Genomic DNA, 57,671 nt, shown 5'->3' with positions numbered 1-57,671 from the left:
TGCTCAATTTCTTCCAGGCCATTCAGAATCGGCTGGTCGCGCAGTGCGTATAACTTATGGCGGCAGAGATAGTTAGCTCGCCCCTTCATGTACGTAACGCGCAATGGCCCGAGTAGCGATTCGAGGAACGGCACGTCCTTGAAGTAAAGCTGCTCCTGCAGATTCTTCGTTCCCGTCGAGATAATGACCCGCTGCCCGGTTCGCAACGCAGGTAGCAGATAAGCCAGCGTCTTGCCAGTTCCCGTTCCGGCCTCTACGATCAGGTGCTTGTGCTCTTTCAGGGCGCGTTCCACAGCCTGCGCCATCTCCAGTTGCCCCTTGCGAAACTCGTATGGCAGGCTCGAACGCGACAGCACTCCGCCCGGAGCGAAGAAGTCGTGGAGCGATGGCAGCGCGGGCGTAGTTTGGGTGTCTAATGGCACAGGCGAAATTCCAGCGAAGTCTGGTTTCTATAATAGACAAGTGTTCGCCTTCACAGCGCGTCACCGTAAAGGAGCAAGAATTTGAGCACCAGGAAAAACGCGACGCGCAGAACCCGCCCTGCCAAGATTAAGAACCCACAGTCGGCTGAATCGGCAGCAGAACCTCTGTTTGCCATCGTAGGCCGCCCAAACGTGGGTAAGTCCACTCTTTTCAATCGCCTCACCGGATCGCGCCGCTCCATCGTGGGAGATGAGCCGGGCATTACCCGCGACCGCATCTACGGCGAAGTGGAGTGGGAAGGCCATGTTGCCCGTCTAGTCGATACCGGCGGCATTGTCCCGGACGAGGAAGCATTGATTCCGGTGGAAATCTTTCGCCAGGCGCGGGTAGCACTCGAAGAGGCACAGGCCATTGTCATGGTCGTCGACGGACGCACCGAGTTGGCCGCACCCGACATCGACCTAGCCCGCTTGCTGCAAAAAACCGGCAAGCCGCTCTTTCTGGCTGTGAACAAGATCGACGTCGAAGCACTCGACGCTGGAGCCGAAAACTTCCGCCGCCTTGGAATCAAAAATCTCATCCCCATCTCCGCCGAACACGGACACAACATCGGCGATTTGCTCGATGAGGTCTTCGCCGTCCTCACCTTTCCTGAAGCCGAAGAAGATCTGCCAGAACCCATCGAAGAGAAATCTGCGAAAGAAGCACCGCAGGAAGCGCCGCAGGAAGCGCCGCATCGCACACACGGCGAGTTCCAGCAGCATGAGACCCGCGTCGCTATCATCGGCCGCCCGAATGTCGGCAAATCGACCCTGCTCAATGCCATGACCGGCTCCTCCCGCGCGATCGTTTCGCCCGTCGCAGGCACCACGCGCGATGCCGTCGACGAAGTCATCGAACACGCAGGACAGCAGCTTCGCATCGTCGATACGGCGGGCATCCGACGCAAAGGCAAAACGCATTTGATGGCTGAGAAGTTATCGGTGGTCATGGCGCGCAAGCATCTCGAAGCGTCGGACGTAGCGCTGCTTATCATCGATGCCACCGAAGGCGTTACCGCTTCCGATGCAACCATTGGCGGCTACGCGCACGAGAGCGGCCGGTCGGTCGTCATCGTCGTCAACAAGTGGGATTTAGTCACTTCGAAGCGCACGGATGGCAAGCCTCCCGCCGACCGCGCTATTTTCGAAGAGCAACTACGCCGCACCCTCAAATATCTGAACTATGCGCCGGTTCTCTTCATCTCCGCTGCCGAAGGCACGAATGTTCATCGCGTGCTCGATGCCGTCATCCGCGTAGCCGCAGAGCGTCGCAAGCGCGTCTCCACCGGCCAGATGAATCGCTTTCTCGAACGCGTCGATTTCCAGCGCGCCAGTGTGCCGATGGCAAAAAAGGTGCGCATCTTCTACATGACACAGGCAGCAGTGGCACCACCTACGTTCATCCTCTTCACCAACCGCGACGTGAAGCTGCACTTCTCTTTCGAGCGCTTTCTCGAAAATCAGATTCGCGAAGCCTTCGGGTTTGAAGGCTCACCGATATGGTTCAAGATACGCGCACGCAACAAGGAGAGCGATTAATACCGAAGCGACCTCTGACCGCGAGCGCTTGCCGATAGCTATTCCTCGCGGTTCATGATTTCGCTGAGTGTTGGCTTGTGCTTGGCCTTACGGCGTTCCTCGCGCGGCTTGTCTTCAATCACGCGCTCGGCTTTGGGCTGTCCAACACGTTCGCGTGCGTTGGCTTTGACTGCCTTTACTGTTGAAAACTTTTTAGCTTTCTTCTTTACCATGTGTGCTCTTTGACAGCGCGGTTTCCAGCTACCGCCTCAGTATGAAATACTTTCGAAGTTGATAGGGGTGATTTGCTATGGAAGAACGTGATTTTTTCAACGAGCAGAATGAGCAGCGCACCCATACGCTTACCTGTCCGCATTGCGGAAAGGCAGAGGAGTATCAGCTTGCGTGGCTGGTGCGCCGCAAGCGTCCCTCGCTGCCGCGTCATGCCGATGAGCGCGATCGCGCACGCTTTGCCAAGGCGCAATCGTACATGGTGCGTAAAGACGATCAGGTAGCGTGCAAAAATATTCGCTGCCGGAAGCGGTTTGAAGTCGCTGGGATTCAGTCGGTGGCGTTTCTGCAGTCTGCCTAAGCCAGCGCTCGCGGAATCGCTTCTTCCCAGCGGCCCTGCGCCTTCAGGATCAGCTCAATCACTTCGCGGGCTGAACCCTCTCCGCCGCGTGTGATTGTGACGAAGTGGCAGGCGGCTTTCAGCTCCGGCGCAGCATCGGCTACGGCAACAGCAAGTCCGGCACGTTGGGCCAGCGGCATGTCGGGAAGATCGTCGCCCATGTAGGCGACTTCTTCCTCGGTGACTCCAGCCTTCTGCATGCACTCTTCAAACGCAGCCACCTTTTTTGCCTGACCGAGGTAGACATAGTCGACGGTAAGCTCTTTGGCGCGCTGCTGCACGGCTGGCGATTTGCGCCCGGTAATAAATCCGGTCTTGATGCCCATCGTGTTCGCCAGCTTCAGGCCCATGCCGTCTTTCGAATTAAAAATCTTCATCTCGGAAACAGGGCCGCCATCAGGCAACGAGATGAGGCACACACCGCCATTGGTAAGCGTGCCGTCCACGTCCATAAGAAAGAGACGGATTTTTTTCGCACGCTCAAGGAGGGAGGCAGGCCACTGCTGATCTTCTGACATATTTCGATTCTACCTTTTCACTTCGCCCAGCTATTTTGCTTCTTTCCCTGACTTGAGTGTCTTCAGATCGGCCTTCGCATCCACTCTGCTCAGCCGATACATGAGCAGCGCGTCGCGCTCCGTATTGATCGGCTGCGCCGAAAGATCGACGGTCTCGCCGGGTGCATGCGCGCCGTCGCCCGTAGCTCCAATCCCTGCGAGTCCGGGTAGATATTCCGCAACGAAAGAGATGTCGCCGGCGCCGCGCTTCATCGGATCGAGTTCCGGCATTTCAGTGAAGCCGAGACTCTTATTCGCGCCATTCAGTATTTTCAGCAGGGCGCGGCTATCTTCCGTGGGAGCCATCGCCGGATATCCTTCCCCAAACTCGATGGTTGCGTTGGTCTTAGGAAGATGCTGGGCGACGATGGCTTTCATCTTTGCTTCAACGCGGTCGCTCTGGTCGTTGGAGATGGTGCGGATATCGCCGCTGGCGTATGCCGTTGGCGAGATGACGTTGTCTTTGCCGGTAGCGCTGCCCGATATTCCCTCTGAGCCTACATCGACTGTCGTGCCGCCGAGGACGAGACCGACATTATAGGTCAGATATTTTTCCGGAAGCTGCGTGCGGAAAGTGTCGAGGATGCGGGCTACTTCGTAGATGGCCCCGTAACCTTTGCTGTCAGAGAAAATTCCAGACGAGTGGCCGGTTTCTCCTGTCGCCTTGAGATGCCACGTGATAGAGCTGCGGCGGCTCACGCTGCCGTAGTAAACGCCATCCACACGCGGAGTACCTTCGAACTCGAGCGCCACGTCGCTGTGTTTGGCTGCGGCGATCATGTCGCGGCGCGAAATGCTGGCCGGCTCGCCATGCGCTTCTTCATCGCCGCTGAGAACGATGGTGATTTCAGTCTGCTTCAGGACATTTGCGGCCTGCATCGCTTTAAGCGCGTACAGCATGATGACGAGGCCGCCCTTCATGTCATTCGTGCCGGGACCGGTGGCGATGTGACCGTTGACTGTATACGTCTGGAACGGGCTGTCTTTTTCGAAGACCGTGTCCATGTGGCCGATGAGCAGCATGCGCTTGCCGCACTTGCCCGGCTCCGGACAGGGGTGCTCGGCTACGAGTACACCGGCGCGCTTGACCTCGTCCATCGGTATCCACTGAGTCTTGAAGCCAAGGTCTGTGAGCTGGCCCGAAATGATTTTGCCGACGGTGCGGACGCCTTCAAGATTGCGCGTGCCGCTGTTGATTTCAACCAGCTGTTTGAGGAGGTCATTCGAAGCCTGCTCGTTGGCCTTGATGTAGCTGACCATGGCCTGCTCTGGAGCGGAGAGCTGCTGCGCAAATGCGAAAGTCGCCGACGAGACGAACGCAATTGTTCCGATGGCGGCCAGTATTTTCTTTTGCATGATGACAAGGAGAATAGCATCGGATACGAGCCGATTCGCTTGTGGATTGCCTGATTCGATATACTGGCGCGTTCACCTATGAAGATTCTTGTCTGCATCAAACAGGTCCCGCAAAAAGATGCTCCGCTGAAGCTGAACGAGTCCGGCACATGGATTCGAGAGGATGTCTCCTACGAAGTCAACGAGCCGGATGCCTACGCGCTCGAAGAAGCGCTGCGTCAGAAGGAAAAACATGGCGGCGAAGTGGTCGTGATCACTGCCGGGCCTGCCCGATCGCAGCAGGTGCTGCGCGAGGCGCTGGCTAAGGGAGCCGACCGGGCCATTCATCTCGAGGACGACAAGTTTGTGCAGCTGGACTCGACCAATACAGCGCGGGCGATCGCTGCCGCCGTGGCGGAGGAGAATTTCGACCTCATCGTCACCGGGCTGCAATCGGACGACTTTGGCGCGGCTCAGACGGGCGTTCTCCTGGCTGAAATTCTGGGGCTGCCGCATGCCACGATCATCATCGGCATTGAAAAAACCGATTCCGGCCTCCACCTGAAAAGAGAATTAGAGGCCGGCCACTACCAGTATGTCGACCTGCCGACACCTGCGGTGCTGACCATCCAGAGCGGCATCAATAAGCTGCGCTACGCGAGCCTGATCGGCATCAAGCAGGCCAAGAACAAGCCCCTCCGAAAGGTTGCGTGGGCAGAGGTTGAGCCGAAACTGAGCAAAAACCTGCAGCAGATTGAGCGGCTGTATGTGCCGGTAAAACAGAAAAAGACTGAAATGATCGACGGACCGGCTGCCGAAGTGGCGCGCAAGGTAACGGAATATCTCAAAAACACCGCGCGCGTGATTTAATGGTTGCCATAGAATTTTCGCCATTTTTTGACGCTATTTTTTAGGAGATTGAGAGCACGATGGCCAACACGAATATCCCTGCTGAAGAACGCGCCCTGACGCCCCGTGACGTAGAAGCTTTGGACAAGCGCCGCCAGTGGGGGCTGACCTTCCAGGTAATTGCCGGGCAGTTTGGTTTCTTCGCTATTCTGCTGACGGTGTGGTCAGGCCAGGACGCCACGTATTCGCCTGGCGCAGTCCATCCCATGCTCTACTACAACATCTTTACCGGCGTGCTGGCGGTTGTTTTTGGCATGTACGGCACGTATTTGAAGCGTGGCCGGTCGGAGTTTGCCAGCCTGTAAGGGTCGTCTCCCACCCTTTCGCAAAAAAAACGCGAAAGAATTGGGGCACCCAGATTTTCTTTCCTATAGATTTGAATCGACCAAGGGGAGCTACGGCTCCCCTGAGGTGTGTATGGCAGACACTATTCTTGTCGTTGCGGAACAGCGGGAAGGCAAGCTGAACCGCGTTTCCTTTGAAACCATTGCGGGCGCACAGGCTATCGCAAAAGAAATGGGCTGGACCGTCGAGGTTGTGCTCGCGGGCAGCGGCATCGCGTCGCTCGCGCAGGAACTGGCGGGTAAAGCTGTAGTTCGCGTCTACGCGCTGGAGGCCCCGGTGCTGGCGACATACACCTCCGACGCTTATGTTTTTGCGCTGAAGCAGCTCATTCAGGACAAGCAGCCGAAGCTGGTGCTCTTTCCGCATACCTATCAGGTGCGCGACTTTGCCCCCCGCCTGGCGCTTGCACTAGGGCGGACTCTCATTGCGGACGCCATTGGCTACAAGCACGAGAATGGCAAGCTGCTGTTTACCCGGCAGATGTTTCAGGGAAAGTTTGCCGCGGATGTCTCGTTCGGCTCCGACGGCCCGTGGCTGGCGACCTTCCAGATAGGCGCGTTTCGCGGAGACCAGGCGGAAGGATCGGCCACCGTCGAGAACATTTCCGCTGCGGTTGCCGATGGCCCGGCACGTGTCACGCCACACGAAGTTTTTCAGGAAGCGAAGCAGGCGGTCGATCTTTCACAGTCGGAGGTCATCGTCGCTGTGGGACGCGGCATCAAGGAGCAGAAAAACCTCGCACTGGCCGAAGAGCTGGCCAAGGCGCTCGGCGGCGAGGTGGCGGCTTCACGGCCTATCTGCGATAACGGCTGGCTGCCGCTAGAAAGGCAAATTGGCAGCTCCGGGCAGACTGTCGCTCCGAAGCTCTATTTCGCGCTGGGGATCAGCGGGGCGATCCAGCACATCGTCGGCATGAAGGGCTCAAGCACGATTGTGGCGATCAACAAAGACCCTGAGGCTCCGATCTTTGAGATTGCCGATGTGGGCGTGGTGGGGAATCTGTTCGATATTGTGCCTGCGTTGACTGAGGAGATTAAGAAGGCTAAGGCTTAAGCTATCCGTAAGGCGCGTCATTCTGACCCTGAACGTAGTGAAGGGGAAGAATCCATGGGAAGCTGAATGCGGCCTTGCTGCCGTTCGTTTTCTTCGTGGATACTTTGATGTGGCATCAGCATCTGTCTTCCCCAATGGATCGCTAGATCACGCCACTCCGGATTTTTCGATTCAATCAGTTCCAGCTTCTTCGCCCTGGTCCACCCTTTGATCTTCTTTTCGCGATCTATGGCCGAAGTGATGTCGCCGAACTCTTCAAAATAAACCAGACGATTGCAACTATATTTTGACTCGAAGCCGGATTTGATACGCTGCGGTGTTCCAGCACTCGGTTATAAAGATTACTTGTAACTCCTGTGTAGAGCGTCCCGGTTCGACCGCAGAGAATATATACCCAGCCTCGTCTCATGGAATTGAGATTAATCGGATGTCATCCTGAGGGCAGTGAAGAATCTATGTGAACTGTTTCCAGCGATAAATTTAAGTTTGCAGAACGAGTTTTTCTGGAAAACAATTTTGTCAGAAGCCGTATGGAGTATAGGTAGTGTCTGCATCTTATGGATTCTTCGCTACGCTCAGAATGACGCGTCTTTGTCTTTATCTCTAGTAAGATGATCAGTCGCCTATGATCACGTTTCGTAAACCAATCGAAGATATAGACCGCCCGCAGATGGAGGCCGATGTCGTCATCATCGGCGGAGGGCCTGCTGGCATGGCCTGCGCGCTGCGGCTCTCGCAGCTGATCGACGAGCATAACGCGCATCATCCGGATTCGCAGCTCTCCAAAGACAACATCTACGTTCTCGAAAAGGCACGCGAAGTAGGCCAGCATTGTTTGTCAGGTGCGCTGCTAGACCCGCGCTCAATGCGCGAACTGCTGCCGGGCTTCGAATCGGAAGCGCCGATTGATGCCGAGGTCACGAAGGAATCGGTTTATTTTCTCAGTAAGGACAAGGCGCGCAAATTCCCGATCGTTCCGCCGCCACTGCGCGATCACGGCAACTATGTCATCTCCATCAACAAGTTCGTGAAGTGGTTGAGCGAAAAAGTAGAAGCGGCAGGCATCACTGTCTTCACCGGATTCGCCGGGTCGGAGCTGTTGTTTGAAGATGACAGCCGCGACGCAGACACCGCGCGCGTGACTGGCGTCCGCACCGATGATAAAGGTGTCGACAAGCAGGGACAGCCGAAGGCGAATTTTGAGCCGGGCTACGATCTCCGCGCGAAGATCACAATTCTCGCCGAAGGCACGCGCGGCAACTGCGCCAAACAACTGACCGAGCGACTTGAGCTTGAAGATTTTTACCACGCGCAGACTTACGGCGTAGGCATCAAGGAGCTATGGGAAATTCCCGCGGGCCGCGTTGCCAAAGGTGAAGTGATCTACACACTGGGCTATCCGCTGACGACGAAGGAGTACGGCGGCGCATGGATTTACGGCATCTCCGACACGCTGGTTTCCGTAGGTTATGTGACCGGGCTCGATTACGAAGACCCGCGCACCGATCCTCACCATGTCTTTCAGGATTTCAAGGAGCATCCATTCGCTCGCCATCTTCTCGAGGGCGGCAAGATGATCCGCTACGGCGCAAAGACGCTGCCCTACGGTGGATGGCTCACGATGCCGCGCATCTCCGGCAACGGCTGGATGATCCTCGGCGACTCGGCAAGCTTTCTGAATTCGCAGCGGCTCAAGGGAATTCATCTCGCCATCAAAAGCGGCATGCTTGCCGCAGAGACCGCCTTCGATGCGCTGCTCTCCGGCGACAACTCCGCGGACACTCTTAGCGAGTACAAGGCCGCAGTGGACAAGAGCTGGATTAAAGACGAACTTTTTCCGGTACGCAACTTCCACCAGGCTTTCGAGCACGGACTTTACGACGGAATGATAAAGGCCGGTCTTCAGCAACTGATGCACGGCTCGAATCTCGGACCAGATTCGAAAAACGAAGCCGGCTACCTGCGCATGAAACATGCAGATGCGCTCAGCCCTTACGGTGACGGACGCCACCACTTTTTATATAACGCAAAGGGCGACGGCAAGTTAACCTTCGACCGGCTGACAGATGTCTATCACTCCGGCACACGGCACGAGGACGATCAGCCTGTGCATCTGGTCATCAAAGATCTGGACATCTGCAACAATCGTTGCGTAAAAGAGTTCGGCAACCCTTGCCAGTACTTCTGCCCGGCTGCTGTTTACGAGATCGTCGAAACGAGCGAAACACATTCTGGCAAGCAGCTGCACATCAACTTTGCCAACTGTGTGCATTGCAAGACCTGCGACATCATGGATCCTTACCAGATCGTGAATTGGGTGCCTCCCGAGGGCGGCGGCGGCCCGAACTACGACGGAATGTAGGTGCTGACGGCACGGGCGGACGCCTTCGGCGCCATCTGCGCTACAGTAGCTTGTGATGACTGCCATTTACATACGCGTGGCTACCCTGGATGATGTGCCAGCGCTACGCGAATTGATCGAGCGCTCAGTACGCGAGCTGCAGGCAGGCTGGTATACGCCGGAGCAGATCGAGGCTGCCGCGCAATCCGTCTTTGGCGTGGATATGCAACTCATCGAAGACGGCACATACTACGTAGCGGAGATGGGCAGTCAACTCGCTGGCTGCGGCGGATGGAGCAAACGCACCACGCTTTACGGCGCAAGCCATTTCGAACATTCCCGCCAGGACACTCTGCTTGATCCAGCACGTGACCCGGCGCGTATCCGCGCTTTCTTTACGCATCCCGCCTTTGCGCGAAAGGGCGTAGGCCGCGCGTTGCTTCTGCATTGCGAAGATGAAGCGCGTGAAGCGGGCTTCCGCAGCATGGAGATGGCGGCGACGTTGCCAGGCGTTCCACTCTATGAAGCGCATGGCTATCTGGCGCTCGACACCTTCGATGTTCCTCTGCCCGGGCACCAATCGATTCAAGTGCGGCGCATGACCAAATCGATCGTGTAGTTACTAACGATCTGTTGCTTCGTCGCAGATTTCATGAGACAGTAGCACCAGTTTTCGGCCTACGAATCGCAGAGTAAAGTTAGACCGAAGACTGGAGTTGTTTCATGTCAAAAATCTCCTGTCCCTGGTGTTCTGAGCTGAGTTCCATTCGGCGTTCTCACGCGCGATGGAAAGATTGGCCCAGATTATTTCTAGGCCAACGGCCTTATCGCTGCAGAATATGCGGGAACCGCTTTTGTCAGCGCGGCGTGCTCCATCATCACTCTTCACAATCCACTGCGAAGCATCCATAAACCTCGCACGTTTATCCGCCGATATGGACCATGCTGCGCGATGGTTTCAGAAATCCCGGTTCACCAATGTGATGGCGTGCCTCTTTCTGTTCCACCACCTGCCGAATCCACTCTGCCATCTCTTCGTCTGTAGCGCCGTGACGCATGCGGGCAAGTAGATCATGATCGAACTGCGAAAAGAGGCAGGTGCGGATTTTCCCGTCTGAGGTAAGACGGATGCGGCTGCAATGCCCACAGAATGCCTGGGAAACCGGCGCGATGATGCCGATCTCACCTACACCATCGTCGAAGGTATAGCGCCGAGCAGTCTCACTGAGCGCGTTTGCCTTGAGCGGCACAACCGGACGGAATGTGCTCAAACGCTCCAGTAATTCATGCACCGGAATCACCGAAGCCGGCGTCCAGAGACGATCTTCTTCGAGCGGCATAAATTCAATAAAGCGCACGATCACGCCCTCGTCGCGCGCAAATTTTGCGAAGGGCACCACCTGGTCTTCGTTGAACCCACGCAGGAGCACGCAGTTCACTTTGACTGGACCCAGGCCGGCACGCTGCGCTGCGCGAATTCCGGCAGTCACCTTGTGAAAGCTGCCGGGAACGCGAGTGATGCGAGCAAAAATTTCCGGATCCACCGCGTCCATGCTGACCGTAACGCGGGTTAGTCCTGCGTCCTTGAGCGGCTGCGCTAGATCTGCCAGTAAATGACCATTGGTCGTCAGCGCAAGATCGAGCGGATGGTTGCCATCCACGGTTCTTAGCTTCGCCAGCTCTCGCACCAGAGTGGGCAAATCTCTTCGTAGAAGAGGCTCGCCGCCGGTCAGCCTGACCTTTTCAATCCCCAGATTCACCAGGACACGAACAATGCGAAAATAGTCATCCAGAGGAAGCTCGGCGTACTGAGCACCGTCGTTTCCCGTCCGGCAATAAACGCACTTGTAATTGCACCGGTCAGTCACGGATACCCGCAGGTCAGTAATGGCGCGACCGTGCTTGTCGATCAGGCGCGCGCTTCGATCCGCTTCCTGTATACCGGGACTGGTGAAAGATGCTGCCATCAGGTTGATATCTACTCTATTGGATGCAGCCGCATGAGGATAGATACAGCCGTCTACTTTGAGGCTAGTATCGGCGTCAGCGTGTTTTTATTTTCAGGGGCACGAGGATCGACCCCAAAATCCCACACATCGAGATTCACTTCCTGTGGTGAAAGCACTTCCATCAGAGCGTATTCGCCAAAACTGAGAGGCACTTTGGGTATCACTTTCATCCAGTGATTACCCGGGAGAATCTGACTCGTAGTTTCAACAATGTCCTCTGAGTGAGAAACCTTGCCCACCATGCTGATGTTCATAGCAGCAACTACTCGCAGATTACGCCGCTGCTGCACGCGCACAATCACATATCGGCTGGTTGGCGAACTATGGTTGTTCTTGTCTACTTTGGCGCTGGCGCCGTGAGTATCTACTTTCAGCGCATCGTCCGGGAGCGTTCCCTCGTCGCTGGCATCGAGAGCAACATAGAGCTCCGGCTGGTTTACATGCAGTTGAATTTTTGAGCGCGCGCCATCGATCTGGATCAGCTGCTTCGAGCCGCCCATGGGATTGATCGTTGCTTTGAGCACGTTGTGCCCAAGGTCTTTATTCAGGTCGCCGTTACTCTGCTGCATTCTGACCAGTTCCGGAGTTGCTTGAAACGTGTCCATCACCCAAACGCCGCTCTCGTCGGGCAGGCGCAGGCCTGGCGAAACAACCGGCATGCGGGCCTTTTCTGCATCTCGTTCCTGCTGTTCCTCTTTGTCAATCTCGGCAGCGTCGCTCTGCTCTTTCTTTTCTCTCTCGGCTTCGGCGGTAGCAAGCGCTCCGGGCGCATGCTCCTTGTTCCACTTTTCGGTTGCCGGCCAGTCAACGAGGGTATTCGGAATCTCTTCCCATTCACCGCCGCGCTCAGCACTCTTATAGCGCACGCGGTCGCCCTTCACTTCGTATTGAGTGACAACCTGATAGGAACCGTCTTTTAGAATGAGACGCTTATCTCCAACTTGCGCCATGCAGCGCACTCCCGGCAGGAACAGGAGGGCAATCACGATAAGAGCCAGGCGTTTCATGGGCCGTCTTTTAGACGCAATGGGTGCAGGTTGCGTCACGTATCTTCCTGTTATACAGCACCTTCTCTGCGCCTCTTTCTTTCTGGTGAAATTCCGGGTAAAATCAATTGTGCCTACCTGGTACGCCAATCAAAACAACAAGAAAAAGGTGAAGCAGCGATGTCCGCAAAGTACATCTTTGTGACCGGCGGGGTTGTGTCCAGCTTAGGAAAGGGTTTAGCCGCGGCGTCGATCGGCTGCCTGCTGGAAGCGCGAGGTTTAAAGGTCAACCTCATGAAGTTTGACCCCTACCTTAATGTCGACCCTGGAACGATGTCGCCGTTCCAGCACGGCGAAGTCTTCGTCACCGACGACGGCGCCGAAACCGACCTCGACCTCGGCCACTACGAACGCTTCACCCACGCCCGCCTTACCCGCGACAATAACCTCACTACCGGTCGCATCTACGAACAGATCATCACTAAGGAGCGCCGCGGCGACTATCTCGGCAAAACCGTCCAGGTTATTCCCCACGTAACCAACGAAATCAAAAACGCCATGCGCAAGGTCTCTGCCGACTGCGATGTGACCATCGTAGAAATCGGCGGCACCGTTGGCGACATCGAGTCACTCCCGTTTCTTGAAGCCATCCGTCAGATGCGGCAGGAGTTAGGCCGCGAGAATACCGTTTTTGTTCACGTCACGCTGGTGCCGTGGATCAGCGCCGCGCAGGAGCTGAAGACCAAACCGACACAGCACTCCGTGAAAGAGATGCTATCGATCGGAATCCAGCCAGACATCCTGCTGTGCCGCTGCGACCGCCCGCTTTCGCATGAGATGAAAGGGAAGATCGCGCTATTCTGCAATCTCGAAGAAAAGGCCGTCATCACAGCCCGGGATGTGGATTCAATTTACGAGGTTCCTCTCAGCTTTGCGCAGGAGGGTGTAGATACGCTGGCGCTCAGGTATCTGCACATCGATGCGCGCGAAGCCGACATGAGCCGTTGGAGAGATCTGGTCGACCGCTGCTATAACCCGAAAGACGAAGTTTCTATCGCCATTGTCGGTAAGTACGTTGAGTACGAGGACAGCTATAAATCCTTGAAAGAAGCGCTTGTTCACGCCTCGCTCGGGCACAACCTGAAACTCCGCGTGACTTGGATAGAGGCCGAAGGCCTGGAGACACATAATTACGAGGAGCAACTCAAAGACTTTGACGGAATTCTGGTCCCGGGCGGCTTCGGCAAGCGCGGCATCGAGGGCATGCTGAACGCGATCCGTTATGCGCGCGAGAATAAGGTTCCCTACTTCGGCATCTGCCTCGGCATGCAGACCGCCTGCATTGAGTTTGCCCGCAATGTCTGCGGCCTGAACGGAGCCAACTCCAGCGAGTTCGACCCGGCGACGCCGCACCGCGTGATCTACAAGCTGCGTGAATTAACCGGCGTAGAAGAAATGGGCGGAACCATGCGTCTAGGTGCATGGACATGCATTTTGCAGCCGGATTCGCTGGCAAACAAGGCCTACGGATCGACGGAAATCAGCGAGCGCCACCGCCACCGGTACGAATTTAATCGCGAATATGAAGCGCTGCTCACCGGAGCCGGTCTGCGCATCACCGGAACGACCCCCGACGCAACCTATGTCGAAATTGTCGAAATTCCCGACCATCCGTATTTCCTCGGCTGCCAGTTCCACCCGGAATTCAAATCGAAACCGCTTGAGCCGCATCCGCTGTTCAGCAAGTTTATCCAGGCGAGCTATGCCAACCGGGTAGGCTCTCAGGAAATACGAGCAAATCGGACAATTCCGGCGATCGCAGATTAGCAACGGACAGCCGGCCATCATTCTGACGACCAACGGGAGGAAGAATCTCAGTGATTTACGCTAAGCCAATATCGCTGGGATTCCTCGCTTCACTCAGGCGGAAGTAACCATGGTCAAAAAGATGAATTCCCGTACTCTATCTCTCGCCTGAGATGACGAATTACAGTCATTCATCATCGAATCCTTTATGAGCACTCCAGTCCTCACCCCCGTCGAACCGCCAAAGAGATCAAGCATCGGAAAAATCCTGCTATCGCTTTTCCTCGGATTGGTGATTGGCGCCATCGCGCTGGTGTTGTTTATCCGCCACGCAACAGAAGGCGCCTGGAATGAATTCGCCGCAAAGCTGACCCATCGCAGCTTGTCAGTGGACACTTCACTGCCTACCATCGTGGCGAAAATCCAGCAGCTGCAACGACTGGAAACCGTCGTTTATACGATGGACAAGGTGGTCGGCGGCTCTCGCGAGAGTGAATATTTCCCTGATTTTCTTGCGGGCGACAAACTGCTGCTCGTCGTTCACGGACAAACGATCGCGGGCATCGACCTGAGCAAACTGCAATCGAGCGATATCAAGATCAATGGACGCGCCGTTCAGGTTCATCTGCCGCAATCAGAAGTTTTCACCACTACGCTCGACAACTCAAAGACTCGCGTCTACTCCCGCGAAACCGGCCTTTTCGCCGCCGCCGACCCCAACCTTGAAAGCGAAGTCCGCGATAAGGCGCAGCAGGAATTGCAGCAGGCAGCAGTCAATGACGGAATTCTTCAAACTGCGCGCAAAAACGCCGCCGCAACCGTCACCACTATGCTGCTGGGCCTCGGTTTCGAGCACGTCGAAGTCGATTAGCTAGCGTCTTTTCTTATACGATCGCCTTCACCACGCCGCCATCCACCCGCTGCGCTGAACCTGTAATCGCCGAAGCTGCTTCGCTGCAGAGGAAGCCCACCATCGCCGCCACTTCATCAGGAGTTTCAAACCTCTTGATCAGGCTGGTCGGCCGCATGTGTTGGAAAAAGTCACGCTCTACATCTTCCCTGCTTTTCTTCTGTTGACTGGCCAACCCATCAACAAACGCGGAAACACCTTCACTCTCTGTCGGCCCAACAAGGACAGAGTTAACAGTCACTCCACTGGCCGGAAAAGACTCCGCGATGCCGCGCGCAATCGCGATCTGCGCAGTCTTCGTCATGCCGTAATGCACCATTTCGGCAGGAATCTGGATCGCAGATTCACTGGAAATGAAAAGAATACGGCCCCATTTTCGCTCCAGCATGGGCGGAAGATAATGCCGGGTCACGCGAATCCCGGAAAGCACGTTCGCCTCGAAAAAGCGCACCCATTCCGAGTCCTCAATTTCGAGAAATGGCTTGGCTTCAAAGATTCCCAGGTTATTGACGACAATATCGACATCTTTCACCCGCTCGAAGAGCTTCTGTGCACCCTCCGGCGTTGTCAGATCAGCGGCAATTCCGTCCACTTTGCCCTCGATCTCAGCCACTGCCTTCTCGACGCGGGCTTCGGTGCGTCCATTCACATAAACAGACGCTCCCTCCCGGGCAAGAAGCCTGGCGATTGCAAACCCGATGCCTGCCGTTGAGCCAGTCACTAACGCTCTTTTCCCTTTTAATCCTAGGTCCATGGTTCCGCCCTCCAGAATGTCTTCTCGAAACAGTAGATTCGCGGATCGCGGCCAACGATGCAGCCTCCGGCCATCCGAAGCAGGCAGGACTGTTAAACTGGTTTTGAAGCTATGTTTGAGAACCTTTCAGAGAAACTGCAGCGCACATTCAAAAATCTGCGCGGACAGGGCACCATCACCGAAGAGAACATCGGCGAAGCCTTGCGCGAAATCCGCGTGGCGCTGCTTGAAGCCGACGTCAACCTCAACGTCGTTAAGGATTTGATCGAGCACATCCGCGAGAAGGCCGTCGGCCAGGAAGTGCTGACAGCGCTCTCGCCGACCGAGCAGGTTGTCAAAATTGTGCGTGATGAGCTGGTCGCGCTCCTCGGCAAAGACACGGCCCGCTTCCAGTTCGCCTCCAAACCTCCGACAGTCATCCTGATGGCCGGTCTGCAGGGTTCCGGTAAGACGACTACCTCCGGCAAGCTGGCAGCATGGCTGCAAAAGGGCGGACACCGCCCTATGCTCGTCTCCGTTGACGTATACCGTCCGGCGGCGCGCGAGCAGCTCAGAGTCGTAGCCAAGTCGATCAAGGCCAACCTCTATGAAGGTGACACCAAAGGCGAGCCCGCAGGCACAGCCCTGGTCGAGCGCCTGGCGAAAGAAGCACGCCGCGAAGCCATCATCTCCGGCTGCGACACGCTGATCGTCGATACCGCCGGTCGCCTGCACATTGACGAAGAGCTGATGGGCGAAATGGAATCGCTCAAGAAGCTGCTCACTCCGCAGGAAATTCTCTTCATCGCCGACTCGATGACCGGACAGGACGCAGTGAAGTCCGCCGACGAGTTCCACAAGCGCCTCGCGCTCACCGGCATCATCCTCACAAAGATGGACGGCGACGCACGCGGCGGCGCGGCGCTCTCGATCCGCCACGTGACCGGCCAGCCGGTAAAGTTTATCGGAATGGGCGAAAAGCCCGACGCCTTCGAGCCTTTCCACCCAGACCGCATCGTAAGCCGCATCCTTGGCATGGGCGACATCATGACGCTCATTGAGAAGGCCGAAGAAAAGCTGGACAAGAAGAAGTCCGAAGAATTCGCTCGCAAAGCGCTCTCCGGAGACGGATTCTCGCTCGAAGATTTCCGCGACCAGCTGCGCCAGATTCGTAAACTCGGTTCTTTGCAGAGCATCATGAAGATGCTCCCATCAGTTGGACCACTCGCAGGCATGCAGCAGATGGCCGATCAGGTGGACGAGAAACAATTCGTCCGCGTCGAGGCGATCATCAACTCGATGACGGCCAAAGAACGCAATCACCACGAAATCATCTCCGGCAGCCGCCGCAAACGCATCGCCACCGGCTCCGGAACAACGGTACAGGAAGTAAACCAACTTCTGCGGCAGTACGCGCAAATGCGCAAGATGTTCAAAAACGTAGGCAAGGGTGGAATGTTGCAGCGCCGCGCCATGGGAATGCTGGGCGGCATGCGCGGGGGCCGATAATCGAATCCATGATTGATCTCGACCATCGATTACAGGATCAGCTCGACGAAATCACCGCCAACACGCGGACGTTGGTGCAGCCCGAACGCCTGGCCATCAGCGAACAGGCCGTGTCTGATCTTTTTTCGACCGGTATCGAGGAACAAATTCTTCCGATAGGCGCAAAAGCTCCCGAGTTCGCGCTGCCCGACGCCTCGGGACGCATTGTCCACTCCACTGATCTCTTGTCGCTGGGTCCGCTCATTGTCGATTTCTTCCGTGGACGCTGGTGCCCTTACTGCATGACGGAGCTCGAAGCATGGCGCGATCTTTACCCCGTTATCCGTGAGCGTGGGGCGCTTCTGGTTGCAATTTCCCCTCAGACCACCCGCCAGAGCGACTTCACCGCAGGCCACCATGGAATTCCCTTTCCGCTGCTGCACGACTCCCATTGCGATGTGGCGCAGCAATTCGGACTGGCCTATAAGGTTCCTCCGTTTCACCAGCAATACTTCCGCAGCATCCTGGTCAATGTACCGTTCGTCAACGGAGATGAAAGCTGGATGTTGCCGCTCCCTGCCACCTATGTAATCGCGCAGGACGGCACCGTAATCTATGCGGAAGCTCATGCCGATTTCCGCGTTCGCCCTGAGCCGGGTGAGGTTCTGGGTTATTTACCGCGGCGATAACCTTGCGCAGAATTGCGATAAATGCACCATTTCGCGCAATTTTGAGCTCGATTTTGCATAATTTTTCCTGATTTCTAATAAGATCTGAAGCCAACGTAGCCAAATGGTTCCAGACTCAGAAATGCGATCTCGCTGGTTTTCTGAAGAGGATGGAGACACCTATGCACGGATGGGAGTGGCGCGGGCTCAGAAGCTGTCTGACTACCTTCGTCATCTTGGCGACGGCTTTTTTTGGCTCAAAGGCAAGAGCGGATATAGGCGTCGTCATAGCCGATCCCACGACCATCGGCTATTCGTCGTACACGCAGGCCGGCCATTCCCTGGTCTATCTTTCGGGTGTCTGCCCAATCTCCCCCATACAGGCACGGTTGTGCGAGCCAGGGGAGCAAGGGTCTATCGTCACCACCTATCCTCATTTCCGCGAAGCGCAGCCTTATGCCTGGAATATTGCTCCCTTAAGCATCTATTTGCAGGGTCTGCCTGACCCGGAAACCAGACTTCTTTACGCCTCGCCCAACGTCAAAGACGCGCTTCAGAAGGAAGCCCGTCACCATTTCCTGCAGCCCGTTTGTGGAGCCGGTGATTGCCCGGACGTACAGCATAGTTACTGGCGCGACCTCGTCGCGGCCACGGCCGACCGTGATGTCTTTGTCTACGCCGTGCGCACCACGCGAGCGCAGGATCAGGTGATCGTGGACTGGCTGAATACCGATCCCAACGTGAACCATTATCACGGCATGACGAACAACTGCGCCGTCTTTACCCGCACCCTCGTCAATATGATCTTTCCCCACTCGGTGCACCGTGACTTTCTCAACGATCTGGGCATGATGGGTCCGAAGGCTGCCGCCCGATCCTTCACCCACTGGGCAGTCAAGCACACTGAGCTCGGCTTCTACAGCCTTCACTTCGCCCAGCAGCCGGGAGAGATTCCCCGCAGCGGGTTAGCCCGGAGCGGCACCGAAACAGCCATTCACACAAAAAAATATCTGATACCAGCCGCTCTGATTGGCGATCACGAGGTAGCCGGGTCCTTCTTCGTGGCCTATTTTTTGACTGGTCGATTTGGTTTGTACAAGGAATATCTCCACCATTCGCGGCCTTCCTTCGCGACTTCAGAGCAGGCAACAGACACCCCGCAGGCTTCCCCAGACATGGTGCAGCCCGTATCGCTGATGAATCCTCCAGCTCCAGCCATGACTCTCGCGAAAGTCCCGGATGCCACCAGCGAGCAGGCGCTGCTTACGAGATATCAGGCATTTGCTGCGGCAGAGGAAATTCCCCAAGGGAAAAAAGGAAAGATGCCCATCGAGTTCGCTAAGGCGCAGGTCACAGTCGACAGCGATGGCAATCCGTGGATTGAGATCGAAGCGAACAATCTGACACGTCGAGTCGGCATCACCAGCGCCAACGTGCTGGCTCCCGGTTCCGATCCTGAACTTGCGTTCGAATTCATGCTGGGTCGTGTTGAATGCATGATTCACGCAAAAAACCACGGGCGGGAAGACCCTTCTGCCCTGCAAGATGACTGGCTTTTATTACAGCAGGCATATGATCGCCTTCAACCCGCCCAGCCCGCTGGTGGATTGTCGGTTATCGCGGCCCGCCGATGATCGACAGCAGGCATTGTCCGCTATCGAACAGCTGAGTTTGAAAATGGACGGACATCTTGCCGCAACGTCTTCTTTATCGGTGCTAACTGGCTGATTCTAAGTCAGAATAGGTATCAATCGATTGGCAGCTTGCTTGCCCACTTCTGGACAGAGGCCTTCACCATGCAATCCTTCCTGCAGGATCTTCGTTACGCGATAAGGCAGTTGCGGAAGTCACCTGGTTTCGGCGCAACCGTCATTGCCACTCTGGCACTCAGCATCGGAATCACTGCAGCCGTTTTCAGCGTGCTTTATGCCATGGTGATCCGGCCTCTTCCTTATCAGCAGCCCGAAAAAATTGTGGCGCTGCAGACGCATTCCCCTGAGGGCTATACGCAACCAGCCTCCTATCCCGAGTATCTGGACTGGCGGCGGATGAACCATAGCCTCGCGGCTTTAGCCGGAGTGAGCGGCTTCGGCGGAACGGTGAACTTTGAGGCAAATGGCGGCCCCATCGCTCTGCATGGGGTGCAGGCAACAGATAATTTTTTCGATGTGTTCGGAGTAAATCCGCTCCTGGGGCGCACATTCGCCCCCGGCGAAGATCAGGACGGCAGGAATGACGTTGTTGTACTGAGCTATGAGGTGTGGCAGCAAAACTTTGGCGGACAGGCGAGCGTGATCGGTCAGAAGGCAAAACTCGACGGCCGCCCTTACACAATCATTGGCGTCATGCCGGCTGGCTTTCGCTATCCGATCAGCCGCACAAATGCTGTGTATATTCCGGTTCATCTCACCAAGCAGATGCACGACAACCGCGGCAATCACTTCATGCCTACAATTGCCCGATTGAAACCCGGCGTGACCCTTCAGCAGGCGCAAGCTGATATGAATGCCGTCTTTGCCGATCTGGGCCGTACCTATCCCGATTCGAAGGGACGCAGCGTAAAGCTCGTTGAGCTTTCAACCTTCATCCTGGGCAAAACCAGCAGTTCGCTTCAACTGCTGTTCTACGCAGTGCTGGCCCTGTTAGCGATCGGATGCGTGAACGTCGCCGGACTGATGCTGGCGCGCGGCGTAAAGCGTGAACGCGAAATTGCTCTTCGCTCGGCAATCGGCGCGCATCGAGGAAGAATTGCGCGGCAGATTCTGACCGAGGCCCTCCTCTTTGCTTTTTGCGGAGCAATCGGCGGCATCGTGCTCGCCTACGGACTGCTGCACGTAATTCGCCTGTTGTTGATCTCCGCACTGGCGCGTGGTGCCGAGGTACAACTGAACATTCCAGTACTGCTGGCCGCTCTTTTTGTATCAGTCATTGTTACGGTTATCGCGGCCCTTGCTCCGGCCATGCGCCTCTCCGGAACCGCGCCTACGCTTGCGCTGCGAGCGGGCGGAAGCGCTGGTACTTCGCGTGGACAGCATCGCCTACGCGCCGCGTTTGTGGTCACACAAATGGCGCTCGCCCTTGCGTTGCTGGTGGTATCCGGGCTACTGATGCATATGCTCGGCGGCCTGCAGAATACGGAGCTGGGCTTCTCACCCGACAACATTCTTACGACGGAGATTGATCTGTCGCCCGGTCGTTATGACGGCCGCGATGTCATGGCTGATTTCTATCAGCCGCTGTTTGATAAGATTCACGCCATTCCCGGCGTCCAGGCTGTCGGCATGATCCAGGTGCTGCCGATTCAGAACTGGGGCTGGAATTCCGAGATACACGTCACGGGAACACCGCCCGCAGCCCCCAACGAAGTCACTCTGGCGGAGTACCGCGTCGTTTCACCCGGCTATTTCGATGTCTTCAAAGACCGCCTGGTGCGTGGTCGCCTGCTTGATCCCAGCCTCGACACTCCAACCTCAAAACCGGTGATGGTGGTGAATGAAGCCTTCGTAAAGAAGTTCATTCCCGCAGGACGCGATCCCATTGGCATGCAGATCGATGACGATGACAAAACGCAGATCATCGGCGTGGTGAAGAACATTCGCCAGAACATCTATGAAGCGCCGATGGCCGAAATGGATTACGTCTCATCCCAGGTTCCAAAGCAGGAGAGCATGCGCGTGCTGGGAAATATGACGCTGGTGGTACGCACGAATCTTGCTTCGGCAAATCTAGTGCCCAGCCTGCGAAAGGCTTTCCATGATGTTGATCCAACGCTTCCCTTCCGCACGCCGGAGACCATGCGGAGCGTGATTGCCGACACGCTGATCTTTGAGCGCCTCGAAAATTGGCTCTTTGGATCCTTTGCCGCGCTCGCCGTACTGCTGGCCATCGTAGGTCTGTTTGGGCTGATTAGTCACGAGGTCGAACTTTCCACGCGCGATATAGGTGTCCGTATGGCTCTGGGAGCGACCCGAGGACGGATTCTCTCGGGCATCTATCGTCGGGTGAGCTGGATGCTGGGCAGCGGTGTCGTGGTCGGCCTGTTACTTACAGCAGCCGCGCAGAAATATATCGGTTCGGTAGTGGAACTCCATGTGGACAAGGATGCAGGACGGATTCTGGGGCTAACCATCGCGCTGATTGCTGCTGGACTAGTTGCCGCTTTCTTTCCGGCTCGACGGGCTTCGTCTGTAGAACCTGTTGTAGCCCTTCGGGATGAATGAACCCGTTTTCTTGTCAAGCCCTCATTAAGATAAGTAGCTGATAAACGGTAGTTTATGCGCGCCGAGAATTACCGCTAAAATCGGTAAAATAAAAGTAGGGTAATTCATCGTGATTCCCGGCAGAATTTGCGATGTCTAGTAACTTAAACAAAATAAGGAATTTATCCTTAAATTTACCGCAAGTAATTGAAAATAGAGAATTTGCGAAAATAAAGGAAGCCACGCCCGAATAGTCTGCTGGCTTATCTACTTTTTTTCGCCTCAGTCGAGAGATGCGGAATGCCACCTATCGACTCCGTCAGCTTGATACTGGCTTCGCGAAGAGCTGCGCGCACCAATTTCGGCGTAGTTGGATCCTCCGTGCGAGCCAGGTAAGGAACAGTAAGAGCAGCCACGGCCTGCCCGCTCTCGTCGAAGACTGGATAGGTGATGTTGATGACCCCCCGAATCTGGTAGCTGTCGCGCTCCTCGAATCCCATCGAACGAATCTTCGCGAGGTGTTCATCCAGGTCTTTGGGAATGCGGTTTCCGGTCTCCTGCTGCCACATCTCCACAGCGCGATTGCGCAGTTCCTCCGGAATGTGCGCCAGAATGACGTGCCCGGTAGCGGCATGCATGAGGTCGACGATTGATCCGGCCTTGACGTAGAAGCCGGGGCTCACGGGCGAATCGGCCTGCGCGACAATGACAACCTGTCCCGCTTCCAACACTCCCAAATGGCAGGACTGGTTAAGCTTGTGCACGAGGGCCTGCATGATTGGCAGTGCTTCCGAGACCAGACGCTTCGTCGGAGGATATTCGAGCGCCATGCGGAAGATCTTCAGCGTCAGCCGGAAGCGGTCGTCATCTTCCGCGCGACCGATATAGCCGCGCTCCTCCAGACACAAGAGCATGCGAAAAATCTCGGATACGGTACGGTTGAGGCGGCGGGCAACGTCGCTCTTGGTGAGGCCGCCGGGCTCATGTGCGAACAGCTCAAGAATGTCGAGCCCTTTTTCCAGGGCAGGGGTAGGGTAGCGTCGTTTTGCCGTTTTCAAGGATGCTTCTTTCCTGAGCAGCTAGCAGAGATTGTAAATTGTAAACCGCCAGCAAAATGTACGCCGACCGGAATCCCGCAATACTATTACTCGCTAAAACCATTTTTAGCGTATAAAAGTATGGATGAAATAACCCTTTTCCTGGAGCACGACTTTGACTGGCCTATCGAAATGGTTCGCTTTCTGCCTGCTGGCTGCCTCCGGCCTTGGAGCGTACGCGCAACAACCCGACAAAAATGATCTGACCTGGCAGCAGTCGGTAAAGAAATATGACAAGCAGCGTAACACAGTGCTCTCTTCGGTGGACAAAGCTTCGAAGGAAGGGCCATTTCAACCAGACTGGGATTCGCTGAAGGGATACAAGATCCCGGAGTGGTACCAGGACGCAAAGTTCGGCATCTTCATTCACTGGGGCGTTTATTCGGTTCCGGCATTCGGCAGCGAATGGTATCCGCGCGACTCTTATCGGCAGGGCACGCCAGAGTTCAAGCACCAGGTTGAAACCTACGGGCCGCAGACAAAATTCGGCTACAAGGACTTCGTTCCGCAGTTCAAGGCGCAGAGCTTTGACGCAAAAGCGTGGGCCGCACTCTTTAAGGAATCGGGCGCGCGGTACATCATCCCCGTCGCGGAGCACCATGACGGATTCCAGATGTACCACTCTGACCTGAGCGACTGGTGTGCGACAAAGATGGGGCCGAAGCGCGACATTATCGGCGAGCTACGCACTGCCATTCTCGCCGAGGGCCTTCATTTTGGGGCGTCTTCGCACCGCGCTGAACACTACTGGTTCATGAATGGCGGACGTCAGTTCCCGTCCGATGTACAAGACCCGAACTATGCCTCCTTATATGGCCCCGCGCATATCGGAATCGACCCGGGAAAGGACGGCACCGGGCATCCGGACGCGGCGTATCTGAACGATTGGCTGGCGCGCAGCGGCGAGTTGGTGGAACGCTATCATCCAGAGCTTGTCTACTTTGATTGGTGGGTAGAGCAGGATACATTTCAGCCTTATCTGAAGCGCTTTGCAGCTTTCTACTACAACCAGGCTGCAAAGAATGGGCAGCAGGTAGTGCTCTTCCGCAAAAATAACGCGTTTCCTGACGGAACAACCGTACTCGATATTGAGCGCGGGCAACTGGATCGGATTCGTCCGGTTCACTGGCAAACGGATACTTCCGTGAGCCAGAAATCCTGGGGATATATCTCCGGCGACACCTACAAATCGCCGGAAAGTCTGGTGTGGCAACTTATCGATATCGTCAGCAAGAATGGCAATCTGCTACTAAATATCGGACCTAAATCCGATGGCACCATTCCCGAAGAGGCGCAGTCAATTCTGCAGCACATGGGCGCGTGGCTGAAGACAAACGGCGAGGCAATCTACGGCACGCGCTCCTGGACGACATACGGAGAGGGGCCGACCAAAGTTGTCGCCGGATCATTCAATGATGCAGATACAAAACCCTACACGTCGCAGGATATCCGCTTCACGACCAAGGGCAAGATGCTCTATGCAATCGCGATGGGCTGGCCTTCTGATGGCCACCTGGTGATTCACTCACTCGCAGATGCAACCAGCTTCAAAGTAAAAACTGTATCGCTCCTCGGGTCGGATGCGACAATTCACTTCAGTCAGCAGGCTGATGGCCTTCATCTTGAACTGCCAGCGAACGCTCCGGGCCACTATGCTTATAGCTTCAGGCTGACTCCTGAAGGAGAGTGATCCGAGGTGATGGTCTCTGAGTTGGACACCCGAATACAACAAGCCCTTGACGATGCAACTCCCCCACTGCCTGCGCAGCCTCTGCCCATTATCGTAGTGGGAGCAGGTGGCATTGTGCACGATGCGCATCTGCCCGCTTACAAGAAGGCGGGGTTTCCGGTAGCAGCGCTGGTAGACGCAAACCGGGATAGGGCAGCGACCCTTGCGGAAAACTATTCCGTTCCCTTAGCGACCGATTCACTCGATGAGGCGATTCGTTATGCTCCACCAAAGAGCATCTTCGATGTGGCGGTACCTGCCGGAGCCATTCTTGATGTATTGAAGCGTCTGCCAGACGGAGCCTCAGTACTGATCCAGAAGCCAATGGGCAATACGCTCGAAGAAGCGGAAGAAATTCTGTCGCTTTGCAGAAAGAAGAGCCTGACCGCGGCAGTGAATTTCCAGCTGCGGTATGCCCCGACCATGCTTGCCGCAAAAAAAATTACAGACGCCGGCCTGCTGGGGCAGTTGCATGACATGGAAATAGTGGTGAGCGTCTATATGCCGTGGGAGTTATGGACGTTTCTATCGACCGCTCCGCGGCTCGAAATTCTTTACCACAGCATTCACTACATTGACCTGGTGCGGTCGTGGTTCGGTAATCCGGAAAGAGTTTTGGCGCGCACAGTTCGCCATCCGAATACGGCAAATCTTGCCTCCACAAAGAGCGTCATCACGCTCGATTACGGAGATTGGAAGCGCGTTTATATCGCGACAAACCACGGACATAGATTCCAGGACACGCAGCAGAGCTATGTGAGATGGGAAGGAACTGAAGGTGGGCTGCATGCGGTGATGGGAGTGAATCTGGATTATCCGAAAGGGCGCCCGGACACTTTGAGCTTCGCCAAACTCGGCGAAAAATGGCACCAGCTCCCAACGAAGGGCAATTGGTTTCCGGATGCCTTTATCGGATCAATGGGATCACTGCAGGCGTATGTGACCGGCGCATCGAATACTCTGCCAACCAGCGTGGAAGATGCGATCGACACGATGCGCACGGTGGAGGCCGCATACACATCAAGCGAACAGAGCGGAGTTCCGCTCCTCAGGAATTGATCATGCCGATGATGCGTTTGCGTATTGCCGTGAGGGAATCTGCCAATTTCGAGAATGTACTCGCCGAAGAGATTACGCTCTCCGGCGAACAACATTTGAAGGCCACGTTCGCCGAAATTTTGAATGATATGGCGATGGAAGCTCTGAGAACAGAAGGTGCTTCGGCCAGTGCACAAAAGCGCATTCTTGCGCAGAGGATTACGTTTCGATGACGGAGAACAAAGGAGCATTTCGACTAGACGGAAAGCGGGCGCTCGTTACCGGTGGCGCAAGTGGTATCGGCGAAGCCACGTGCAAAGAATTGGCGGGCGCTGGAGCCGCGGGTGTCTTCGCCGACTTGAATTTAGATAAAGATCAATCACTTGCAGCAGGCTTACCGGATGCGACCGCTGTCCTGATGGATGTGACGAAGCTGGACTCCATTGAAGCTGTCGCAGCAAAGCTCGACCGGCTAGACATTCTCGTCAATAACGCCGGCATTGCACATGTGGGAGATATCGCACATGTTGAGCCAGATGACTTCGACAAGCTGATGGAAGTAAATGTGAAATCAGTCTATCTGGTGACCCGCGCATTACTGCCGTTGCTACTCAAGAGCCGAGGCTCGATCGTCAATATCGGTTCGGTTGCAGGACAGGTCGGCATTAAGCAGCGATTTGCATACTGCACAACGAAGGGTGCGGTGCTGGCGATGACGCGGCAGCTTGCGGTTGAATATCCCAAAGAGTTGCGCGTCAACTGTATTTGTCCAGGCACCGTGCAGACGCCTTTTGTCGAAGGCTATCTCGACAAGTATCACGCACACGAAAAAGAGAAGATGCGAGAGCAACTGAATGCACGCCAGCCAATGGGCCGGCTTGGCAAACCGGAGGAAATTGCTTCGTTGATCCGCTATGTCTGTTCCGATGAAGCGGAGTTTATGACTGGATCGTTGTTGCCGATTGACGGTGGCTGGACGGCGGCTTAGCTGCCTTAACAAGGAGAATGATTCCGATTGAGTGAATTGAAAATCACAAATGTGCAGGTGATTGATCTACGTTTTCCGACTTCGCGAGAGCAGATCGGATCGGACGCGGTGAATACCGATCCTGATTATTCGGCAGCTTATTGCATTCTGGAAACGAACCACGGACTGCGAGGGTTTGGTCTGACCTTTACGCTGGGACGTGGCACTGAACTTTGTGTCGAAGCATTGCGTTATCTCTCGCGCTTCGTTATCGGACGCGAGTTATCTGCGCTTACAGATAACCTGGGTGCGTTTTATCGCGAGCTCACCTCAGATAGCCAATTTCGCTGGCTCGGCCCGGAAAAAGGCGTGATCCATCTCGCAACCGGTGCGTTAGTCAATGCTGTTTGGGATTTGTATGCGCGCGTGGAAGGCAAGCCGCTGTGGAAGCTGCTGGCCGATATGAGCGCCGAAGAAATCGTCCGCGCCATTGATTTTCGCTACATCTCAGATGCGCTCACGCGGGAAGAAGCTCTGCAACTTCTACGCGAACGCGAGAAAGGGCAAGAAGCCCGACTTGCTGAACTGCGACAAACAGGCTATCCAGCCTACACGACGTCAGCCGGGTGGTTTGGCTATAGCGACGAGAAGATTATCCGGCTGGCCAATGAGGGCCTGGCCGAGGGCTGGACGCATTTCAAATTAAAAGTGGGCGGCGATCCAAATGATGATTTGCGGCGTGCTCGGCTCTTGCGGAAGGTCATTGGTCCTGACAATAAGCTGATGATGGATGCGAATCAGAAATGGGACATAGGAGAAGCAATCGAACGCACGCGCATGCTGGCGGAAGTGGATCCCTGGTGGATGGAAGAGCCTACAAGTCCCGACGATATTCTTGGCCACGCACGCATCCGACGCGAGGTGCCCCAGGTGCGCATCGCCACTGGAGAACACTGCCATAATCGCGTCATGTTCAAGCAGTTGATGCAGGCGGGCTCGATTGACGTTTGCCAGATTGACAGCTGCCGATTGGCGGGGGTCAACGAGAATCTTGCTGTCATATTGATGGCAGCAAAGTTCAATATTCCTGTCTGTCCGCACGCTGGCGGCGTTGGTTTGTGTGAGTATGTGCAGCATCTTTCGGTGTTCGATTATCTTCGGGTTTCGGCGACCCTGGAAGATCGCGTAACAGAATTTGTCGATCATCTTCACGAACATTTCATAGATCCGGTGCGGATTCGGAATGCCCATTATCTGCTGCCAGAGCAGCCGGGTTACAGCGCTGAAATTTATCCGGAGACGTTGCGCGATTACAGCTATCCTGATGGCCGTATTTGGAGAGAAGCATGAAGTTAGTTACATATTCTGAAGCGAGTGGAATTGCTCGTCCCGGTGTCCTTGTCGGCGGCTCTATTGTGGATGTATCGTCGCGTTTTCGCAGCGTGCTTTCCATCATCCATGGTGGCGCAGAGGCGCTGAACACCGCTGAGGATTTACTCGCAGCCGGCGGCTCTCGTCTTTCCCTCGAAGATGCCCGTTTGCTGACGCCGTTGCCTGACCCGCCGCGCATCTTCTGTGTTGGGTTGAATTACCGGGATCACGCAGTGGAATCGAAGATGGAGATTCCCAAGGTGCCAACGATTTTTCTGAAGCTGGCATCTGCCTTAACTGGTCCGAATACTGCAATCGAGTTGCCGTCGATTTCGTCGCAACCGGATTACGAAGCGGAGTTTGCCTGCGTCATCGGCAAGGGCGGTAGCCGGATCGCACGCGATGATTGGCAGGAATATGCCTTCGGCTACACCATTCTGAATGACGTGAGTGCGCGCGATGTTCAGTTGGCGACGACACAATGGACTCTGGGTAAGAGTTTCAACACTTTTGCTCCACTTGGTCCAGCCATCGTGACAAAGGATGAGATTGCCGATCCGCACGCTTTGGATGTGAAACTTTCGATTGACGGCAAGGTACTGCAACACTCGAATACGCGCGAGTTAATCTTTAAGCTACCTGATTTGATCGCCTATATTTCTTCAATCACGCCACTGCAGGCTGGAGACATTATCAGCACGGGTACGCCTGCGGGTGTAGGCTTAGGACGCACACCGCAGCGCTGGCTCCGCGCGGGCGAGACGGTGACGATCGAAGTAAGCGGATTGGGTACGCTGACAAACCCCGTCGTCGCTGGAAAGTAGCCGCACCCTATGGCGGTAACGCGCATTTCTTCATCCTCGACGCCGCAGACAGGCGGTCCGCTTACCGAGCGCCGCTATGTGCTGCCGCTGATCCTGATTACCAGTCTCTTTTTTTTGTGGGCTGTCGGCGTCAATTTGAACGACATCCTTATTCCGCACCTGAAGGGCGCGTTTCACCTTACGGACTTTCAATCGTCGTTCGTACAGGTGGCTTTCTTCGGAGGATACTTTCTGGCTGCATGGCCTGCAGGCAGAGTTATGGAAAAGATCGGTTATCAGCGCGGCATTGTCTGTGGATTGTTGATCTGCGCGTGCGGTGCATTTCTATTTATTCCTGCGGCGTCAGTGCGCGAATACGCTGTCTTTTTGCTGGGGCTTTTTGTCATGGCATGCGGGCAGTCGTTTCTTGAGGTTTCTGCAAATCCCTATGTCACATTTCTTGGGCCACCGCAGACTTCAGAGCAGCGGCTGAATGTAGCGCAGTCATTCAATGCAGTCGGGGCAGTAGTTACGCCGATTCTAGGATCGACGTTTATTCTTTCGCGCGCACATGCTGCTCCTGCTGGGTCGGAAGCTGATGTCGTACGCATGCCTTACCTTGTGATGGTTGGCATCTTTGTAGCGATGGCAGTCATCATCTTTCTTTCAAAACTACCGGTGATTCAGGAAGAAACAGCGGAAGAGGAATCGCCTAATTTGCCAGGGATTCTCGCATTTCCGCACTTAATAAAAGGTGTTGCGGCACAGTTCTTCTACATTGGCGCACAAGTAGGTGTTGCCAGCTTTGTCATTCGCTTCGTACAACACACGCATCCGGGAACACTGGACACACAGGCCGCGAATTATCTCAAGCTGCATCTACTGGGATTTATGATCGGACGCTTTGCCGGATCCGCATTGATGAAGAAGATTCAGCCCGCAAAAATGCTAGCCATTTTTGCCGTTGGTTGTGTCGCGTCGGTGTTGCTTGTGATCTTTACGCGAGGATCTTCAGCGCTTGCGGGTATCGTGCTACTGGGATTTTTTCACTCAATCATGTTCCCGACTATCTTTGCGCTGAGTATTCGGCACCTGGGGCCCTATACCAAACGCGGGTCTTCATTGGTGGTGATGGCCATCCTCGGAGGCGCAGTATTTCCTGCCCTGATGGGGCGTATATCCGACGCATCCAATATTCAGGCAGCTTTCTTTGTGCCACTGGTTTGCTATTTATTCGTTCTCTATTTCGCGACTCGCGGATATCGCGTGAAACACGCTGCCTAATCTCTGACCAAAACAATATCGAGAATGCGTGGACCGTGAACTCCACGAATGCGTGTCATCTCAATGTCGGCTGTAGCCGACGGGCCAGAGATGAAGGTGAGCGGCTCTGCTGCAAATTTTTCCAGTACAGCTATTGCTTCCGGTACCGTTTCGACGACCTGGCTCTCAGAAACCACGCAAAGATAGCGGTCGGGCAATAAAGTAATCTGCCGCGACCCTCTGATGATGATGGTACCGGTGTGCGCGATAGCTACTTCGCATTCGGAAATCGCACCTTCGATCGTATTGAGCTGTTCCTTTGTAATTTGAGATTCGCGCACGCAATGAAAATCCGCTGGCAAAAACTGCTGCTTGAAATTGTCCGCTAGTACTGTGGACTTCTGGCTGTGTGTGTTCAGTATTTCGGCAATAGCAGTCGCGATTCCGTCGACGCTCGTCTCGGTGACGTTCGCATCGTATTCATGCAGGCGTTCGATGAACGTCCTGATGATCGAGGCGCGATCCATCGATGCCGACTGCTGATAGGCGCGCTCGATTGCCTGGTACTCGGACGTGCACACCGCTGCATCTGCGGTAGGATTCGTCGCTCTAATCCGGCTGAGAATCGCTTCTCGCGTGTTCGTGGCCTCAGGCATCGGCTTTCTCCTTTGCCACAGCAGATTTCTTGCGATCTCGCCACCAACTACGGAACGATTGTTGCGGCATCGACTGCAAATCGCGTACCGATGTCCAATTGCCGAGCATCCCTGGCAGATGCTTTACCCACCCTTCCGAGACGAATGGCCATTGGCCGATTCGTCCGAGGCGCTGCGCAGCTTCAAAGCGGCGGCGGCTGGCAAAGATATTCGCCATGGCCTTCATCCCCATGGCTTCGATATTCGCTCCGCTCTGCTGCTCTCGTACAACGCGGCCACGCAAGTGAATAAGCACTTCGGGAATATTGATTTTTACCGGGCAGACTTCATAGCAGGCCCCGCATAACGACGACGCATAAGGCAGCGATTGCGAGTGCTGCATATCGAAGAGCTGCGGCGTCAGGATGGCACCGATAGGTCCTGCATAGATCGAACCATAGGCGTGCCCACCAGTCTGACGATAGACGGGGCAGGTGTTCAGGCAGGCTCCGCACCGAATGCAATGCAGCGTCTGCCGTGATTCCGGGTCAGCAAGGATGCGCGTGCGTCCATTGTCGAGAAGAACAATATGGAAATGTTGCGGGCCATCTCCGTCGTGAACGCCCGTCCATAGCGAGTTATAAGGATTCATGCGCTCGCCGGTCGCGGAGCGCGGCAGCAATTGCAGAAAGATTTCAAGATCACGGAAACCTGGAATCACTTTTTCTATGCCTGCGACTGTGATCAGCACATCAGGCAAGGTGAGACACATACGGCCATTGCCTTCTGATTCGACAACGCAAACGCCACCTGTGTCCGCAAGGAGATAATTGGCTCCGCTGAAGCCAATTCCTACCTTCAGAAATTTCTCACGGAGATAGTGGCGGGCTGCATTGGTCAGGTCTTCCGGCTTATCGCCCAACTCAGAAAGCCCCATCGCCTGCATAAAAATTTCGCGCACCTGTTGGCGATTCTTGTGCAATGCGGGCACGACGATGTGTGATGGCTTGTCATGACCGAGCTGAATAATCATGTCGGCAAGATCGGTTTCGTGAGGATGAATGCCATTCGCCTCGAACGCCTTATTGAGACCGATTTCATCGGAGGTCATCGTCTTCACCTTGATGACTTCCTTGCCGCCGTATTGCTTTACCAGATCGACGATGATGCGGTTCGCCTCATCAGCATCGGAGGCCCAATGGACATGGCCTCCAGCAGCGGTGCAAGCAGCTTCAAACTGCAGCAGGTAGTGATCGAGGTGTCGCAGCGTATGTTCTTTGATGGCGCTGGCTGCGGAACGCAGCTGCTGCCAATCGTGCTGCTCTCCCACAACGATGGCACGCTTGTTGGTGATGACATCGGTAGCGTGGCGGACATTCTTGCGCAGCTGCGTATCATCTAACAACGGCAGAGCGGCTTTCTGGAATGACGGCGCTTCGGCAGCTTCACCTACGCGAATGCTCATTGGGTAGCCTCGTCTTCTGTGGAGGCGAGGATTTCTGCAATGTGCACTGTCTTGACGCCGGTACGCTGCCGATGCAATCCACCAAAGATATGCATGAGGCAGGAATTATCGACTGCGGTACAGACTTCAGCACGGGTGTTCTCAACACAGCGAAGCTTATCGGAGAGCATGGCCGCGGAGACATCACCATTCTTCACCGCAAAGGTGCCCCCGAAACCGCAGCATTGATCCACGTTCTGCAACTCCACAAGATCGATGCCGCGCACATTTCGTAACAGCTGCAGTGGCACATCGCCCAGGTGCAGACTGCGTAACGAATGGCAACTGGCATGATATGTAACGCGATGCGGATAATAGGCGCCTACATCTTCCAATCCCAGCTTGTTCACCAGGAGCTCGCTCAGTTCATAAACTCGCGGCAGCAGTGCATTCACTTTCTGGACCAGAGCTGGATCGCCCGCAGCCTCAGCCATTTTCGGGTAATGGTCGCGTATCATCGCCACACAGGAAGAGGATGGGATGCAGACCACTTCCGCGTCTTCGAAGATTTCGACAAAGCGTCGCATCAGCGGCATCGCCTCTGTCTGATAGCCAGTGTTATAGTGCATCTGGCCACAGCAGGTCTGTTCGAGCGGGAAATCTATTTCGTGACCAAGCCGTTCAAGCAGGCGAACTACATATTTCCCGGTCTCTGGAAAGAGCGTGTCGTTGTAGCAGGTGATGAACAGCGAAATCCGCACTACTTTTCCTCGTTCTTGGAGTGGCTTTGCTGGGAGCAGCGTTCGTTAAGAAAATCGCTTTACTAAACCGTATACATCTGTACACTGGTGCGGGAAGTTGCGTGTGATATCTATGAAGATTCGTTTGGTATTGTCGTGTGCAGTTCCGTTTTTTGCTCTCATCATTCTGGCATCCGCAACACATGGTTTCTGCCAGTCTACTCCAGAAAAGCCCGTCTATCTTGATCCATCTCAGCCGACAGAGAAGCGTGTTGCCGACCTGGTTTCGCGGATGACGCTGGAAGAGAAAGTCTCGCAGATGCAGGACAATGCGGCGGCGATTCCGCGACTGCAGGTGCCGGATTATCACTGGTGGAGCGAGGCGTTGCACGGCGTGGCGCGTGCCGGTTATGCCACCGTTTTCCCGCAGGCGATTGGACTCGCGGCAACTTGGGACACAGAGCTGGAGCACGGCATCGCCGATACGATTTCAACTGAGGCGCGGGCAAAATTCAATGCGGCGCAGGCAGAAGGGGACCATAGCATCTATCGCGGCCTCGATTTTTGGTCGCCGAACATCAATATTTTTCGTGATCCGCGGTGGGGACGTGGACAAGAGACCTATGGCGAAGATCCTTATCTGACCGGTCAGATGGGAGCTGCTTTTATTCGCGGATTACAGGGCGACGATCCGAAAGTATTCAAAACGATTGCCACGGCCAAGCACTACGCAGTGCACAGCGGACCGGAATCGACGCGGCACAGCGCCAATATCGATCCATCTCCGCATGATGTGGAAGACACCTATTTGCCCGCCTTCCGCACGGCGATGGTGGATGCCAAGGCTGATTCCATCATGTGCGCCTATAACAGCGTGAATGGCACGCCGGCTTGCGCGAACCACGAACTGCTGGACTCAATATTGCGGCGTGAATGGAAATTCAAAGGATATGTCACTTCCGATTGCTGGGCGGTCACCGATTTCTTTAGCGAGAATGGTCACCACTTTTCACCCGATGCGGCGCATGCCTCGGCGGCTGCGGTGAAAGCAGGTACCGACACCAGCTGCGGCCCGGAATTCGGCGCGCTGGTAGATGCTGTGCATCAGGGTTTGATTGATGAAGCTGCCCTCACTCAGTCGGTTACGCGACTGTTTACGGCCCGCTTTGAGCTGGGACTTTTCGATCCCCAAGGCTCGAATGCTTATTCGCGGATAGCTCCGAGTGAGAATGCAACACCGGCCCACGCGGAGCTGGCGCTAAAGGCCGCGCATGAAGCGATCGTGCTGTTGAAGAACGACCATAACACCCTGCCGCTGGCAAGCACATTAAAGACAATTGCGGTGATCGGACCAAATGCAGAATCACTGACCACGCTGGAAGGAAACTACAACGGCGTGCCGGAGCATCCGGTGACACCGCTGGCAGGATTGCAGCAGGAGCTGGCAGCTAAAGGTACAAAGGTGTTGTTTGCGCAAGGCTCGCCGCTGGTCGCAGAACTACCCGCCATCGTCCCGAGCGGCGCTTTTCTCAACAAGGACGGTCAAGCAGGGGGGCTGACAGCGGAGTACTATTCCGACGCAAACTTCGGCGGCGCGCCAACTACGCAGGAAGATGCGCGGATTGATTTTGACTGGAATCGCGTTGTGCCTCTTCCCGTGCGCGGAGCAAAGAGCTTCAGCGTGCGCTGGAGCGGAAGCTTTCAACCGGTTGCGCCCGGCGATGTTTCCTTTACCGTAGACCACGCAGGTTGCGAGCCACACTGCGCTTCCACATATTCCTATAGCGTTTCATTCGATGGGAAGGAAGTTGCGAAAGATTCGAGCCACGATCCCCACGACTCAGGAAAGCCGCTGACATTTACCGTTCATTTCGATGATGCCCAACCGCATGCCTTCAAGATGGAATATGCGCGCTCGGGGGCAGACTATGGCGCGGGCATCCGATTGAAGTGGAAACCAAATATCGAGCAGCTTCGCCAGCAGGCGGTTCAGTTTGCCAATCAGGCAGACGCTGTTGTTGCTTTCGTCGGACTATCGCCTGAAGTAGAAGGCGAGGAAATGCCGGTGCATGTTCCCGGCTTTTCTGGCGGCGACCGCACAGATATAGCTCTACCTGCCGTGCAGCGCGATCTGCTGGAAGCTCTTGCAGCGACGAATAAGCCACTGGTCGTCGTTCTGCTGAATGGCAGCGCATTGGCCGTAGACTGGGCGAAGGAACACGCCAACGCGATTGTGGAAGCGTGGTATCCGGGACAGGCCGGAGGCACAGCGATTGCAGATGTACTGACGGGAGCGGTAAATCCTGGTGGGCGACTCCCGGTGACGTTCTATCAATCTGTGGATCAACTGCCCGCTTTCGATAGCTACGCCATGGAAGGCCGCACGTACCGCTACTTCCGGCAAAAGCCGCTCTTTGGCTTTGGCTATGGATTGAGCTATTCGAAATTCGTTTACAAGAATCTCCGTCTTTCGTCAGGGAAGCTGAGTGCGGGAACAACGCTGCATGTGACGGCTGACGTAGAGAATACAAGCGCGATTGCGGGCGATGAAGTAGCGGAGCTTTACATTACGCCGCCTGCTGCGCCGGGTAATCCAAATCATTGGCTGGCGGGTTTCAAGCGCATCCATGTGGAACCACATCAAATTGCACATGTCAGCTTCGATTTAGATTCCCGACGCTTGAGCCTGGTGGATGCGCAGGGCCAGCGTGCTGTGACGGCAGGCAACTACAAGGTGTTTGTTGGTGGAGCGCAGCCTGGTGATACAGATTCCGGCGTAGAGCAGAATCTTACGATCACCGGGATTCAGAAGGTAGATGAGGCCGTTGCCGACTCAGGGCCGTCTTCCGTCGGGATTGTCAGAAAATAACTGAAACTCGCGGATGTGCGCCTCGCTGGTGGTCGAGAGCAGGTTGAGGCGCACGCGCTGCGCGGTTACGGGCCGGAAGATATCAATCTTCTTGTGACCAATAGCCTGAGCTTCCACGATGCGCTGCCACGCTCCGTCTTTGTAGATTTCTATCGCGTATTTCTGGATGTGCTGGCCATCGTTGAGCCATTCCATTGACAGGGCGCGATCGAAGGTGACAGGTTTCGCAAATGTAACTTCTACGGTTGCATGATGTGAACCCGGCGGCGACGACCAGAATGTCTCTGGATCATTATCGATTGCGGCGGACTCATCAGCTGATGCAGGCTTCGCATGCTCATCAACGATGAGGTTGTGGCTGTAGAGCCGTTTGATTGCATCACCGAACTCTTTGAGGCGCATCACATCCGCTTCGGGTAGGCGACCCGTGTTATCTGGCGCGATACCAAGCATCAGTTGTCCGCCATGTCCCACCGTGTTGTTGTAGACCTCGACTAGCTCGCTGACGCTCTTGAGAGTCGCTTCGTCATTCGGATGCCAAAACCAATGTAGCTTGTGCAAAGGCGTATCTGCTTCAATGGGACGCCAGCGCAGATAACCTGCGCGATCGATCACGTTCCAGTCTTCGTAAGAGATACTGCCGCTTTCGGTTCCTACCCAACGCAGATCCGCATACTTGAAGAGTGCGACATCAGCGAAGACCATCGTGTTCGGTTGATACGTACGCAGCTCGTCGATGATGCTGTCAAAGTCATATTTGCGTCCGGCACTGCCGGCTCCATCAAGCCAGAACTCGATTAAATCTCCATAATGCGTAGAGAGTTCGTCGAGCTGCTTCAGGTAGTACTCGTCATAAGCTTTGGGGTCTTTGTACTTCGGCTCATGGCGATCCCAGGGCGAGAGATAGACCCCGAACTTTAAGCCATTCGCTCGTGCAGAATCCGCAGCCATACGCACCAGGTCGCCCTTACCGTTCATCCAGGGGCTGCTCTTTACGCCGTAGTCTGTCTGCTCGCTGGGCCAGAGAGTGAATCCATCGTGATGTTTCGCGACCAGCACAGCATATTTCGCCCCGGCAGCTTTGACGGCTTTCATCCACTGGTCGGTGTCGACGTTCGAAGGGTTGAACACTTTCGGACCCGCCGTGCCGTCACCCCATTCGCGATCGAGAAAAGTATTTGTACCGAAGTGGATGATGACCCCGATCTCGAGGTCCTGCCACGCCGTTTGCTGCGGGGAAGGTTTGATGTCGATTGCGTTTTGCGCGGAGACCGAAGCGGCAAGAGCCAGAACAGCGGCGGATAACGGACTAAGCAGGAATGTTTTCAAGAGCAATAGACTCCGTTTACAGACTAAAACCTTTGGAAGTCCAGTATGCCGAAGAAACGCTGCTGTGCGCTACGGTTTTACGATTTTGAGAGGGTGCAGGAGAGCATGTTGAGTAGTCGGAACGGACGCGAGATGGTTCTCCCGCGACTGCGCACCGATATGAAGATGCACGGCCTGATAGCAGAATTGCACGCCAATCATCAGCAGCCATGCTGTCAGAACCAGTCGCAGCTTTTTATTTGGCAGGCGTGGCGCGGCAACACTTCCGGCGATCGCGCCAAGAAGCCCACCCACCAGCAATTTCAATAACAACGTCGAATCGAGATTCTGGCTGAGAAGATGCAGTCCCCCGCCCACTAGCGAGAGGCAAAGACCAAAGGCAAGATCTGTTCCCACGATCTGCGTCGTACTGAGCGTGGTAAGTCCCAGTAAAGCGATGGTGCCGAGAGCTCCTGCCCCTGAAGAAGAAAAACCCACCTCCGCGCCGATGGGGAGCATCAGGATTGCCAGCCATCTAGGACGATTGCGCTCAGCCTGGGAAAGGTGCTTTCCGCGAAATGTTCGATAGAGATGCCATCCGGAAGAGGCAACAATAATGCTACCGAGCGCGGCATAGAGAATGCTTTCATGGCCATGCTGCACAACGCGGCGGAAAAGCCACACGCCAATCAGCACCCCAGGAAGACCCCCGAGCAACATGTAACCCACTGCGCGATATACCACTTGTTTTCGCCACATCTGGATAGGGACAACGATCAGCTTCACGATTGCGGAATAGACGAGAGCTGTTCCAACGGCGAGCGGGAGCGGCACGTGCAGAAAAAGCACGAGGATCGGCGCAGTGATAGTGCCTGCACCTACTCCCGTGACTGCGATCGCGAACGCGATGAAAAACCCGATGGCCAGTTCCATGACTATCCTTAGCGCTACTGCGCCTGAATGTGAATGCCGCACTCCTGTTTACGGCCCGACCAGCGGCCTGAGCGCGGATCATTTGGATCGGACGGCAGACTGGTGCAAGGTTCGCAGCCGATGCTGGAGTAGCCCTTGTCATAGAGCGGCAGCAGCGGAATTCCATGTTCCTGCGCGTAATACCAGACGTCACGCGTGCTCCAGTCGGTGAGCGGGCTGATCTTCAATAACTGCTTGCCGCCCGGGAGTGTGAAGTGATCGAGCGCCTGCATCAGTGCGCGGCTCTTGGCCTGTTCGCGGCGCATGCCTGTGAACCAGGTTGCGTATTCTGCCAGCGCAGCGAATAGCGGTTCTACCTTGCGGAGCTTGCAGCACTGGTCCGGAGCGCTCTGATGCAGGATCCCGAATTGCGCTTCCTGCTCAGGCACACTCTGGCGCGGCGTCAGGTTGATGAGGTTCAGGTTCCATGCGGTCGCCAATTCGTCACGATACGCATAGGTTTCCGCGAAGTGATAACCAGTGTCGAGAAACAATACCGGCACATCCGGATAGATTTCGCGCACCATGTGCAGCACGATCATGTCTTCTGCCTGAAAACTGCAGGTAACGCATTCGCCGGGCGAACCATTCACATGCGCTGCAACGAGAGATCTCGCTGCGCTGATCTTTTCTTCGAGACCAGGCACAATGCTCGTGCTCGCTTCAGAACTCACTGTCATCCCGATCAGCTCCCTTCTTCATCTGCTCAACTGTTCGAAGAACGTCTTCCACATCTGTAAGCTGCTGCAGCGATTGCGTAGTAAATTGACTCGCGTTATTGAGCGTGATGATCTCTACCTGCGATTTTTCCGGAGTGTAGACGAGCACAATCAAGCCGGCGTGCAGCAACGTGCGCCATACCTCTGGCTTTTGCACGCGCGTCACGACAACATCTTCACCGGATGCCAGCAGCGATTTTTCTAGCGCGGGTATGAGTTCGGCTTGCGGCAGAGATATCAACGCGCCTTTGTTTTCCAATCCCTGCGATGTTTTGGCCGGCTGCGCGTTGCGAATCATGCCGGCACCGACCGTTGCATTGTTCTGCGCATCGATGAGAATAAAACTGCCGGTGATTCGATTGTCCCGATAGGCATCCACCATGAGCAGACGGCTTGTCCTTATATGAACTTCGCCGATCTCATTCAGTTCAAGCGCCTGAGCCGGATGTTGTGCCAGCGTTTCCACATCTAAACGATGCGTCAGTTTCAGATGTGCCTTCACCGTCTGGCTCGCGTGTTTCAGCAGATAGGTTTTGCCGGCTGTGAATGGCTCCGCATGCAGCCATACGAGCGAAGCGGTAAATTCTGTGGAGATGGTTGGCGCGTTACCTTCATGTGCGATCAGGTCACCGCGGCTGATGTCGACTTCATCTTCGAGCGTGAGCGTGACTGACTGTGGAGCGAATGCGCTTTCCAATTCCCCGTCGAAGGTATGAATCGCCTTGACTCGGCTTGTTCTTCCAGAAGGCAAAGCAACGATGGCATCGCCGGGCTTGATCGTGCCTGATGCGATCTGTCCGGCGAATCCGCGAAAGTCCTGATTGGGACGGATGACGCGTTGTACCGGCATCCGAAATGGCGCGTATTCCAAGTGCTCCGCAATCGGAACAGATTCGAGATGCTCCAGCAGCGTTGGCCCTGAGTACCACGGAGTGCGCTCGCTGGCGATTACAACATTGTCGCCATCCAGTGCGCTGATGGGAATGCAAACCAGATTTTGAATTTCCAGTTGTTGCGCGAGAGCCTGCAGGTCGCGCTGATGTTTCGCGAAGACCTCCTCGGAAAAATCGACCAGATCCATCTTGTTGATGGCGGCGACAACATGGCGGATTCCGAGAAGCGAGGAGATGAAAGCGTGGCGGCGGGACTGCGTGAGAATGCCCTTGCGCGCATCGACCAGGACAATGGCCAGCTCAGCGGTAGAAGCACCCGTAACCATGTTGCGTGTGTACTGCTCGTGACCGGGCGTGTCAGCGATGATGAATTTTCTTTTCGCCGTGGCAAAGAATCGATAGGCAACGTCGATGGTGATTCCCTGCTCGCGCTCGGCGCGCAGGCCATCGGTAAGCAGCGCGAAATCGATAGACGTGCCATCGCCGGTATTACTGCGCGTGACTGCTTTCACCTGGTCTTCGTAAACACTGCGCGAATCGTAGAGCAGCCGTCCTATCAGCGTTGACTTGCCGTCATCGACGCTGCCTGCCGTAGTGAAACGCAAAAGATCTTTCTGCTGTTCGGCAGCGAGAAAGTCTTCGATTTCGAATGGCTCGGCCGCATCGCGCAAATCATCGAGCACGGAGGATGCATGCGTCATCAGAAATAGCCCTCGCGCTTCTTAATCTCCATCGAGCCATCCTGATCGTGATCGATGATACGGTTGGCGCGTTCCGACGAGCGAAACGAGATCAACTCGGCAATAATCTTCGGCACGGTGTCTGCGTCTGAACGGATAGCTCCCGTGCATGGGCTGCAACCCAGCGATCGCAAGCGGCAACGTACCCACTGCTCTTCGCCCGGCAGTCCCTTAACGAAGGGCTGCTCGACAGGAATCAGGCTATCGCCACGCACCAGCATGCGACGCTCCCGCGCAAAATACAGCGGCACGATAGGAATGTTTTCGAGATGGATGTAGTGCCATATGTCCAGCTCAGTCCAGTTTGAGAGTGGGAAGACACGGATGCTCTCGCCCGGACCGATGCGACTGTTGTAGATATTCCACAACTCAGGCCGCTGGTTCTTTGGATCCCACTGTCCGGCACCGTCGCGGAAGGAAAAGATGCGCTCTTTTGCGCGTGATCGTTCCTCATCACGACGTGCTCCGCCGAATGCCGCATCGAAACCGTGAGCGCGGAGCCCGTCAAGAAGTGCTTGTGTTTTCAAAAGTCCGCAGCAGCGTTGCGTTCCCAGAGCTACGGGATTTGCGCCGCCAGCCAGTGCCTCTTCGTTCCGCCATACCAGCAGATTCAAGCCGAGTTCACGCGTGTAATTGTCGCGAAACTCCAGCATCTCGCGGAATTTGTATCCGGTATCGACATGTAGGAGCGGAAACGGAATTGGCCCGGGGTGAAACGCCTTTTGCGCGAGGCGCAGCATTACCGACGAGTCCTTGCCGATGGAATAGAGCATCACCGGCTTCTGAAACTCGGATGCGACCTCACGAATGATATGAATGCTCTCGGCTTCCAGCATCTGAAGATGAGTAAGCCGCCCCTGTGAAGCTATGGGTGCGGGAGGCGGATTGTAGACTGCTGTAGCCATGAGCTATGAAGCTCCCCTGTATGCTTTTGGACAATTGAGGCGGGAATTAAAAACCCACGCTCAGAAATGTCTGGCCGTGGGTTGATGTGTATCTAAGCTGACTGGATAGTGAGAATTTCTATCGACAGTGCTTACACCCTCGCCGACATGCGCTGATGTCATAACAACAGCGACACTCGATTCGACAGGCGAAGGTACAAAGCGTGGAAGCCATGTGCTATTTAGAATCTCGCATCCCGGGGCCGCTGTCAAACTGTGCCATTGACCGTTGCGAGCATTCCTCATACACTACGAAACAATGACTCGCGTCTACCAGACCGCATGTTGTGGCTGTTGCACAGGCAACTGTTGCGCCCGCACGTGCATGCACGCGAACTAGCTTTCATAAGAGCTTCGTTTTCAAAGCAGCCGCCGGGCAATCTCCTGGCGGCTTTTTACTTCCTCGGTGAAAACATGGGTTTCAGATCTTTTCAACTCGTATTCCCTGCAGGCGTCGATCGCGACTCCCTGTGTTGTTGTTGATCTGCCGCCTCTTCTCTTTTCACAAATCACAATGCAGCAACTTTTTGGGGAGTATCTATGGAGCGCGGACATACACGCGTACTTGTAATTCTTTTATCAGCGCTTGCTGCGGTATTCACCGTCAACGCTCGAGCGCAGATTGTTGGGGCCTCCATTATCGGCACAGTCCGCGATGCTTCGGGCGCCAGCATTCCGCAAGCGACGATCACAGTACGAAATCTCGAAACAGGCGCGGAACGCCGGGTCGCGAGCGATGCTTCAGGGCACTATGCAGCGCCATCCGTTCCCGTCGGCAACTATGAAGTCATAGCGCAGAAAGACGGCTTCAGCACACAATCGCGCAGCGGCATCAGCCTGGTGATTGGCCAGAGCGCTGTGGTTGATCTCTCGCTGGCAGTGGGCTCAGTGCATGAGGATGTGGCTGTTACTGATGCGCCGCAGACGCTGAATCCCACGACACAGCAGATTTCCGGTCTCGTAAGCGAGCGCCAGGTGAAGGAGCTTCCCCTCAATGGCCGCAGCTTCGATGAGCTGATTACTCTCAATCCCGCTGTAGTGAATTACACCGGCCAGCGTTCCGGCGCGGTTGGAACGACCAATTCTTCGCCGGGCAATATGTTTGCTGTTGCCGGTCACCGTCCGCAGGACAATATCTTCCTGCTGAACGGTATTGAGTATACCGGGGCTTCGGAGATCAACGTCACTCCCGGCGGTGTGAGCGGACAGCTGCTGGGTGTCGATGCGGTGCGCGAGTTCAACGTCGTCTCCGACGCTTACGGCGCGGAGTATGGCAAGAGAACCGGCGCGCAGGTTAGCATCGTGACTGCGTCGGGCACAAACAAGCTGCACGGCAGCGCCTTTGAGTTTCTGCGCAACAGCGCTCTTGATGCGCGTAACTACTTCGACCAGAGCGATATTCCCATCTTTCAGCGCAACCAGTTTGGCGGTTCGCTTGGCGGACCGCTGGTGAAAAATAAACTGCTGTTGTTCGGCAACTACGAAGGCTTCCGGCAAAATCTTGGCTTGTCGAACGTGACGCTGGTTCCGGACAACGCGTCTCGCGCGCAGGCCGTACCCAGTGTGCAGCCTCTACTGGAGCTATGGCCGGTCCAGAATGGGCCGGAGCTTGGCGGCGGCATCGCTGAAGCATTCAATCATCCGCTGCAACGCATCCGCGAGGACTTTGGCACGACGCGGCTCGATGACAATATCTCCGCGAAGGATTCTGCATTTGCGGTTTACACGATTGACGACAGCGCGGCAAACACTCCTACCATCAATCCACTCAGCTCGGTGGACACGAGCCTGCGCGAGCAGGTGCTGAGCGCACAGGAGCAGCACATCTTCACCTCGAACATTCTGAATACCTTCCGCTTCGGCTTTTCTCGCGGCGGGTATTTCTTTACCGGCGAGACGCCGGTCGATCTTCCCGGCTGGGTTGCGGGGAAACAGATCGGCGCCGTCGTCATCGGCGGCGGTACGGCGTTGAACGGTGCTTCGCAGATCAGTCTCGGCGGCACCAATGCGGGCAGCAACCTTCGCGCGGTTCGCAACCTGTTCACGTGGGACGACCATGTGTATATTTCGCATGGTCGGAACCAGCTGGAAGCTGGGGTCTGGTTGCAGCGGCTTCAGTCGAACAGCAATCTCGCGCAGTATCAGTATGGCCAGGCTTCTTTTGGCAGCCTGAGCGCATTTCTGAAGGGCTCTGTCTCCACCTTTACTGTCATTCCCTCGCCTACGGAACTCGGCTGGCGATCGCTCGAAGCTGCGGGCTTCGTGCAGGACACGTTGCGGCTGCGGTCAAATCTCGAGCTGCGGCTTGGCTTCCGCTTCGAATCGACAGACGGCTGGAACGAAGCCCAGGGACGCGCTTCCAACTATGTCTTCGACGACAACGGCGTGCTGGAGACGCAGCCGCATGTCGGCTCGTCCGCCTTCGCGGACAACCGCGCGAAGTTCATGCCGGAGCCACGAATTGGTGTCGCGTGGACGCCTTCGCAGAAGGGCGGCACGGTGGTTCATGCGGGCTTCGGCGTTTATCGCGCGCTGCTCGACAGCCTCGACTACCGGCTCGACCAGAATGCTCCTTTCAATACGACGCAGAGCATCAAGAACGTTGCCGTGTCGTCGCTCAACTTTGTTCCCGGCGAGCCTGCTCCGGCTAACAGCAAGGTTTCGCCCAGCGGCATTCAGCCGAATGCGGATACACCGACGCTGCTGAGCTGGTCGCTGAATGTGGAGCAGCAGATTGCACCCGGCATCTCCCTTACGCTCGGTTATCTCGGTTCGCATGGCTATCACCAGATGCTATCCGAGGACGTGAACGAGCCGATTCCTACGATCTGCCCGGCTTCGCCGTGCCCAGTCGGTCTGGCTGCCGGGACGGTCTACTATCCCAGCGGAGCACCGCTTGCCAATCCCGCGCTGGCCAACAGTACGACCTGGATCTCAGAAGGCGTGAGCTCTTACAACGGGCTGATTGTCGATGTGAACCGGCGCTTTAACAATGGGCTGCAGCTTCGCGGCGTTTATACCTTCTCGAAAAATCTCGATAACGGTACAGCCTGGAACAGCAGTGTGGGGGCGAATGCGCCCGGATTCGTGATGTATCCGGCGGAACCGGGTCTTGATTACGGTCCGGCGAATACCGATGTGCGCCATTTGGCTGTGCTTAACGGCACGTATGACCTGCCTTTCGGACACGGAAAGCCATGGCTTGCCGGATTATCGAACTTCGGAGAACGGGCCGTAAGTGGCTGGAGCACCAGCGCTATCGTCAATCTGCAAACGGGCCTGCCATTTACGCCGCAGCTTGGCTTTAATCCGTCGAATAACGGCGACAGCCGCAATCCGGTCCGTCCTTCGGTTAATCCCGATTTTCGCGGAAAGATTGTCGAAGGCGGAGCTTCACAATATTTCAATCCTGAGGCGTTTATCGTGCCAGTTTCCGGCACTTATGGGAATCTTGGACGCAATACGCTGACCGGACCTGGGGTTTCCGAGCTCGATCTTTCGCTGCGCAAGAACACGGCTATCTCGGAAAAGGTAAACCTGCAATTCCGCAGCGAGTTCTTCAATATCCTCAACCACACCAACTTCGGGACGCCGAATACGGTGGTTTATTCGTCGGCTTCGTCCACGCCTTCGCCTACGGCGGGGGTCATTACGACGACCGCTACAACTTCCCGGCAGATTCAGTTTGGGCTGAAGTTGCTGTTCTGAAGGGACGGGGGTCAGCTACCCCCTCCCCCCTCCTTTTTTCTTCCGGCTCTATATTTTTCAATCACTTAGCGGGGGATGACCCCCCGACAAACCCATGATTCTAAATAGGTTAACTTGCTTCTATTGTTTTCAATCACTTAGCAGGGGGTCTGAATTGGCTCCGTTTCTGGTTCGCTATTTCCAGTGTAGCGTTTTAGGGCATAATTCTATGCCAATTGTCGTTGCGACGAATTTATTGCATTTTCAAGGAGTTGTGGAAGATGATGGTAGAAATTGCTTGACACGGTTGCGGGGCTTATTTTTGGAGGCTGGCTGAAAGGGTCCTGCGTTTTCGCTATCGAGACATCCTCTGGATTCTTCGTCGCTGTGCTCCTCAGAATGACGCTCTTTGGAGGGATGGGGGCGTGGCTTGTTCTTTGTTGAAAGCTGGTTGAAAGGGTTCTACTTCTTCGCTATCGAGGTATTCTCTGGATTCTTCGTCGCTACGCTCCTCAGAATGACGCTCTTTGGTGGTTGACGAGGTGCGATTTCAGTCTGCGACTTCCCGGCTCTCGATGCCGGATCTGAATCTGAAGCCTTACACTGGAGGCATGAAGACCACCTTCCAGACCGGCGATGCCGCCGCTATTGAGACCGAACTTCTTGTCGTTTTTTCGACCGATGCAGCCACAGGCAAAGACAGCAAACCCGAAATCTCGCTCCTGACGGGCGAGGAGGCGTTGCAGAAGGCAGCTTCCGGCGTTCTCACCACGGGTGAATTTGCGAGCGGAAGCAATGAAACCGTTCTGCTGCATGCTCCGGCGGGGCTGAAGGCGAAGCGCCTGCTGGTGGTTGGGCTGGACAAGCAGGCGAAAGCTGCGGCGCATGATGTGCGCAAGGCGGCTGGAACCGCCGTCCGTTTGGCTAAGCCGCGCAAGCTGCGTGAGCTTGCCATCGTGCTTCCGAATACCTTTGACGCCGCTGCAGTCGCTCGCGCCGCGGTAGAAGGCGCATTGATCGCCGATTTCGATCCGGATACCTACCGCAGCGATCGCAAGGACCAGAGCATCCAGTCTCTGGCGATTGTGGCTGCGGAGGGCATCGATAAGAAAGCTGCTGAAAGCGGCTTTGAGGAAGGCCGGATCATCGGCGAATCGCAGAACTTTACCCGCACGCTGGTGAACGAGCCGGGAAACCGCATGACGCCGACGATTCTGGGGCAAAAAGCTGCGGAAATGGCGCAGGAATTCGGCCTGAAATGCGAGGTTTTTGGCGCGGAAAAGCTGCATGAGCTGAAAATGGGAGCCTTCTGGAGCGTCACTCAGGGCTCGGATGAGCCGCCTGCTCTGATTGTGATGGAGTACACGCCGGAAAATGCGCCAGCGGACGGGCCGGTACTGGGTTTGGTGGGCAAGGGCATCACGTTCGATACGGGCGGCATTTCGATCAAGCCCTCGGACAACATGGAGAAGATGAAGTACGACATGGCCGGGGGTGCGGCCATGATCGGAGCGATGCGCGCCATCGCTCAACTGAAGCCTGCGGTGAAAGTGATCTCGATTGTTACGGCTGCAGAGAACATGCCTTCGGGCAAGGCTTTCAAGCCGGGCGATGTGGAAATTGCCATGTCGGGCAAGAGCATTGAGATCATCAATACGGATGCGGAAGGGCGGCTGGTGCTGGCGGATGGGCTGGCTTATGCGCGTCAGCTGGGGGCGACCCACCTGATCGATGCGGCCACGCTCACGGGTGCCGTGGCTGTGGCTCTGGGGCAGATCAATGCCGGGGTCTTCTCAAACGATGAGGATACTTACGAGCACTTTGCCGGCGCGCTGGCGAAATCCGGGGAGCGGTTCTGGCGGCTACCGCTCGATGAGGAGTATCGCGAACAGATTCGCTCGGATATTGCCGATATTAAGAATACGGGCGGACGTTATGGCGGGGCTATTACGGCGGCTATGTTTCTGAAAGAGTTTGCGGAGGATACTCCGTGGATTCACCTTGATATTGCCAGCATGGCCTGGCTGGATGATGCGAAAGCCTGGACGGCCAAGGGTCCGACCGGGGTTGGGGTAAGAAGTATTGTGGAGTGGGTGAGGAGTTACGGAAAGTAGTTTATCCCTGGTTTTTCTCTAGTTCACGAAACAGATCGTCCGGCTGTTTTTTCGGATCCCACCCTTTCGCAAAATGCGCGAAAGGATGGGGCACCCGGGTTTCTTCTTCATCGTAAAAACTGAGGGCTGCGCATGAGCGCAGCCCTCAACCGTATACCCAATTATTTCTAAGAGGCGGCCTTCAGGTGTTTGCCATCGGCAATTTCCTCGATCACCTTTTTATTGAAGGCGGGGAGATCGTCCGGCTTCCTGCTGGTGATGAAGTTGCCATCCACAACCACTTCTTTATCGACCCAATTGGCTCCGGCGTTCTTCAAGTCGGTCTTGAGGGACGGCCATGAGGTGAGCGTGCGTCCTTTGACCACTCCTGCTTCGATTAAAGTCCACGGCCCGTGACAGATGGCTGCTATCGGCTTGCCGGCTTGGGCGAACTGCTTCACAAAATTGACGGCTTTCTCGTCCATTCGCAGATTGTCTGGATTGGCGACGCCGCCCGGGAGCAGCAGCAAGTCGTAATCTGCCGGTTTGGCGTTTTCGAGCGTTTTGTCGACCTTTACCGAGTCGCCCCAATCTTTGAACTTCCATCCGCGGATTTCTCCGGACTTGGGCGAGATGACATCTGTCGTCGCACCAGCTTGTTCGACTGCCTTCTTGGGTTCGGTAAGCTCAACCTGTTCAAAGCCATCTGTGGCCAGAATTGCGACTCTCTTACCTTTCAGGGTTTGCTGCATGCCGACTACCTCCACTTCTTTTTTGGCATACCATGAGAAGTTTTACGTGCTCTGGTAAGTAGGAAGGAGATGGCGGCGGAAGCGTTGCCAGCTCGCGGCAGGGAAATGGGCCAAAGTGAATGTGAATATTTCTTGAAAATATGATGGGGAGGCATCCGGGGATGTCTCGGCAACAACTGACGGGTATGTACTGTAGGAGGAGGATTTCGCGTGCAAGGTTCTACTTTTACAATGACCCAGAAATTTGCGGCGGCTGCCGCTACGCTCGCCGTGGTTGCTTTTACCGGCTGCAAACCTAGCGGTCCGGAAAACATTCAGCTCTCGGGCGCCGGGAGCACCTTTGTCAATCCTGTGATGACGCGCTGGACGTCGGATTATTCAAAGGTTCACACCAATGTGCAGATCAATTACCAGTCCATAGGCTCGGGTGGGGGCATTCAGCAGGTGAAGGCGGGCACGGTGGATTTTGGCGCCTCCGATGCTGCGCTGAACGATCAACAGCTGGCTGCGATGAAACCGGTGATCCAGTTTCCCGAGTCCGCCGGTCCTGTCTGTCTGACTTATAACCTGCCGGATTTGAAAGACCCGCTGCAGCTTTCACCTGAAGCGCTGGCAGGCATCTTTCTGGGCACGATCAAGAGCTGGCAGGATCCGTTGATTGCGAAGGACAACCCTGGAGTGACACTGCCGAAGGTGAATATCGTGGTAGCTCACCGCGCGGAGGGCAGCGGCACGACCAACATTTTCACTACTTATCTGGCTGCTGTGAGCCCGGAGTGGCAGTCGAAGGTGGGCAAGGGCAATTCGGTAAACTGGCCGGTTGGACTGGGCGGCAAGGGCAGCGAGGGTGTCACGGGAAATATTCGGCAGTCTCCGGGAGCAATTGGCTATGTGGAGCTGACCTACGCGCAGCAGAATCAACTGCCGGTGGCGAAGGTAAAAAACCAGGCTGGCGAGTATGTTTCTGCTACGGCAGACGCCACGACGGCAGCAATCAATGCTTTCAGCAGCCAGTTGGCGCAAGACCCGCGGACTCCGATTGTGAACCCGCCAGCTTCAGCGAAGGACGCTTATCCGATTTCGGGGCTGACGTTCCTGATTATTCCGAAGGATGGTCCGGGTAAGGATAAGCGGGCTGCGCTGAAGGGCTTTGCGCAGTACATCATTACGGATGGGCAGGCCACGGCTGGGAGCTTGAATTATGCTCCGCTGCCGGATGGGGTGAAGCAGTATGACCAGCAGCAGTTGCAGCTTATGACTGCGGATGGTCAGCCGTTGCAGTAGATGCTTTCCCACCCTTTCGCAAAAGGCGCGAAAGGATGGGGCACCCAGGTTGAAGGGTGGAGACGTGCAGTAGATATTTCCCTCCCCACCCTTCGCTTCGCTCAGAATGGGGCACCCTGGTTAAAGAATCCATGCGCAACTGACGGCTGTCTCAGCTCTCAAAGTAGCTCATGGATTCTTCCCCTTCACTTTGTTCAGGGTCAGAATGACGGCCTTGTTTCCTCTTACATGACTTCCGGGGCGCTGATGCCTAGCCATGCCAGGGAGCGGATGAGCTCGCGCTGGGTGATGGCGGCGGTGGCGAGCAGGAATTTCTTCCGCTCGGGATTGGCCTCGGTCAAAATGTGGTGCTTGCGGTAGAAGTTGCTGAACTCCTGCGCGAGCTGGAAGGCGTGTTTGGCCAGGTATGCGGGCTCGGCGGTGGCGATGCACTGGTCGAGCAGCAGGGTGGTTTTTGCGGCGCGGAGCCAGACTTGCCAGATGCCGTCGCCTTCTTCGCCGGCGAGATAGGGCGAGGCGTCGACGCTGGCGAAATCGGCGAGGGCTTGCTCGGCGGTGATTCCGGCTTTGCGGAAGATGCTGCGGGTGCGCACGACGGCGTACTGCATATAGGGGCCGGTTTCGCCTTCGAAGCTGAGAGCGTCTTTGAAGTCGAAGGCGATGACGGTGTTGCGCGTGTACTTGAGCATGAAGTAGCGCAGCGCGCCGACGGCAATTTCGGTTGCGATCTGGGTGCGCTCGGCTTCGCTCTGCTCGGGGTGGCGGCTGTCGACTTCGGACTGGGTTGCGACGATGAGCTTGTCGATGAGGTCGTCGGCTTTTACGCCGAAGCCTTTGCGGCCTGAGACTTCGATGTAGGGGCGGCTACGGTCTTCTTCGGCGATGGTGTAGCCGAGTTCTTCGGCGCAGCGCGGTGTGAGCGCGACCATCTCATAAGAAAAATGCGTGTAGTGCGAGGCCTGATCGGTGTAGCCGAGGCCGCGCAGGGCTTCGATGACGTTGGCCTGAGGGTCGGACTGGCGCGAATCGATGACGTTGTAGATGGCCTGCGCGCCGCCGAAGTGTGGGTGGTTGGGCTCACCGTGTTCGGCGGAGATCCAGCAGGTGTGATTCGGGTACTCGAAGAATTTGTTGTAGGCGAAGTCGCGTCCGAGGAGGCCGAATTTCCAGAGATGGTAGGCGATGTCCTTGCCGACGTAGGTGACGGTACCGTTGGAGCGGACGATGACTTTCGCGTCTTCGTCGGGGCCGTCGCCTTGTGCGGCCTGCGCGGTTCCGGGGCGCTTCATGACCCAGCAGCCTTTGTTCTTGCCTTCGGTTTCGAAGTAGAGGACGCCTTTGGTTTTGAGTTGCTCGAAAGCGAGGTCCCAGAAGTGCAGGCTAAGAATTTCACTTTCTCGAGGTAAGAGATCATATTCGATCCCAAGACGCAGCATCGTTTCTAAATGGCGTCTTAAAACAGCAGTCGAAATGATTTCCGCAATCCGTGCTGTTTCCCTTGATTTTTGCCCAGCATCGGCCAAATGAAGGGCACCTTGCTCCATCTGATGAAGCGTAAGCAGCCGTAAAGCTTTGCGCTCCTGGCTTACAGCTTCATCACCATTGGCGTTGTACCACTGCGAGACGCGGGCGTAGAGGTCCCAGCAGTAGTAGTCGATGCGCTGGCCATCGGCGGCGAGCCTGGCCATCAGGGCTTCGACATCTTTTAGAGAGAGCCCTTCGAGGTGCATGAGGCCGACGACGACGTCGGCTACCTGTACGCCGGTGTTGTCGATGTAATTCTGCACATCGACCTTTTGTCCGGCGGCGCGAAGAAGCTGGACGAAGGTGTCGCCGAGGATGGCATTGCGCAGGTGGCCGACGTGGGCTGCCTTATTCGGGTTGATGCTGGTGTGCTCGACGAGCGAGTGCACAGGGGCTTCGAGCGCGGGGACGTCGGCTCCTGCGGCTATGTCGCGGGCTGCGGCGGCGCGATCGAGGCGGGCATTGATGTAGCCTGCTCCGGCAACTTCGAATCTAGTGAAGCCTTCGAGAGGCGACAGGTCGGCAATAATCTCTTCGGCGATCTTGCGCGGAGCTTTTTTAAGCTTGCGGGCCAGCTCAAAGGCGAGCGGCAGGGCGTATTCGCCGAACTTGATCTCGGGTGGCTGCTCGATGGCGATGGTGTCGAGCTCGATCTGGAACTTGTCGCGCAGAACGGCGCGAAGTCGAGCGGTCAGCTTCTTCTGTTCTCTTAAATACACGTGGGTTCACCGGAAAAGTGCGGGCGGAAATTCCGTGGCGCTCTTTGTGTCAAATACCTGATTTTACTGCTTGATTTTAACAGGGGTGCTGGTTTGACGCTGGTTCCACGCAACCCTAAGATGAAGAGAGCCGTAAATTCCGCGCATGCCTGATCCCGAAAAGTTTTACCTGACCACTCCGATTTACTACGTCAATGCGCGGCCGCATATCGGTCACGCTTACACCACGATTGTGGCGGATGCCGTGGCGCGGCGGAAACGCGCGCTTGGCTTTGACACGTGGTTCCTGACCGGAACCGATGAACATGGACAGAAGATCGAGCGCTCGGCGAAGGCTGCGGGCATCGAACCGCAAGAGTTTACCGATCGCGTGGCGGCGGAGTTTCGCGGGCTGTGGGACTGCATGGGGCTCACGTATGACGACTTCATCCGCACGACAGAGCCGCGTCATAAAGAATCGGTGCAGAAATTCTTTACGCTGCTGAAAGAGCGCGGATACATCTATAAGGGCTCATACACCGGACAGTATTGCGTTTTTGACGAGGCTTATGTCGATGTTGCTCCGGGCGCGCCTTGTCCGGATTGCGGACGGCCCACGGAGACGATCAGCGAAGAGAATTATTTCTTCAAGCTATCGGCGTTTGAGCGCAAGCTGCTGGAGTTTTACGAGGCGAATCCGGAGTTTATTCGGCCTGAGACGCGTCGCAACGAGGTGATCTCGTTTGTGCGCAGCGGGCTGAAAGATTTGTCTGTGAGCCGCACCAGCATCAAGTGGGGCATCCCGGTTCCCAGTGATGAAAAGCATGTCATTTATGTCTGGCTGGATGCACTGAGCAATTACATTACGGCGCTTGGCTACGGCAGCAACGACCCCAGCAAGTTTGAGAAATACTGGCCAGCCGATCTGCAGATTATCGGTAAGGAGATCAGCCGCTTTCACTGCGTTTACTGGCCTGCTTTCCTGATGGCGGCGGGGCTGCCGTTGCCGAAGAGCATCGTGGCGCATGGCTGGCTGCTCTTTGAAGAAAGCAAGATGTCGAAGTCACGCGGGAACATTGTGCGCGCGGAGACGATTCTCGAAGTGCTTGGGGCAGACGCGCTGCGGTATTTTCTGCTGCGCGAAATTGTCTTCGGGAATGACGGCAGCTTCTCTTTCGACGCGCTGGTGCAGCGGTATAACAGCGATCTTGCGAACGGCTACGGAAATCTGGCCAGCCGCACGCTGGCGATGATTCAGAAGTATTTTGACGGCGTGATTCCGGAAGCAGCGGCGTGCGATGTGGGCATTTGCCAGGATGCGCCGAGCTACATTGCCACCTTTGGAAAAGAGTTTGAGGCGCTTAATTTCTCGAAGGCTCTCGAATCGCTCTGGGGTCTGATCGGCAACGTCGATGGCTTTCTCACCGCTCGTGCACCGTGGAAGGCGCACGGCGATGTGAGCGAGAACGACATGCGGCTCTTCCGCGCCGATGTGCTCTACACGGCGGCTGAAGCGATTCGCATTATTACCGCGCTTGTGTATCCGGTGATGCCGGATGCGGCTGCGAAGGTGTGGTCGCAGCTCGGGCTTGGGGATATCAAGAAAGCAGATTTGAAGAATCTCACATGGGGAGGCCTGAAGGCCGGCACAAAGCTCGGCGAGCTTGGCCCTGTCTTTCCCCGCGCAGAAAAGGACGCGATTACCCGTATGCAAGACATCGAACAGCAAAACGCAAAAGCAACCGAGGCCACGCAGCCCACAACTCCGGAGCACCATACTTCCAAGCTCGAATCCATCGTGGATGGGCTGGCGGTCGCCATCTCCGAATCCACCAGCGAAAGCAGCGCGGTAGCGGCTTTCACCGATGCGATCCGGAATGACATTCACGCTGGATCACAGACACCTCCCGCTGCGGCAGAGACGCAAACGACGGCAGTACCTGCTCCGGCAGAGACTTCCGGGATTGCAGCCGCCGCTGGACAGGCGGCAGTTTCACAGGAAAACGCGAAAATCACGATCGACGACTTCGCCAAGGTGGAGCTGCGCGTGGCGCAGATTAAAGTTGCCGAGCGGGTCCCAAAAGCAGACAAGCTGCTTCGTCTTGAAGTGGATCTTGGGTACGAGACGCGGCAGATTCTTGCCGGGATCGCTGAGGCTTATACGCCGGAATCGCTGATTGGACGCAAGGTTGTGATTGTGGCGAATCTTGCTCCGCGTAAGCTGCGCGGGCTGGAATCGAATGGCATGATCGTGGCTGCTTCACTGGGTGACGGGAAGCCGGTGCTGGCTGGGTTTCTGGAAGATATCGAGATTGGGGCGCGGCTGAAGTAGTTTGTCGGCCTGCTTTTGGTCGACGATGCGTGGGTGATCCCGAACATCCAGAAACCGCAGGTCCCTCGACTCCGCTGCGCTTCACTCAGGATGACGGCGGGTGGGGCTTGATTTCATGCTCTCCCACCCTTCGCCTGCGGCTCAGAATGGGGCACCCGGCTTTATGCCGATCGAGGCAAGAAGCAGGTCCTTCCCCTTCACTCCGTTCAGGGTCAGGATGACACGTTAATTTTGAGGAGCCATCGCACTCAGGATGACGGCTTAAAGACTACGACGAACTGAATCATTGAGGATCGCCTTTGCTCATCGACTCCCATGCACACCTTGACAGCGCACGTTACGACGAAGACCGCGATGCATTGCTGGCGCGCGCGTGGCAGGCGGGTGTGCGGACGGTGCTTTCGATTGGCATAGGCGATGGGCCGGAGACGATGCACCGGGCGCTCGATCTGAGCCGCGAGTACGCGGGCAGACCGGAGACGCCGCGCATCTTTGTGAGTGCCGGGGTGCATCCTCATGAGGCGCAACTGGCTGACGATGCTGCGCTGGCGAAGCTCAACGATCTTTTGCAGCAACCGGAAGTGATTGCCTGCGGCGAGATTGGTCTCGACTACTTTTACGACCACTCTCCACGCGAGACGCAGAAGACTGTTTTCCTCCAGCAGATGGAGATTGCGGCGGAGCACAGGAAGCCGATCATTATTCACTGTCGGCCATCCGACAATAGCACCAATGCCTGGGACGATACCCTTGATTTGATTGAAGCGGAATGGGCGCCGAAGGGACTGGGCGGCATTCTGCATTGCTTTACCGGCGAATGGGATCATGCCAGACGCGCGATGGATTGCGGCTTTCTTATCTCGTTTGCGGGGAATATTACCTTTCCCAAGGCGCAGCCGATCCGCGATGCTGCCGTAAATGTGCCTCTGGACCGCATGCTGATCGAGACTGATGCGCCTTTTCTTGCGCCGGTGCCGAACCGGGGCAAGCGCAATGAACCGGCCTGGGTGGTCGAGGTCGCTGCAAAAGTGGCCGAAATCCGTAATCTGACTGTGGATGATGTAGCTTCCCATACGACGGAAAACTTCTATCGGTTTTTCAGTATGGCAGCGAACATGGCACACTGAGGGTAGCGGTTCGCGTGTCGTTTGCGCTGATAATCTGAAGTAGAGAGAGATTTTATGGCCGGGGACAACTCCTTCGACGTCGTAAGCAAGGTAGATATACAGGAAGTGCGCAATGCCATCGATCAGGCAGTGAAGGAAGTGCGCGCACGCTTCGATCTCAAGGACTCAAAGTCCGAGATCAAACTGGAAAATGACGAGGCCATCCAGCTCGCCTCCGCCGATGAGTACAAGCTGGAAGCGGTAAAGGAAATCCTGTCGCACAAGCTGGTGAAGCGCGGCATCTCGCTCAAGGCGCTAGTTTACGAGAAGCTGGAACAGGCGATGGGGTCGAGCGTGCGGCAGAAGATTACGCTGCAGCAGGGCATTCCGAGCGAGAAGGCAAAAGAGATCGTCCGGCTCATCAAGGACTCGAAAAAGAAGGCGCAGGCCTCGATTCAGGGCGATACAGTGCGCATAAGCAGCAAGGACCGCGATACTCTACAAGAGGTGATCGCGCTGCTGAAGGGCAAGGACATCGGCATCGATATGCAGTTTACGAATTACCGGTCGAATTAGTCGAAGAGCAGAAAGAAGTTTTTTGAGCCTAAGCGGAGAGCAAGTGAGCACAACCACCATAGCGACGGCAAAAGAGGTCTTCGACCTGCTGCATGACGATCTGCGCGCGATTGAGCGTGAGTTCGGCAATGATGCCGTCTCCTCCGTCAAAGCCATTACGGAAATTTCCGATTACCTGCGCGAGGGCGGCGGGAAGCGCATTCGGCCTTCGCTGCTGCTGCTTTCAGCCAAGTCGCAGGGCTACTCCGGACATGGCGCGGTGCGGCTGGGCGCGGTGGTTGAGATGGTGCACACGGCCACGCTGGTTCACGACGACATTATTGACGCTGCCGACACGCGGCGCGGACGGCCTTCGGCTAACACCACGTGGGGGAACGCAAAGTGCGTGCTCGCCGGCGATTGGCTCTATATGCAGGCTTTTCGCGTGGCGCTCGAAGAACGCAACTTCCGCGTGCTTGACCTGCTGATCGGGCTTACGCAACAGATGGTGGAGGGCGAGCTGCTCCAGATGGAGACGCTGGGGCGTGCTGTCACGGAGCAGGAATACTACGACCTGATCTACCGCAAGACGGCCTGCCTTTTTGAAGTCACGATGCGACTTGGCTCGGTGCTGGCGCAGGTGAGCGGCGAAGCCGAAGACCTGATGGGCGAGTACGGACATGCGCTGGGCATGGCCTTCCAGATTGTGGACGATGTGCTGGACCTGACGGCTACCGAGGAAGTGCTGGGCAAGCCAGTGGCCAGCGATCTGCGCGAAGGCAAGGCTACGCTTGCTGTCGTTCATGCGCTGGAACATGGTTCTGCGCCGGAGCGCGAGGCTATCCTGACGGTCCTTACAGATCAGAACTTCGAGCGGGTAACGCATGACGAGATTCTTGCGGTGCTGGCACGGAACCAGTCAGTGGATTACGCGATGAGTGCGGCTTTTCGGCATGCCGATCGCGCGCGCCATGCCATCGCTTCCCTGCCCGATTCCGACTTCAAGCGTGCGCTGCTGTGGGTTCCCGATTTTGTGGTGGCGCGGGAGAAGTAAAGCAGGATTCTCTTTGTGCGCAGAGATGACAGCCCGCGGTCATTTCACACGCTAAAACACAGCTCTCAGGCATGTGCTATTCTTGCGGGTTCTTATGTCTGAAGAGCGCACTACTCCAATTCGTGTCCTCGTCGCCAAGCCGGGCCTGGATGGCCATGACCGTGGCGCCAAGGTGATTGCGCGCTCTCTGCGGGATGCCGGCATGGAGGTCATCTATACCGGGCTACGGCAGACGCCGGAGATGATCGTGAATGCGGCGATTCAGGAAGATGTGGACTGCATTGGGCTGAGCATTCTTTCCGGAGCACATAACGCCATCGTGCCGCGGGTGATGGCGCTGCTCAAAGAGCGGGGTGCCGATGACATTCTGGTTGTGCTCGGGGGGACGATTCCCGAGCAGGATACAGCCTCTCTAAAATCGCATGGCGTGGCGGCGATCTTTGGGCCGGGCACGGCGCTTGAGACGACGGTGACCTTCATTCGCAGCCATGTCCGGGTACGAGATTTTATGTCGTAATAACCCACTTGTGGTCCGTTTTCATCCATAATTTCAGGTATATTCACGCGAGATTTATTATTCGGGACTGGAATTTCAAGGGCACGTCAATCCTTCTCTTGACGGAGAACCCCAATGAGCATCAACCGCAGAGACTTCATGCGCAGCGTAGCCAGCGTATCCGGAGTAGCCCTCGCCAGTACAATCCCAACCGGCCAGCCGCAGGCACAGACGATCAACCCGTTATTGCCCAGCCCGGAACAATCGGGAATTGAGCATGTGGTGGTTGTGATGATGGAAAACCGAAGCTTCGATCACCTGCTAGGCTGGATGCCGAATGCGAATGGCCGCCAGTCGGGCCTGCAATATCTGGATAACAGCGGCGTAGCCCACCCGACGTACCGGCTGACGGATTTTGTGGGCTGCTCGCACCCTGACCCGGACCATTCCTATGCCGGAGGGCGATCGGAGTACAACAACGGCAATATGGACGGCTGGCTGCGCACCAGCACCAATGACACGTTCGCTATCGGCTATTACGAAGAAGCTGACCTGCCGCTTTTCAGTGTTCTGGCGCGGAACTATACGACGCTCTGCAATTATTTT

Annotated in this window: 49 protein-coding genes (2 of these 49 cut by a window edge); 30 read left to right on the top strand and 19 right to left on the bottom strand. The window is 55.9% G+C overall.

Translation table 11 applies throughout. The annotated features are described in order from the left end of the window. Positions 1-422, bottom strand: partial view of an ATP-dependent DNA helicase gene (locus GSQ86_RS16855; protein ID WP_254062450.1) — the 5' end (the start) only. Its footprint begins 1,573 nt before the window's first position; the window shows 422 of its 1,995 coding nt (coding positions 1-422); its start codon is at positions 420-422; its stop codon lies beyond the left edge, outside the window. An 81-nt stretch (positions 423-503) separates the two neighbouring features. On the opposite strand from GSQ86_RS16855, the gene der reads away from it, so the two are divergent. Continuing rightward, a complete protein-coding gene (der, locus tag GSQ86_RS16850) occupies positions 504-2,003 on the top strand; it encodes a ribosome biogenesis GTPase Der (protein ID WP_371720669.1) in 1,500 nt (499 codons plus the stop codon). Between the two features lie 38 nt (positions 2,004-2,041). Here the strand turns inward: der and GSQ86_RS22870 are convergent, their stop codons facing one another. Then, positions 2,042-2,215, bottom strand: coding sequence for a hypothetical protein (locus tag GSQ86_RS22870; protein WP_174239987.1), 174 nt, complete (start codon positions 2,213-2,215; stop codon positions 2,042-2,044). A 77-nt stretch (positions 2,216-2,292) separates the two neighbouring features. Here GSQ86_RS22870 and GSQ86_RS16845 point away from each other — a divergent pair, with 77 nt between their 5' ends. Further along, positions 2,293-2,574 carry a hypothetical protein gene (locus tag GSQ86_RS16845; protein WP_158751091.1) on the top strand — a complete coding sequence of 94 codons (282 nt, stop codon included), beginning with the start codon at positions 2,293-2,295 and terminating at the stop codon, positions 2,572-2,574. On the opposite strand, the gene GSQ86_RS16840 is transcribed toward GSQ86_RS16845, so the two are convergent. Both GSQ86_RS16840 and GSQ86_RS16835 read right to left on the bottom strand, forming a co-directional pair. Then, on the bottom strand, positions 2,571-3,131 hold the full coding sequence (locus GSQ86_RS16840) for an HAD family hydrolase (protein WP_158751090.1): 561 nt from the start codon (positions 3,129-3,131) through the stop codon (positions 2,571-2,573). The two genes, GSQ86_RS16845 and GSQ86_RS16840, sit on opposite strands and share 4 nt — an antisense overlap. Positions 3,132-3,161: 30 nt before the next feature. Then, on the bottom strand, positions 3,162-4,526 hold the full coding sequence (locus GSQ86_RS16835; RefSeq protein ID WP_158751089.1) for a M20/M25/M40 family metallo-hydrolase: 1,365 nt from the start codon (positions 4,524-4,526) through the stop codon (positions 3,162-3,164). 78 nt (positions 4,527-4,604) lie between these two features. Between GSQ86_RS16835 and GSQ86_RS16830 the strand changes: the two genes are divergently transcribed. The 3 genes from GSQ86_RS16830 to GSQ86_RS16820 all read left to right on the top strand — a co-directional run bounded on the left by GSQ86_RS16830 (position 4,605) and on the right by GSQ86_RS16820 (position 6,812). Then, positions 4,605-5,375: an electron transfer flavoprotein subunit beta/FixA family protein gene (locus GSQ86_RS16830; protein WP_158751088.1), complete on the top strand. Its 771-nt coding sequence runs from the start codon at positions 4,605-4,607 to the stop codon at positions 5,373-5,375. Positions 5,376-5,434: 59 nt separating this feature from the next. After that, complete coding sequence (locus tag GSQ86_RS16825; protein ID WP_158751087.1) at positions 5,435-5,719, top strand: hypothetical protein; 285 nt, start codon at positions 5,435-5,437, stop codon at positions 5,717-5,719. 112 nt (positions 5,720-5,831) lie between these two features. After that, positions 5,832-6,812, top strand: a complete 981-nt coding sequence (locus GSQ86_RS16820; protein WP_158751086.1) for an electron transfer flavoprotein subunit alpha/FixB family protein — start codon at positions 5,832-5,834, stop codon at positions 6,810-6,812. Positions 6,813-7,038: 226 nt separating this feature from the next. Here GSQ86_RS16820 and GSQ86_RS23590 read toward each other — a convergent pair whose 3' ends face one another. Continuing rightward, complete coding sequence (locus GSQ86_RS23590; protein WP_254062449.1) at positions 7,039-7,221, bottom strand: GIY-YIG nuclease family protein; 183 nt, start codon at positions 7,219-7,221, stop codon at positions 7,039-7,041. 216 nt (positions 7,222-7,437) lie between these two features. On the opposite strand from GSQ86_RS23590, the gene GSQ86_RS16810 reads away from it, so the two are divergent. Both GSQ86_RS16810 and GSQ86_RS16805 read left to right on the top strand, forming a co-directional pair. Beyond that, positions 7,438-9,174, top strand: a complete 1,737-nt coding sequence (locus tag GSQ86_RS16810; RefSeq protein WP_158751085.1) for an electron transfer flavoprotein-ubiquinone oxidoreductase — start codon at positions 7,438-7,440, stop codon at positions 9,172-9,174. Between the two features lie 55 nt (positions 9,175-9,229). Beyond that, positions 9,230-9,772 carry a GNAT family N-acetyltransferase gene (locus GSQ86_RS16805; protein ID WP_158751084.1) on the top strand — a complete coding sequence of 181 codons (543 nt, stop codon included), beginning with the start codon at positions 9,230-9,232 and terminating at the stop codon, positions 9,770-9,772. Positions 9,773-10,076: 304 nt separating this feature from the next. Here the strand turns inward: GSQ86_RS16805 and moaA are convergent, their stop codons facing one another. Further along, on the bottom strand, positions 10,077-11,120 hold the full coding sequence (moaA, locus tag GSQ86_RS16800) for a GTP 3',8-cyclase MoaA (protein ID WP_158751083.1): 1,044 nt from the start codon (positions 11,118-11,120) through the stop codon (positions 10,077-10,079). 53 nt (positions 11,121-11,173) lie between these two features. Next, on the bottom strand, positions 11,174-12,169 hold the full coding sequence (locus tag GSQ86_RS16795; RefSeq protein ID WP_158751082.1) for a hypothetical protein: 996 nt from the start codon (positions 12,167-12,169) through the stop codon (positions 11,174-11,176). A gap of 159 nt (positions 12,170-12,328) precedes the next feature. Between GSQ86_RS16795 and GSQ86_RS16790 the strand changes: the two genes are divergently transcribed. Further along, positions 12,329-13,975, top strand: coding sequence for a CTP synthase (locus tag GSQ86_RS16790; protein ID WP_158751081.1), 1,647 nt, complete (start codon positions 12,329-12,331; stop codon positions 13,973-13,975). A gap of 187 nt (positions 13,976-14,162) precedes the next feature. After that, on the top strand, positions 14,163-14,825 hold the full coding sequence (locus GSQ86_RS16785) for a DUF4230 domain-containing protein (RefSeq protein WP_158751080.1): 663 nt from the start codon (positions 14,163-14,165) through the stop codon (positions 14,823-14,825). A gap of 13 nt (positions 14,826-14,838) precedes the next feature. Here the strand turns inward: GSQ86_RS16785 and GSQ86_RS16780 are convergent, their stop codons facing one another. Continuing rightward, positions 14,839-15,618 carry an SDR family NAD(P)-dependent oxidoreductase gene (locus GSQ86_RS16780; RefSeq protein WP_158751079.1) on the bottom strand — a complete coding sequence of 260 codons (780 nt, stop codon included), beginning with the start codon at positions 15,616-15,618 and terminating at the stop codon, positions 14,839-14,841. 111 nt (positions 15,619-15,729) lie between these two features. On the opposite strand from GSQ86_RS16780, the gene ffh reads away from it, so the two are divergent. From ffh to GSQ86_RS16760, 4 genes are all read left to right on the top strand, one after another. Further along, a complete protein-coding gene (gene ffh, locus GSQ86_RS16775) occupies positions 15,730-17,106 on the top strand; it encodes a signal recognition particle protein (protein ID WP_158751078.1) in 1,377 nt (458 codons plus the stop codon). An 8-nt stretch (positions 17,107-17,114) separates the two neighbouring features. Further along, positions 17,115-17,774, top strand: coding sequence for a redoxin domain-containing protein (locus GSQ86_RS16770; protein WP_158751077.1), 660 nt, complete (start codon positions 17,115-17,117; stop codon positions 17,772-17,774). 149 nt (positions 17,775-17,923) lie between these two features. After that, positions 17,924-19,387 carry a hypothetical protein gene (locus tag GSQ86_RS16765; protein ID WP_158751076.1) on the top strand — a complete coding sequence of 488 codons (1,464 nt, stop codon included), beginning with the start codon at positions 17,924-17,926 and terminating at the stop codon, positions 19,385-19,387. A gap of 162 nt (positions 19,388-19,549) precedes the next feature. Continuing rightward, entirely contained in the window at positions 19,550-21,973 is a 2,424-nt protein-coding gene (locus GSQ86_RS16760; RefSeq protein ID WP_158751075.1) for an ABC transporter permease, read from the top strand. Positions 21,974-22,215: 242 nt separating this feature from the next. On the opposite strand, the gene GSQ86_RS16755 is transcribed toward GSQ86_RS16760, so the two are convergent. Further along, positions 22,216-23,010 carry an IclR family transcriptional regulator gene (locus GSQ86_RS16755; protein ID WP_158751074.1) on the bottom strand — a complete coding sequence of 265 codons (795 nt, stop codon included), beginning with the start codon at positions 23,008-23,010 and terminating at the stop codon, positions 22,216-22,218. A 154-nt stretch (positions 23,011-23,164) separates the two neighbouring features. On the opposite strand from GSQ86_RS16755, the gene GSQ86_RS16750 reads away from it, so the two are divergent. The 7 genes from GSQ86_RS16750 to fucP are packed head-to-tail and all read left to right on the top strand — an operon-like array spanning position 23,165 to position 30,241. Continuing rightward, on the top strand, positions 23,165-24,739 hold the full coding sequence (locus tag GSQ86_RS16750; RefSeq protein ID WP_158751073.1) for an alpha-L-fucosidase: 1,575 nt from the start codon (positions 23,165-23,167) through the stop codon (positions 24,737-24,739). Positions 24,740-24,748: 9 nt separating this feature from the next. After that, the gene (locus GSQ86_RS16745) at positions 24,749-25,837 is read left to right on the top strand and encodes a Gfo/Idh/MocA family protein (protein WP_158751072.1); all 1,089 of its coding nucleotides are present in this window, start codon (positions 24,749-24,751) and stop codon (positions 25,835-25,837) included. A gap of 2 nt (positions 25,838-25,839) precedes the next feature. Then, positions 25,840-26,049, top strand: coding sequence for a hypothetical protein (locus GSQ86_RS16740; RefSeq protein WP_158751071.1), 210 nt, complete (start codon positions 25,840-25,842; stop codon positions 26,047-26,049). After that, positions 26,046-26,804 (top strand): SDR family NAD(P)-dependent oxidoreductase, encoded by a 759-nt coding sequence (locus GSQ86_RS16735; RefSeq protein ID WP_158751070.1) that lies wholly within the window; start codon positions 26,046-26,048, stop codon positions 26,802-26,804. The genes GSQ86_RS16740 and GSQ86_RS16735 overlap by 4 nt, the downstream gene beginning before the upstream one ends. Before the next feature lie 27 nt (positions 26,805-26,831). Next, the gene (locus GSQ86_RS16730; protein WP_158751069.1) at positions 26,832-28,133 is read left to right on the top strand and encodes an L-fuconate dehydratase; all 1,302 of its coding nucleotides are present in this window, start codon (positions 26,832-26,834) and stop codon (positions 28,131-28,133) included. Beyond that, entirely contained in the window at positions 28,130-28,978 is an 849-nt protein-coding gene (locus GSQ86_RS16725; protein WP_158751068.1) for a fumarylacetoacetate hydrolase family protein, read from the top strand. Before GSQ86_RS16730 ends, GSQ86_RS16725 begins: the two co-directional genes overlap by 4 nt. Positions 28,979-28,987: 9 nt before the next feature. Then, positions 28,988-30,241, top strand: a complete 1,254-nt coding sequence (gene fucP, locus GSQ86_RS16720) for an L-fucose:H+ symporter permease (RefSeq protein WP_158751067.1) — start codon at positions 28,988-28,990, stop codon at positions 30,239-30,241. Here the strand turns inward: fucP and GSQ86_RS16715 are convergent. From GSQ86_RS16715 to GSQ86_RS16705, 3 genes are read right to left on the bottom strand one after another with little or no spacing between them, the layout of a single operon-like run. Next, a complete protein-coding gene (locus GSQ86_RS16715) occupies positions 30,238-30,876 on the bottom strand; it encodes an LUD domain-containing protein (protein ID WP_158751066.1) in 639 nt (212 codons plus the stop codon). The two genes, fucP and GSQ86_RS16715, sit on opposite strands and share 4 nt — an antisense overlap. Next, positions 30,869-32,320, bottom strand: coding sequence for a LutB/LldF family L-lactate oxidation iron-sulfur protein (locus GSQ86_RS16710; protein ID WP_158751065.1), 1,452 nt, complete (start codon positions 32,318-32,320; stop codon positions 30,869-30,871). Before GSQ86_RS16710 ends, GSQ86_RS16715 begins: the two co-directional genes overlap by 8 nt. Continuing rightward, positions 32,317-33,060: a (Fe-S)-binding protein gene (locus tag GSQ86_RS16705; protein WP_158751064.1), complete on the bottom strand. Its 744-nt coding sequence runs from the start codon at positions 33,058-33,060 to the stop codon at positions 32,317-32,319. Before GSQ86_RS16705 ends, GSQ86_RS16710 begins: the two co-directional genes overlap by 4 nt. Before the next feature lie 112 nt (positions 33,061-33,172). On the opposite strand from GSQ86_RS16705, the gene GSQ86_RS16700 reads away from it, so the two are divergent. Then, on the top strand, positions 33,173-35,908 hold the full coding sequence (locus GSQ86_RS16700; RefSeq protein ID WP_254062448.1) for a glycoside hydrolase family 3 C-terminal domain-containing protein: 2,736 nt from the start codon (positions 33,173-33,175) through the stop codon (positions 35,906-35,908). Here GSQ86_RS16700 and GSQ86_RS16695 read toward each other — a convergent pair. From GSQ86_RS16695 to cysD, 5 genes are all read right to left on the bottom strand, one after another. Continuing rightward, positions 35,873-37,237, bottom strand: coding sequence for an alpha-L-fucosidase (locus GSQ86_RS16695; RefSeq protein ID WP_158751063.1), 1,365 nt, complete (start codon positions 37,235-37,237; stop codon positions 35,873-35,875). The two genes, GSQ86_RS16700 and GSQ86_RS16695, sit on opposite strands and share 36 nt — an antisense overlap. A gap of 69 nt (positions 37,238-37,306) precedes the next feature. Further along, positions 37,307-38,149 (bottom strand): sulfite exporter TauE/SafE family protein, encoded by an 843-nt coding sequence (locus tag GSQ86_RS16690; RefSeq protein ID WP_158751062.1) that lies wholly within the window; start codon positions 38,147-38,149, stop codon positions 37,307-37,309. Between the two features lie 14 nt (positions 38,150-38,163). Next, on the bottom strand, positions 38,164-38,868 hold the full coding sequence (locus GSQ86_RS16685; protein WP_158751061.1) for a phosphoadenylyl-sulfate reductase: 705 nt from the start codon (positions 38,866-38,868) through the stop codon (positions 38,164-38,166). Then, positions 38,852-40,501 (bottom strand): sulfate adenylyltransferase subunit CysN, encoded by a 1,650-nt coding sequence (gene cysN / locus GSQ86_RS16680; protein ID WP_158751060.1) that lies wholly within the window; start codon positions 40,499-40,501, stop codon positions 38,852-38,854. Before cysN ends, GSQ86_RS16685 begins: the two co-directional genes overlap by 17 nt. Then, on the bottom strand, positions 40,501-41,445 hold the full coding sequence (gene cysD / locus GSQ86_RS16675) for a sulfate adenylyltransferase subunit CysD (RefSeq protein ID WP_158751059.1): 945 nt from the start codon (positions 41,443-41,445) through the stop codon (positions 40,501-40,503). Before cysD ends, cysN begins: the two co-directional genes overlap by 1 nt. Positions 41,446-42,024: 579 nt before the next feature. Here cysD and GSQ86_RS16670 point away from each other — a divergent pair. After that, a complete protein-coding gene (locus GSQ86_RS16670; protein ID WP_158751058.1) occupies positions 42,025-45,192 on the top strand; it encodes a carboxypeptidase-like regulatory domain-containing protein in 3,168 nt (1,055 codons plus the stop codon). A gap of 590 nt (positions 45,193-45,782) precedes the next feature. Beyond that, positions 45,783-47,285, top strand: coding sequence for a leucyl aminopeptidase (locus GSQ86_RS16665; RefSeq protein ID WP_158751057.1), 1,503 nt, complete (start codon positions 45,783-45,785; stop codon positions 47,283-47,285). Between the two features lie 167 nt (positions 47,286-47,452). On the opposite strand, the gene GSQ86_RS16660 is transcribed toward GSQ86_RS16665, so the two are convergent. Then, positions 47,453-48,016, bottom strand: a complete 564-nt coding sequence (locus GSQ86_RS16660; protein ID WP_158751056.1) for a type 1 glutamine amidotransferase domain-containing protein — start codon at positions 48,014-48,016, stop codon at positions 47,453-47,455. Between the two features lie 210 nt (positions 48,017-48,226). On the opposite strand from GSQ86_RS16660, the gene pstS reads away from it, so the two are divergent. Continuing rightward, entirely contained in the window at positions 48,227-49,300 is a 1,074-nt protein-coding gene (gene pstS, locus GSQ86_RS16655) for a phosphate ABC transporter substrate-binding protein PstS (protein ID WP_158751055.1), read from the top strand. 224 nt (positions 49,301-49,524) lie between these two features. Here the strand turns inward: pstS and GSQ86_RS16650 are convergent, their stop codons facing one another. Further along, complete coding sequence (locus GSQ86_RS16650; RefSeq protein WP_158751054.1) at positions 49,525-51,543, bottom strand: arginine--tRNA ligase; 2,019 nt, start codon at positions 51,541-51,543, stop codon at positions 49,525-49,527. Between the two features lie 145 nt (positions 51,544-51,688). Between GSQ86_RS16650 and metG the strand changes: the two genes are divergently transcribed. From metG to GSQ86_RS16620, 6 genes are all read left to right on the top strand, one after another. Further along, entirely contained in the window at positions 51,689-53,854 is a 2,166-nt protein-coding gene (gene metG, locus GSQ86_RS16645; RefSeq protein WP_158751053.1) for a methionine--tRNA ligase, read from the top strand. Between the two features lie 299 nt (positions 53,855-54,153). Beyond that, positions 54,154-54,981 (top strand): TatD family hydrolase, encoded by an 828-nt coding sequence (locus GSQ86_RS16640; protein ID WP_158751052.1) that lies wholly within the window; start codon positions 54,154-54,156, stop codon positions 54,979-54,981. Between the two features lie 54 nt (positions 54,982-55,035). After that, positions 55,036-55,536, top strand: a complete 501-nt coding sequence (locus tag GSQ86_RS16635; RefSeq protein ID WP_158751051.1) for a YajQ family cyclic di-GMP-binding protein — start codon at positions 55,036-55,038, stop codon at positions 55,534-55,536. A 43-nt stretch (positions 55,537-55,579) separates the two neighbouring features. Continuing rightward, positions 55,580-56,569, top strand: a complete 990-nt coding sequence (locus GSQ86_RS16630; RefSeq protein WP_158751050.1) for a polyprenyl synthetase family protein — start codon at positions 55,580-55,582, stop codon at positions 56,567-56,569. A gap of 94 nt (positions 56,570-56,663) precedes the next feature. Continuing rightward, the gene (locus tag GSQ86_RS16625) at positions 56,664-57,086 is read left to right on the top strand and encodes a cobalamin B12-binding domain-containing protein (protein ID WP_158751049.1); all 423 of its coding nucleotides are present in this window, start codon (positions 56,664-56,666) and stop codon (positions 57,084-57,086) included. Between the two features lie 114 nt (positions 57,087-57,200). Further along, positions 57,201-57,671: the beginning of an alkaline phosphatase family protein gene (locus tag GSQ86_RS16620; RefSeq protein ID WP_158751048.1), read on the top strand. It continues 936 nt past the right edge of the window; 471 of the gene's 1,407 nt are visible here — the first part of the coding sequence; it begins with the start codon at positions 57,201-57,203; the stop codon falls past the right edge of the window.

The organism is Acidobacterium sp. S8 (genome assembly GCF_009765985.1).
In the GTDB taxonomy this organism is placed as follows: domain Bacteria; phylum Acidobacteriota; class Terriglobia; order Terriglobales; family Acidobacteriaceae; genus Alloacidobacterium.
The sequence above is the reverse complement of the archived record's forward strand: the minus strand, read 5'-3'. Positions and strand labels throughout refer to the sequence as shown.

Bases quoted from the DNA above. Each gene is read 5' to 3' on its own strand.
- GSQ86_RS22870 (WP_174239987.1), bottom strand. From the start codon at position 2,215: ATGGTAAAGAAGAAAGCTAAAAAGTTTTCAACAGTAAAGGCAGTCAAA.
- GSQ86_RS16845 (WP_158751091.1), top strand. From the start codon at position 2,293: ATGGAAGAACGTGATTTTTTCAACGAGCAGAATGAGCAGCGCACCCAT.
- GSQ86_RS16840 (WP_158751090.1), bottom strand. From the start codon at position 3,131: ATGTCAGAAGATCAGCAGTGGCCTGCCTCCCTCCTTGAGCGTGCGAAA.
- GSQ86_RS16835 (WP_158751089.1), bottom strand. From the start codon at position 4,526: ATGCAAAAGAAAATACTGGCCGCCATCGGAACAATTGCGTTCGTCTCG.
- GSQ86_RS16830 (WP_158751088.1), top strand. From the start codon at position 4,605: ATGAAGATTCTTGTCTGCATCAAACAGGTCCCGCAAAAAGATGCTCCG.
- GSQ86_RS16825 (WP_158751087.1), top strand. From the start codon at position 5,435: ATGGCCAACACGAATATCCCTGCTGAAGAACGCGCCCTGACGCCCCGT.
- GSQ86_RS16820 (WP_158751086.1), top strand. From the start codon at position 5,832: ATGGCAGACACTATTCTTGTCGTTGCGGAACAGCGGGAAGGCAAGCTG.
- GSQ86_RS23590 (WP_254062449.1), bottom strand. From the start codon at position 7,221: ATGAGACGAGGCTGGGTATATATTCTCTGCGGTCGAACCGGGACGCTC.
- GSQ86_RS16810 (WP_158751085.1), top strand. From the start codon at position 7,438: ATGATCACGTTTCGTAAACCAATCGAAGATATAGACCGCCCGCAGATG.
- GSQ86_RS16805 (WP_158751084.1), top strand. From the start codon at position 9,230: ATGACTGCCATTTACATACGCGTGGCTACCCTGGATGATGTGCCAGCG.
- moaA (WP_158751083.1), bottom strand. From the start codon at position 11,120: ATGGCAGCATCTTTCACCAGTCCCGGTATACAGGAAGCGGATCGAAGC.
- GSQ86_RS16795 (WP_158751082.1), bottom strand. From the start codon at position 12,169: ATGAAACGCCTGGCTCTTATCGTGATTGCCCTCCTGTTCCTGCCGGGA.
- GSQ86_RS16790 (WP_158751081.1), top strand. From the start codon at position 12,329: ATGTCCGCAAAGTACATCTTTGTGACCGGCGGGGTTGTGTCCAGCTTA.
- GSQ86_RS16785 (WP_158751080.1), top strand. From the start codon at position 14,163: ATGAGCACTCCAGTCCTCACCCCCGTCGAACCGCCAAAGAGATCAAGC.
- GSQ86_RS16780 (WP_158751079.1), bottom strand. From the start codon at position 15,618: ATGGACCTAGGATTAAAAGGGAAAAGAGCGTTAGTGACTGGCTCAACG.
- ffh (WP_158751078.1), top strand. From the start codon at position 15,730: ATGTTTGAGAACCTTTCAGAGAAACTGCAGCGCACATTCAAAAATCTG.
- GSQ86_RS16770 (WP_158751077.1), top strand. From the start codon at position 17,115: ATGATTGATCTCGACCATCGATTACAGGATCAGCTCGACGAAATCACC.
- GSQ86_RS16765 (WP_158751076.1), top strand. From the start codon at position 17,924: ATGGAGACACCTATGCACGGATGGGAGTGGCGCGGGCTCAGAAGCTGT.
- GSQ86_RS16760 (WP_158751075.1), top strand. From the start codon at position 19,550: ATGCAATCCTTCCTGCAGGATCTTCGTTACGCGATAAGGCAGTTGCGG.
- GSQ86_RS16745 (WP_158751072.1), top strand. From the start codon at position 24,749: ATGGTCTCTGAGTTGGACACCCGAATACAACAAGCCCTTGACGATGCA.
- GSQ86_RS16740 (WP_158751071.1), top strand. From the start codon at position 25,840: ATGCCGATGATGCGTTTGCGTATTGCCGTGAGGGAATCTGCCAATTTC.
- GSQ86_RS16735 (WP_158751070.1), top strand. From the start codon at position 26,046: ATGACGGAGAACAAAGGAGCATTTCGACTAGACGGAAAGCGGGCGCTC.
- GSQ86_RS16725 (WP_158751068.1), top strand. From the start codon at position 28,130: ATGAAGTTAGTTACATATTCTGAAGCGAGTGGAATTGCTCGTCCCGGT.
- fucP (WP_158751067.1), top strand. From the start codon at position 28,988: ATGGCGGTAACGCGCATTTCTTCATCCTCGACGCCGCAGACAGGCGGT.
- GSQ86_RS16715 (WP_158751066.1), bottom strand. From the start codon at position 30,876: ATGCCTGAGGCCACGAACACGCGAGAAGCGATTCTCAGCCGGATTAGA.
- GSQ86_RS16710 (WP_158751065.1), bottom strand. From the start codon at position 32,320: ATGAGCATTCGCGTAGGTGAAGCTGCCGAAGCGCCGTCATTCCAGAAA.
- GSQ86_RS16700 (WP_254062448.1), top strand. From the start codon at position 33,173: ATGAAGATTCGTTTGGTATTGTCGTGTGCAGTTCCGTTTTTTGCTCTC.
- GSQ86_RS16690 (WP_158751062.1), bottom strand. From the start codon at position 38,149: ATGGAACTGGCCATCGGGTTTTTCATCGCGTTCGCGATCGCAGTCACG.
- GSQ86_RS16685 (WP_158751061.1), bottom strand. From the start codon at position 38,868: ATGACAGTGAGTTCTGAAGCGAGCACGAGCATTGTGCCTGGTCTCGAA.
- cysN (WP_158751060.1), bottom strand. From the start codon at position 40,501: ATGACGCATGCATCCTCCGTGCTCGATGATTTGCGCGATGCGGCCGAG.
- cysD (WP_158751059.1), bottom strand. From the start codon at position 41,445: ATGGCTACAGCAGTCTACAATCCGCCTCCCGCACCCATAGCTTCACAG.
- GSQ86_RS16670 (WP_158751058.1), top strand. From the start codon at position 42,025: ATGGAGCGCGGACATACACGCGTACTTGTAATTCTTTTATCAGCGCTT.
- GSQ86_RS16665 (WP_158751057.1), top strand. From the start codon at position 45,783: ATGAAGACCACCTTCCAGACCGGCGATGCCGCCGCTATTGAGACCGAA.
- GSQ86_RS16660 (WP_158751056.1), bottom strand. From the start codon at position 48,016: ATGCAGCAAACCCTGAAAGGTAAGAGAGTCGCAATTCTGGCCACAGAT.
- metG (WP_158751053.1), top strand. From the start codon at position 51,689: ATGCCTGATCCCGAAAAGTTTTACCTGACCACTCCGATTTACTACGTC.
- GSQ86_RS16635 (WP_158751051.1), top strand. From the start codon at position 55,036: ATGGCCGGGGACAACTCCTTCGACGTCGTAAGCAAGGTAGATATACAG.
- GSQ86_RS16625 (WP_158751049.1), top strand. From the start codon at position 56,664: ATGTCTGAAGAGCGCACTACTCCAATTCGTGTCCTCGTCGCCAAGCCG.